General features: G+C 69.9%; 40 protein-coding genes and 1 tRNA gene (1 of these 41 running past the window's edge). 8 read left to right on the top strand and 33 right to left on the bottom strand.

The features are described 5' to 3' along the window. Positions 1–94: 94 nt before the first annotated feature. The 5 genes from ABD658_RS04375 to mptB (ABD658_RS04355) all read right to left on the bottom strand — a co-directional run bounded on the left by ABD658_RS04375 (position 95) and on the right by mptB (ABD658_RS04355) (position 6,796). Positions 95–1,075: an AEC family transporter gene (locus ABD658_RS04375; protein ID WP_344685666.1), complete on the bottom strand. Its 981-nt coding sequence runs from the start codon at positions 1,073–1,075 to the stop codon at positions 95–97. 74 nt (positions 1,076–1,149) lie between these two features. After that, on the bottom strand, positions 1,150–2,040 hold the full coding sequence (locus tag ABD658_RS04370) for an SOS response-associated peptidase (protein WP_344685638.1): 891 nt from the start codon (positions 2,038–2,040) through the stop codon (positions 1,150–1,152). An 85-nt stretch (positions 2,041–2,125) separates the two neighbouring features. Further along, positions 2,126–3,490, bottom strand: a complete 1,365-nt coding sequence (locus tag ABD658_RS04365; protein ID WP_344685635.1) for a glycosyltransferase family 87 protein — start codon at positions 3,488–3,490, stop codon at positions 2,126–2,128. Further along, complete coding sequence (mptB, locus tag ABD658_RS04360; RefSeq protein ID WP_344685633.1) at positions 3,487–5,175, bottom strand: polyprenol phosphomannose-dependent alpha 1,6 mannosyltransferase MptB; 1,689 nt, start codon at positions 5,173–5,175, stop codon at positions 3,487–3,489. Before mptB (ABD658_RS04360) ends, ABD658_RS04365 begins: the two co-directional genes overlap by 4 nt. Continuing rightward, positions 5,168–6,796, bottom strand: coding sequence for a polyprenol phosphomannose-dependent alpha 1,6 mannosyltransferase MptB (gene mptB, locus ABD658_RS04355; RefSeq protein WP_344685631.1), 1,629 nt, complete (start codon positions 6,794–6,796; stop codon positions 5,168–5,170). Before mptB (ABD658_RS04355) ends, mptB (ABD658_RS04360) begins: the two co-directional genes overlap by 8 nt. 182 nt (positions 6,797–6,978) lie before the next feature. Between mptB (ABD658_RS04355) and orn the strand changes: the two genes are divergently transcribed. The 4 genes from orn (at position 6,979) to ABD658_RS04335 (ending at position 10,610) form a co-directional block, all read left to right on the top strand. Continuing rightward, entirely contained in the window at positions 6,979–7,509 is a 531-nt protein-coding gene (orn, locus tag ABD658_RS04350) for an oligoribonuclease (protein ID WP_344685629.1), read from the top strand. A gap of 168 nt (positions 7,510–7,677) precedes the next feature. Then, positions 7,678–7,753, top strand: a tRNA-His gene (locus ABD658_RS04345). 335 nt (positions 7,754–8,088) lie between these two features. Continuing rightward, positions 8,089–9,408: an FAD-binding protein gene (locus ABD658_RS04340; protein ID WP_344685627.1), complete on the top strand. Its 1,320-nt coding sequence runs from the start codon at positions 8,089–8,091 to the stop codon at positions 9,406–9,408. Between the two features lie 392 nt (positions 9,409–9,800). Beyond that, positions 9,801–10,610, top strand: coding sequence for a transglycosylase family protein (locus ABD658_RS04335; protein WP_344685625.1), 810 nt, complete (start codon positions 9,801–9,803; stop codon positions 10,608–10,610). A gap of 188 nt (positions 10,611–10,798) precedes the next feature. Here ABD658_RS04335 and ABD658_RS04330 read toward each other — a convergent pair whose 3' ends face one another. The 4 genes from ABD658_RS04330 to leuS all read right to left on the bottom strand — a co-directional run bounded on the left by ABD658_RS04330 (position 10,799) and on the right by leuS (position 18,131). Beyond that, positions 10,799–13,513: a ComEC/Rec2 family competence protein gene (locus tag ABD658_RS04330; protein WP_344685623.1), complete on the bottom strand. Its 2,715-nt coding sequence runs from the start codon at positions 13,511–13,513 to the stop codon at positions 10,799–10,801. Beyond that, the gene (locus ABD658_RS04325) at positions 13,510–14,424 is read right to left on the bottom strand and encodes a helix-hairpin-helix domain-containing protein (RefSeq protein WP_344685621.1); all 915 of its coding nucleotides are present in this window, start codon (positions 14,422–14,424) and stop codon (positions 13,510–13,512) included. Before ABD658_RS04325 ends, ABD658_RS04330 begins: the two co-directional genes overlap by 4 nt. 178 nt (positions 14,425–14,602) lie before the next feature. Beyond that, complete coding sequence (locus ABD658_RS04320; protein WP_344685619.1) at positions 14,603–15,463, bottom strand: DegV family protein; 861 nt, start codon at positions 15,461–15,463, stop codon at positions 14,603–14,605. Positions 15,464–15,605: 142 nt separating this feature from the next. Then, positions 15,606–18,131, bottom strand: coding sequence for a leucine--tRNA ligase (gene leuS / locus ABD658_RS04315; protein WP_344685617.1), 2,526 nt, complete (start codon positions 18,129–18,131; stop codon positions 15,606–15,608). Positions 18,132–18,404: 273 nt separating this feature from the next. On the opposite strand from leuS, the gene ABD658_RS04310 reads away from it, so the two are divergent. Continuing rightward, a complete protein-coding gene (locus tag ABD658_RS04310; protein WP_344685615.1) occupies positions 18,405–19,376 on the top strand; it encodes an alpha/beta fold hydrolase in 972 nt (323 codons plus the stop codon). 67 nt (positions 19,377–19,443) lie between these two features. On the opposite strand, the gene ABD658_RS04305 is transcribed toward ABD658_RS04310, so the two are convergent. The 21 genes from ABD658_RS04305 to ABD658_RS04205 all read right to left on the bottom strand — a co-directional run bounded on the left by ABD658_RS04305 (position 19,444) and on the right by ABD658_RS04205 (position 42,918). Further along, positions 19,444–21,435: a primosomal protein N' family DNA-binding protein gene (locus tag ABD658_RS04305; RefSeq protein WP_344685613.1), complete on the bottom strand. Its 1,992-nt coding sequence runs from the start codon at positions 21,433–21,435 to the stop codon at positions 19,444–19,446. A gap of 218 nt (positions 21,436–21,653) precedes the next feature. Beyond that, on the bottom strand, positions 21,654–22,853 hold the full coding sequence (gene metK / locus ABD658_RS04300) for a methionine adenosyltransferase (protein WP_344685664.1): 1,200 nt from the start codon (positions 22,851–22,853) through the stop codon (positions 21,654–21,656). An 84-nt stretch (positions 22,854–22,937) separates the two neighbouring features. Next, positions 22,938–24,251 carry a bifunctional phosphopantothenoylcysteine decarboxylase/phosphopantothenate--cysteine ligase CoaBC gene (gene coaBC, locus ABD658_RS04295; RefSeq protein WP_344685611.1) on the bottom strand — a complete coding sequence of 438 codons (1,314 nt, stop codon included), beginning with the start codon at positions 24,249–24,251 and terminating at the stop codon, positions 22,938–22,940. 31 nt (positions 24,252–24,282) lie between these two features. After that, positions 24,283–24,546: a DNA-directed RNA polymerase subunit omega gene (gene rpoZ, locus ABD658_RS04290; protein WP_070160277.1), complete on the bottom strand. Its 264-nt coding sequence runs from the start codon at positions 24,544–24,546 to the stop codon at positions 24,283–24,285. 41 nt (positions 24,547–24,587) lie between these two features. After that, positions 24,588–25,157, bottom strand: coding sequence for a guanylate kinase (gene gmk, locus ABD658_RS04285; RefSeq protein WP_083277509.1), 570 nt, complete (start codon positions 25,155–25,157; stop codon positions 24,588–24,590). Positions 25,158–25,352: 195 nt separating this feature from the next. Further along, positions 25,353–25,673, bottom strand: a complete 321-nt coding sequence (gene mihF, locus ABD658_RS04280) for an integration host factor, actinobacterial type (protein ID WP_070160275.1) — start codon at positions 25,671–25,673, stop codon at positions 25,353–25,355. A gap of 142 nt (positions 25,674–25,815) precedes the next feature. Next, positions 25,816–26,664, bottom strand: a complete 849-nt coding sequence (gene pyrF, locus ABD658_RS04275) for an orotidine-5'-phosphate decarboxylase (RefSeq protein ID WP_344685607.1) — start codon at positions 26,662–26,664, stop codon at positions 25,816–25,818. Further along, the gene (gene carB, locus ABD658_RS04270; protein WP_070160271.1) at positions 26,661–29,966 is read right to left on the bottom strand and encodes a carbamoyl-phosphate synthase large subunit; all 3,306 of its coding nucleotides are present in this window, start codon (positions 29,964–29,966) and stop codon (positions 26,661–26,663) included. The genes pyrF and carB overlap by 4 nt, the downstream gene beginning before the upstream one ends. Next, a complete protein-coding gene (gene carA, locus ABD658_RS04265) occupies positions 29,959–31,113 on the bottom strand; it encodes a glutamine-hydrolyzing carbamoyl-phosphate synthase small subunit (protein WP_070160269.1) in 1,155 nt (384 codons plus the stop codon). Before carA ends, carB begins: the two co-directional genes overlap by 8 nt. 8 nt (positions 31,114–31,121) lie before the next feature. Next, positions 31,122–31,622, bottom strand: a complete 501-nt coding sequence (locus tag ABD658_RS04260) for a PH-like domain-containing protein (protein ID WP_344685601.1) — start codon at positions 31,620–31,622, stop codon at positions 31,122–31,124. 6 nt (positions 31,623–31,628) lie between these two features. Then, complete coding sequence (locus ABD658_RS04255; RefSeq protein ID WP_344685598.1) at positions 31,629–32,954, bottom strand: dihydroorotase; 1,326 nt, start codon at positions 32,952–32,954, stop codon at positions 31,629–31,631. Continuing rightward, positions 32,951–33,940: an aspartate carbamoyltransferase catalytic subunit gene (locus ABD658_RS04250; RefSeq protein ID WP_344685595.1), complete on the bottom strand. Its 990-nt coding sequence runs from the start codon at positions 33,938–33,940 to the stop codon at positions 32,951–32,953. Before ABD658_RS04250 ends, ABD658_RS04255 begins: the two co-directional genes overlap by 4 nt. Then, positions 33,937–34,512, bottom strand: a complete 576-nt coding sequence (gene pyrR, locus ABD658_RS04245; RefSeq protein ID WP_344743955.1) for a bifunctional pyr operon transcriptional regulator/uracil phosphoribosyltransferase PyrR — start codon at positions 34,510–34,512, stop codon at positions 33,937–33,939. The genes ABD658_RS04250 and pyrR overlap by 4 nt, the downstream gene beginning before the upstream one ends. Positions 34,513–34,638: 126 nt before the next feature. Beyond that, positions 34,639–35,049, bottom strand: coding sequence for a transcription antitermination factor NusB (nusB, locus tag ABD658_RS04240; protein ID WP_311024218.1), 411 nt, complete (start codon positions 35,047–35,049; stop codon positions 34,639–34,641). Between the two features lie 3 nt (positions 35,050–35,052). After that, a complete protein-coding gene (efp, locus tag ABD658_RS04235; protein ID WP_311024217.1) occupies positions 35,053–35,616 on the bottom strand; it encodes an elongation factor P in 564 nt (187 codons plus the stop codon). 78 nt (positions 35,617–35,694) lie between these two features. Beyond that, complete coding sequence (gene aroB / locus ABD658_RS04230; RefSeq protein ID WP_344685590.1) at positions 35,695–36,942, bottom strand: 3-dehydroquinate synthase; 1,248 nt, start codon at positions 36,940–36,942, stop codon at positions 35,695–35,697. Positions 36,943–36,969: 27 nt separating this feature from the next. Next, positions 36,970–37,506: a shikimate kinase gene (locus ABD658_RS04225; RefSeq protein ID WP_344685588.1), complete on the bottom strand. Its 537-nt coding sequence runs from the start codon at positions 37,504–37,506 to the stop codon at positions 36,970–36,972. Between the two features lie 16 nt (positions 37,507–37,522). Continuing rightward, positions 37,523–38,767, bottom strand: coding sequence for a chorismate synthase (gene aroC / locus ABD658_RS04220; protein ID WP_344743928.1), 1,245 nt, complete (start codon positions 38,765–38,767; stop codon positions 37,523–37,525). A 144-nt stretch (positions 38,768–38,911) separates the two neighbouring features. After that, the gene (locus tag ABD658_RS04215) at positions 38,912–39,820 is read right to left on the bottom strand and encodes a shikimate dehydrogenase (RefSeq protein ID WP_344685586.1); all 909 of its coding nucleotides are present in this window, start codon (positions 39,818–39,820) and stop codon (positions 38,912–38,914) included. Next, entirely contained in the window at positions 39,817–41,358 is a 1,542-nt protein-coding gene (mltG, locus tag ABD658_RS04210; RefSeq protein WP_344685584.1) for an endolytic transglycosylase MltG, read from the bottom strand. The genes ABD658_RS04215 and mltG overlap by 4 nt, the downstream gene beginning before the upstream one ends. A 90-nt stretch (positions 41,359–41,448) precedes the next feature. After that, positions 41,449–42,918, bottom strand: coding sequence for a DUF349 domain-containing protein (locus ABD658_RS04205; RefSeq protein ID WP_344685582.1), 1,470 nt, complete (start codon positions 42,916–42,918; stop codon positions 41,449–41,451). A gap of 100 nt (positions 42,919–43,018) precedes the next feature. Between ABD658_RS04205 and hisS the strand changes: the two genes are divergently transcribed. Together hisS and aspS are read left to right on the top strand one after the other, a co-directional pair. After that, positions 43,019–44,344, top strand: a complete 1,326-nt coding sequence (gene hisS, locus ABD658_RS04200) for a histidine--tRNA ligase (protein ID WP_311024210.1) — start codon at positions 43,019–43,021, stop codon at positions 44,342–44,344. Between the two features lie 162 nt (positions 44,345–44,506). Next, positions 44,507–46,318: an aspartate--tRNA ligase gene (gene aspS, locus ABD658_RS04195; RefSeq protein ID WP_344685578.1), complete on the top strand. Its 1,812-nt coding sequence runs from the start codon at positions 44,507–44,509 to the stop codon at positions 46,316–46,318. A 157-nt stretch (positions 46,319–46,475) separates the two neighbouring features. Here the strand turns inward: aspS and dtd are convergent, their stop codons facing one another. After that, entirely contained in the window at positions 46,476–46,940 is a 465-nt protein-coding gene (gene dtd / locus ABD658_RS04190; protein WP_344685576.1) for a D-aminoacyl-tRNA deacylase, read from the bottom strand. Positions 46,941–47,155: 215 nt separating this feature from the next. On the opposite strand from dtd, the gene ABD658_RS04185 reads away from it, so the two are divergent. After that, positions 47,156–48,586 (top strand): replication-associated recombination protein A, encoded by a 1,431-nt coding sequence (locus tag ABD658_RS04185; RefSeq protein WP_344685662.1) that lies wholly within the window; start codon positions 47,156–47,158, stop codon positions 48,584–48,586. A gap of 115 nt (positions 48,587–48,701) precedes the next feature. Here ABD658_RS04185 and qcrB read toward each other — a convergent pair whose 3' ends face one another. Next, positions 48,702–50,426, bottom strand: coding sequence for a cytochrome bc1 complex cytochrome b subunit (gene qcrB, locus ABD658_RS04180; RefSeq protein ID WP_344685574.1), 1,725 nt, complete (start codon positions 50,424–50,426; stop codon positions 48,702–48,704). Beyond that, positions 50,423–51,266: the 3' portion of a cytochrome bc1 complex Rieske iron-sulfur subunit gene (qcrA, locus tag ABD658_RS04175; RefSeq protein ID WP_344685572.1), read on the bottom strand. 239 nt of this gene lie beyond the right edge of the window; 844 of the gene's 1,083 nt are visible here — the last part of the coding sequence; its start codon lies off the right edge, out of view; it ends in the stop codon at positions 50,423–50,425. Before qcrA ends, qcrB begins: the two co-directional genes overlap by 4 nt.

Genomic DNA, 51,266 nt, shown 5'->3' with positions numbered 1-51,266 from the left:
GGCCGATCACTGCCCAAGTCTCGTCAGATATCTCTCTGCGTGCCACAAGGACAGACTCGCCGACGACCGACGCTCCACCCTTTAGCAACACGCCCTAGATCAGCGTGAACTCAGCGATCAGAGGCAGCGTCACGACGCTGAGACCGGTGGTCGCCACCAGGATCGCCGCGGCGAGCCGACCGTCCCCGTCGTATTGCTCGGAGAAGATGAACACCGTGGTGGACGACGGCATGGCCGCCATGAGGATCAGCGTCATGGCCCACACCGGTCCGAGGTGGTCCAGGAACGGCAGCACCGCCAGCCATGTCAGCAGGGGCAGGGCCAGGATCTTCACCACGGTGCCCAGCAGGATGGAGCGCTTCGGCACCCCGCCGCTGCGGATGCCCTCCACCGCCGGATGCATCGCCAGCCCCACGGCGAACAGGGCCAGCGGCACCGCCGTCTGCCCCACCATGTCCACGCTCTCGGTGACCACGCCGGGGAGCCCCAACGGAGTGAGCACCAGCAGCAGCGCCGCCGCCATGGACAGCGCCACCGGGTTGATCAGCACGGCCCGCTTCACGATCGGCCACAGCCGGCGCCGCCACACGGACGGGAAGTCCCGGGACGCACCGCCGGCCCCAGCGTCCGCCGCCGTGCCGACGACGGTGCGCACCACCGGATAGCCGGTCATGTAGACCATGTTGTGCACCAGGTGGATGATGCCGGCGGCCAGTGCGGCCTCCGGACCCACGGCGCTCAAGGTGATCGGAATTCCGAAGTAGCCCACATTGCCGAAGGTCGCCGCCAGGGACGTCGGGGCCGCCCCCTCGCGGGCCCGCGGCCCCAGCAACAGCGCAACCCCGTAGGTCGCGGCAGACAGCGCCAGCGTCACCACGGCGGCGCTGATCACCGCTCCGACCGGGAACCCGTGCCCCAGCGGGGCGTCCACCACGGCAGAGAAGACGAACGCCGGCAGACCGAAGTAGAACACGAAGGCGTTCAGGGCGCCCTGGGCCTGCCGGAAGCGGGCGGCGAATCCGGCCAGGAAGCCGACGACGAGCACGACGAACATCGGGGCGATCGTCATCAGCATGGAGAGCACCCTCAGATCCTAGGTCATCAGGACCTCGACGACGGCCATGCCCGCACCTCAGCTCGGCGGCTGGGTCAGAACATCGTGCCGACCGGCCTGATGAGCTCCGGGGAGTCATGGCGGACGTCGCCGACCGCCCGATCCACCTCGTGGATCCTCCAGCCGCGGGCCACCTGGACCGCATCAGTGCGCAGCGCCCCGACGGCAATCTCCATCTCCTGCTTCGACCGCTCGCCGGGGGTGATCCACTCGGCGGCGGACTGCGGGGACATCGCCAGCGGGAGGCGGTCATGGAGTCCCGCCAGCTCGGTGAGCACCGCCTCACCCTGGGCCGCCCCCTCGTCGTCAGCGGCGACCGCCGCGCCGTCGTCCTCTACGGAGCCCGTCGCGCCGTCATCGCCTCCCTCCGCCGGCTGCGGCGATGGGCCGGTGAGGATCGTCACCGAGAGCACCCAAGCGTCCTGTCCCTCGGCCTCCCGCTGCGGGTCCTTCCACCATTCGTAGAGGCCGGCGAAGAGAATCAGCGGCGCCTGCGCGTCCTGGATGAAGAAGGGCGTGCGCACCGGCTTCGAGGCGCCCTCATCCTGGGTCACCTGCCATTCGTAGTACCCCTGGACAGGCACCGCGCAGCGTCTCCTGCGCACCGCAGAGCGAAAGCTGGGTTTGGATACCACCGTCTCCGAGCGGGCGTTGAAGGTCTTCGAGCTGAACGCCGCGCTCTCGGCCCAGCGGGGCAGCAGCCCCCATCGGGCGGCGTGGACCTCACGGCGCCGACCTTCGCCCTCCTCGTAGCGCTCCACCAGGATCGGCACCGTCGAGGTCGGGGCGACGTTCCAGGACAGCCGCCACGGCTGCGCGTCGTCGCCGGGAAGCTCCCGACCCAGCGACACCTCGTCCATGCCGCAGCTCTCCAGCGCGTCGACGAGCTCTCCGGCCCGCAACGCCATCACATACCGTCCACACATAGGTCCCCCTCAGCGTCGGCCTGTCGGCAGGAGCCTACGCGTTCCACCGCAGCGACAGAACCCCACCGGAGCTGCGCGCCCGAGGTCACCAGCGCACGCGCAGCGCCGTCCGGAGACCCAGCCCGGGCAGGGCGACGACGTCGGGACGATCGGCGAGCACCCCGGCCAACGGGTCATAGGCCGTGCCGGGAGAGGCGGGTGTGCTGGTTGTGTCAGAGCGCACCACGTCGAGCTCGGGATGCAGGATCTCGCGGACCACCTGCACCATCAGGTAGATGACCGCGGCCATATGCAGCACGATCCCTAACCCATAGACGGCCTCGATGAGGTGATGTCCCGCGCCGATCTCCCCACCCGAAGTGATCTTCGCGCTCATCAGCCAGACGGCGGCCCAATGGAAGACCTCGGCGGCCTGCCAGACCACGAACCCCCGCACCCGCGGCCGGGCCAGCACCACCAGCGGGATCAGCCACATCACGAACTGCGGGGAGTAGACCTTGCCCAGCAGGATGAAGCTCGCCACGATGAGGAAGCACAGCTGCGCCATCCGAGGGCGCGTCGGCGCCGCCCAGGCCAGGTAGGCCACTCCGAGACAGCACAGCAGAAACAATCCGTTGGACAGCAGCGAGAACCCCTGGCCGTCGAGTCCGAGCCAGCCGAAGGCCAGCCACATCGAGGAGAAGCTGACCTCCCGCTCGGAGGAGAACCGGTAGAACGTGGCCCACTGGTCGAAGGAGGTCACCATGAACGGGAGGTTCACCGCCGCCCAGGTCACCACGGCCGCCACCAGGGTGGCCGCCGCCGAGCGCAGCCGGCCCGCCCGCAGGCACAGCACCAGGACGGCGCCGAAGAAGAACAGCGGATACAGCTTCATGGCCGCTCCCAGCCCGATCAGCACCCCCGCCCAGACGGGGCGGCCGCGGCCCCACAGCAGCAGCGCCAGCGCCCCCAAGAACACCGCCCACATGTCCCAGTTGACCGACAGCGTGAGGATGATCCCCGGCGCCAGGGCCACCAGCAGAGCATCGGACCGGCGGCGCCCCGCGGAGAACGCGGTGGCCAGCACAGTGCCCAGCCAGCAGAGCACCACCAGGGCATGGTTGAGGTCGTAGAAGGCCAGCACCCGTTCGTGGCCCTCACCGGCGCCCGGCACGAGCATCGAGACCAGCCCGGCCACCACACCGATGAGCACCGGATACTCCATCACCTGCTCGGCCGGCACCTCGTCCACGAACGGGAAACGTCCGTCGGCCAGACCTCGTTCGGTGAAGAGCAGGGAGAAGTCCGAATAGCACATGTGCACGTGCTGCCCCGGGTCGATCCACCCGTTGACCCGACACCACTGCACCGCCAGCACCGAGAGCACCGCACCCAGGACGGTCGCACCGAGCAGCAGCCACAGGATCCGGGAGGAGCGTGGCGTGGAACGGGTCTCGGCAGCAGGGGTCACCGTAGTCCTTCGTGTCGGTCGGGTGTCTGGGGGTCGGCGGACCCCTGCACAGCATCGGCCGCGGGGGCCATGGCCGCAGATCGGCTCAATTCTTGCAGGCCCACCCACCCGGCGACGGCATTCCAGGCCTGTGAGGGTCGCCGCATGTCGAACAGCTCGGCGGTGTTCGGGTCGAAGATCAGCAGGTACACCAGATACACCACCGCGACGCCGGCGGCGATCCCCTGGACCACCGCGGTGTCGATCCATTGGGCCACCGAGAGCTGCCCGACCAGAGAGAGCAGCACCATCACGGTCAGCAGCAGGCTCACCAGCACCAGGGACCGTCCGCGATGGACGTGCACCACGGCGAACAGCGGCAGGATCCACAGCACGTACCACGGCTGGATGACAGTGGAGCTGAGCACCACCACGGTCAGCCCGACGCCGGCCCACAGCACCGGATTGCCCACCCGCGGCCGCAGCAGCATCCACGCCAGCAGCGCCGCGGAGATCAGCCGCGCCCCGGCGAAGATCCACGTCGCCGTCTGGTCCGCGTCCTGGCCCCAGACGACGGCGGCCGCCAGACCGAGCCCGGTGCCGAGCAGCCCCACCGGCGCCACCGGAGCGATCGCTGACCCGGCGCCCAGGGCGGCGGTGATCCAGCCCAGCCCCACGCCGAGCATGAGCCCCGCTCCGACGAGCAGCCCGGCGGCGAGGGCGCCTGCGAACACCCATTCGCGGATCCTGGCACTGTACTGGCCGGTGATCCGAGTGGGGCCACGCAGACTCAGCAGGACCGCGAAGGGCAGCACCGTCATGGCGATAGGCTTCACGGCCACCGCCGCGGTGAGCAGCAGCACGGCATAGAGGCGCCGGCGGCGCAGCGCGCAGCACATGCCCAGCAGCATCAGCCCGATCATCAGCGCATCGTTGTGCGCTGCCGGCAGGAACACCAACAGGCTCAGCGGGTTCAGCACGCACAGCCACAGCGCCCAGGCAGGCTGCGAACCGAAGGCGCGGGCCAGCCGCGGGATCGCGACCAGCATCAGCCCGATGCCCAGCACGCTGAGCAGGCGGAACAGCGCCACCGAGATCTCCGGGACGCCGCCGGAGAGGAACCAGATGAGCTGGGCCAGCAGCAGGAAGAGCGGCCCATAGGGTGAGGGCGACTGGGCCCACAGGCCGTCGGCTCCCTCCATGAACCAGCCTGGCAGCTCGGAGACCCCCGACTCGTACGGGTTCAGACCGGCGTGCAGGACCCGACCCTGGGCCAGGTAGGAGTAGACGTCCCGGGAGAAGATGGGCACGGTGAACAGCAGCGGCGCCCCCCAGAGCAGCACCGCGCGGCGGATGGTCGGCGTCGCGCCGTCATGCCAGCCGCCCACGCGCTGGGACAGACGCAGCCAGGACCGTACCAGCAGCATGGCCCCCAGACTCAGCAGCACCGCACAGATGATGACACCGGCGGTGGTGGTGCGCAGCGGCAGCAGCACAGGATGGACCGCCAGGACCGATGACGGTGTCATGGCCAGCCAGCCCACGCCCCAGGAGCCCACCATGATCATCAGCGAGGCGAGCAGCCCCTGACGCAGCGTGTGCGAGGCGGCGGCCTCCTCGCCGCCGATCAGCCAGGCTGTGCCGGGGAACTCGCCGAGCACCTCACGGGCGCGCCAGGCGGCCCGCGAGATCAGGGTGTCACGCACGATCCGCCCTCCGGCCGGTCCCCCACCGTGGACGCTGGAGTCTCAGCGGCGGCAGGTTCCAGCCTTCGTAGACCACCCAGCGCGTCCCCCGGTCGAGGATCCCCATCCACAGCATGCACGCCCAGGACACGGCCAGGGACAGGGCCACCATCTGCTGGTCCATCTCCAGGAACTGCCAGATGGACAGCTGGTCCGAGGCACCGAACGCCAGGAAGAACGCGACCGTGAACACGACCCATTTGAACTGCCAGTCCTTGCGGATGCCGGTGACCGCGAACAGCGGAAGCAGCCAGAGAAGGTACCAGGGCTGGATGATGGGCGAGAGCACCACCAGCGCGGTGAAGGCCCAGGTCATCCGCTGGACGACGTGTCGCGGGTCGCCTCGGAACATGAGGAGAAGCACGATCACCACGGACAGCAGCCGCCCGATGAGCTTCAAGGTGTCCAGCGTCCAGTAGGTGGGGATGCCCAACGATCCCAGCACGGTGGAGAGCATCCCGTCAGCGATCCCCAGCGGCGACCAGAAGACGCTGCCTGTTCCGGTGCCGGCCATCACGGCGAGCCAGCCGAAGCCGTATCCCTGGACGACGCCCACGGCGAGCAGCACTATGGCCGCGATGCCGGCGGTCCAGGCCCAGTACAGGAATCGCCGTCCCCACCCGGCGGCGGGCCCGGCCCAGAGCAGCCCGATGAACGGCAGCAGCACCATGGAGATGGGCTTCATGCCGATGGAGACGACCACCAGCACCGTGGCCAGCACCCCCTGTCCACGCGCGGCGGCGTAGACCCCGGCCAGTGCGAATCCGACCATGAGCGCGTCGTTGTGGGCCGAGGAGACGAAGCTGATGATCAGCAGCGGGTTGGCCACGGTGATCCACTGGGCGCGGGCCCCGTCGACCCCGTGCAGCGCCGCCAGCTTCGGCACGTAGACCATGATCAGCACGACGCCGGCCACACAGGCCAGCCGGAACAGCAGGATCGCGAGGTCCGGACTCTCGCCGGCCACCCGCATGACCGCCGCCTCGATCCAGAGGAACAGGGGGCCGTACGGCGTCTCGGACTCGGCCCAGAGGATGTCTGTGCCCAGGTGGAACCAGTTGTCCAGGGAGGAGACCCCGGTCGTATAGGGATCCTCGCCTGCCAGGACCAGGCGCCCTTGGCCCAGATACGCGAAGACGTCCCGGGAGAAGATCGGCAAGGTGATGATCTGCGGCAGCGTCCACAGCAGGACCGCCAGGTTGACGGTGCGCAGGCTGGAGGGTCCGAAGTCTCCCAGTGCCCGTCCCAGGCGCAGCCAGGCGCGGAACATCACCCAGCATCCCAGGGTCAGGGCAAGGGTGCAGACGATGACCCCGGCGGGCTCGGTGCGCAGCGGAATGATCCAGGGATGACGGGCGATCGGCGAGATGCTGACCAGCCAGCCGACGCCGAGGGAGCCGGCGAGGACCAGCAGCGAGCCGAGGAACCCTTCGATGAGCGGTCCGCGAGGGCCTGCCGGGCGGTGGCCGGTGCGTCCCATCGCCGCGAGACGGCGTCCGACGCGGACTGCGGTGTCGCCGAGGGCTCCACCAGGTCTGCGCTGGGCAGAGGCAGAGTCGTCGGCGCCGGCCACGTCGGTCATCCTCACGAAGATATCACCGCCGCTGCGGCCGCTGAGGCGCCGTCCGACGGGGGCGGCGGGGATAGGGTTGAGCTGTGACTGACAACAGGACTGACACCAGGACCGGCACCAGGACCGAGACGGCTGCTGAGAAAAAGGCCTCGCCCGCGGGCGGGAGCGCTGCCGGAGACTGGTCCGGACGCATGGTGTGGATCGACTGCGAGATGACGGGCCTTGACCCCGACACGCACGTGTTGGTGGAGGTGGCCGCGCTGGTCACCGACAGCGAGCTGAACATCCTCGGCGACGGCGTCGACGTCGTCATCCGTCCCCCGGAGGGCTCGCTGGATCGCATGGCCCCGGTGGTACGTCGCATGCACGCCGATTCCGGCCTCCTGGAGGAGCTGGAGGGCGGGGTCAGCCTCGCTGAGGCGGAACGACGCGTGCTCGACTACGTCACGGCCTGGGTCCCCGAGGCCGGAGCCGCCCCCCTGGCCGGCAACTCCGTCCACGCGGACAAGGCGTTCCTGCGCCTGGGGATGCCGAAGCTCACCGAGCACCTGCACTACCGGATCATCGACGTCTCCACGATCAAGGAGCTGGCCGCCCGCTGGTATCCGGAGGCTCGCGCCGGGGCCCCGGCGAAGACCGGCAACCACCGGGCCCTGGGTGACATCCGGGACTCCATCGAGGAGCTGAAGCACTACCGACGCACCGTCTTCCGGGCGCTCTGAGAGTCCTCGCAGCCGATGAGGCGAACATCACACCGGCCCGCGACCGGGGTCGATGTCTCATTCACTCCGAAATGTGTGTAGACTGGTTCGCGCTGCTCGAGCGCTCCGGAGGCCCGGATCGGTCGAGCAGAGATCCGAGAAGGGCCGCCAGGCCGGGCCCGGAACATGGTGGGCGTAGCTCAGCTGGTAGAGCATCGCGTTGTGGTCGCGAGGGTCGCGGGTTCAAGCCCCGTCGCTCACCCCATGTCACACGAGGTGTGAACTGCGAAGGAAGAAGTCATTCCTCCGCAGTTCACACCTCGTCGTCGTTTCGGGACCTTCTTTCCTGTAGGACCGCCCCGCGTTCACCGGACTCCAGTCGCCGGTCGCCGGTCGCCGGTCGCTCCAGGGCATCCTCACCGGACATCCTGTAGATTTCATCGTTGTACATGTCGCGCCTGCGCCGTGCCGACTCCCACGCCACACGTGGACCATGGACCCGGGACCCGTGGGGTCTGCCTCGCCTGTCGAGGCAGTGCGGGACCACGCCGCCGACGGCAGGACGACCACGCCAGAGAGCACAGCGGGAGGGCACAGCACATGAGCGCAGGGCGAGAGGCTGCAGCGGGCTACGACCTGGACGGTCCCAGCCCCGCACAGAACGCGTCGGCGGAGCACAATTGGGCCGGAAACCTGACGTACCAAGCGTCTGGGGTGGCGCATCCGCGATCTGTCGACGAGCTCCATGAGGCGATGGCCCGGCCTGGACGCAAGCGCCTGCTGGGCTCGCGCCACAGCTTCAACACCATCGCCGACACCACCGGGACCCTCATCTGCCTCGACCAGATGCCCGCCGTGCTCGAGGTCCACGAGGACTCCGTCACCGTCGCCGGTGGGATGCGCTACGGGGACCTCGCCCCCGCCCTGCATCAGCAGGGCTTCGGGCTGAACAACCTGGCATCCCTGCCCCACATCTCCGTGGCCGGCGCCGTGGCCACCGGCACCCACGGGTCCGGCGACCGGGTGGGCACTCTGTCCTCCGCCGTGCGATCTCTGGAGATCATGGCCCCGGACGGGTCCGTCCATACACTGCGCCGCGGTGAGCCGGACTTCGACGGCGCCGTGGTGAATCTGGGCGCACTCGGTGCGGTCATCACCGTGGAGCTGGATGTCGAGCCGACCTACGAGGTGGCCCAGACCGTATTCGAAGCACCCCGGTGGGACGCAGTGATGGAGAACCTGGACGCCGTCACCGGCCTCGGGCGCAGCGTGAGCATCTTCACCACGTGGAGCCGCACCGACGTCGCGGACCAGATGTGGGTCAAGGCTCCCGTCCCTGCCCAGGTGGACCAGGCAGAGACCGATGCACTCGTCGAGCAGCTCGACGCCCGCGTCGCCGACGGGAAGCGCCATCCGCTGCCGGGAGTCTCGGCGGCGTCCTGCTCGAAACAGGGCGGACTGCCCGGGCCGTGGTACGACCGCCTCCCCCACTTTCAGCTCGAGTTCACACCGTCAGCAGGTGCCGAGCTGCAGAGCGAGTACCTGGTGCCCCGCCAGGACGCCGTCGAGGCCTTCGAGGCGGTCCGCGGACTCGCCGACCGCATCCGACCGCTTCTGCAGGCCAATGAGATACGCACGATGTGCGGCGACGACCTGTGGCTGAGCCCCGCTTTCGCCGGGGACACCGTGGGGTTCCATTTCACCTGGCACCCCGACCAGGAAGCTGTGACAGCTCTGCTGCCAGCCCTGGAGGAAGCGTTGCCGGCCTCTGCCCGGCCGCACTGGGGCAAGCTGTTCACTCTGGACGCCACCGCCCTGCGAGCCCGTTTCCCCCGGTGGGACGACTTCGCGCGGCTACGCCGACACTTCGACCCGGACGGGCGGCTCAGAAACGACTTTCTCGCTTCGGTAGGCCTCTGACCTGGGCCGATGAATGCCTGGCTGCACCGGAGGACAGCCGCCGACACCACTCACATGTTTTTCACAGCAAGTCAGATCACGAGACGATAACGAGCCCGGATCCGCGTCATGGCGCGGATCGTCCTCGTTTCACTGCGTGTCGGCCGGGTTGACGCAATCGTTCTGAGACCTTTTACTGGGTGGCGGACATCTTCCGTGATGTTGACGTGATCTGGACGTACCGGATCGGCGACGTCGGCGTCACGGAAGCGCAGGGGCCGACAGACTCCCCGTCACCGTCCGTTCAGTCGGCCCTGTGTACGTGATCGCGATTCGACGTGAAAGAAGCTGGACGGTGACATGACGACGGCCCGGGAGGGTCCGAGTGTCGGGGACTTCGGAGCTACTGCCTTATGCAGACCACCAAGACTTTCAAGAAGATCGTGGGCGGCGGCCTGGCTGCTGCCACCCTCGCCGGCGTCGGCGTCGCTGCGGCGGCCCCCGCCGCCAACGCCTCGGGCGTCTGGGACCAGCTGGCCCAGTGCGAGTCCGGCGGCAACTGGTCCATCAACACCGGTAACGGCTACTACGGCGGCCTGCAGTTCTCCCTGCAGTCCTGGCAGGCAGTGGGCGGCTCCGGCTACCCGCACCAGGCCTCCAAGCAGGAGCAGATCCACCGGGCCGAGAAGCTCCAGGCCATCCAGGGCTGGGGCGCGTGGCCCGCCTGCACCGCCAGCCTCGGCATCTCCGGCAACCCGGGCACCTCCACCTCCTCCGACGCGGGCAGCGACGAGGCCCCGGCCGAGGAGACCCAGCAGGAGGCCCCGCAGCAGGAGGAGGCCCCGGCTGAGGAGACTCAGCAGGAGGCCCCGCAGCAGGAGGAGGCCCCGGCTCAGGAGACTCAGCAGGAGGCCCCGCAGCAGGAGGAGGCCCCGGCTCAGGAGACTCAGCAGGAGGCCCCGCAGCAGGAAGAGGCTCCGGCTCAGGAGGAGGCTCCGGTGCAGGAGGAGGCTCCGGCCCCGTCCTCCCCGTCTGCCCAGCCGAACACCGCGGTTGAGGTCTCCGACGAGACCTACACGATCGAGGCGGGCGACTCGCTGTCCTCCATCGCCGACGCCCTGGGCATCGACGACTGGCAGGACCTGTGGGGCGCCAACGTCGACGGCATCGACGACCCGAACCTGATCTTCGTCGGCCAGGAGCTCAAGCTCCCGGTCTTCTGATCAGCTCTCTGATCCCCCAGGACAGCGGTTCATCCCGCTGATCCGCCGCTGCCGCAGCTGAAGGCGGCTCCCCGTAGGCTCCGGGCCTGTGGTGAGCCGCCTTCAGTGTGTGTCGGGGACGAATGGCTCAGTCGAGAGCGGTCAGGGCAGCACAGCTCAGGGCAGGGCTCCATGGCTCGGCATGAGCATCACCAGCGCGCCGCCAACGCGTCAGCATGCAGGGCTCCCCCACGCAGGGTCAGCACCACACCGCCGTGCAGATCCGTCCGATACACGGCGGCACCCTCAGTCCGGAGAGCCTGCAGGATCGACGGAGCCGGATGCCCGTAGGTGTTGTCCTGTCCCACGCCGATCAGGGCGACACGGGGACTGGTGTGCTCGATGGTCTCGGTGCCGCCGTTGGCGGCTCCATGATGCGCAACCTTGATGACGTCCACATGCTCCGGCATCGCTCCGGTGAGCACCGCCAGCCGTGCGGCTTCCTCCTCGAGGTCCCCGGTCGCCAGCAGGCGCAGCGGATCCTGCGAACCGCCCGGCGCCTGAGGCTCCGCGTGGGGGTCCTGCAGCTCGAACAGCACGACGAGCGAGTTGTCGTTCGGCTCCGGATGGTGCTGATGGGCCAACCACACCTGCCACTGCACCTCTGCGACATCGTCCGCTCCCCCGCTGTGTCCGACGACGCCCTGCTCGGCCCGCCGCACGGGCACCTCACCGAGCGCCTCGGCAAGCTCAGACTCGTGATGAGGGGCCCAGTCGGCCGTGCCGCCGTGGAGGACCTCCCCGACGTCCCGTCCTCTCACCACTCCGGGGACCCCTCCGTAGTGATCTCGATGCTCATGGGTGACGAACAGCATGTCCACGGTGCCCACACCGAGACTGCTCAGGCATCTGTCGGCGGCCTCCGGGTCCTCCCCCGCATCCACGACGGCGGCGGCAGTCGGCCCGGTGCGCACCACGAGCATGTCGCCCTGCCCGACATCGCACATCGCCGCCGTCCAGTCCTCAGGAGGGGCGGTGAGGCCTTCCAGGGGCGCCGGGAGCACCATGGCGGCCAAGGATCCCAGCAGGGCGGCAGACAGCCACACAAGGGCTCCTGTGCGTCGCAATGCTGCCACCCCTCCCCGGGAGGCATCTCCGACGCGCCCTCCGTCCTGCGCACTGCCGGCACCGCCGGCACCGCCCGCCTCGCGCCCTCCTGCCATGAGCCGCCGGGCCAGCAGGAGCACCGTCACCACGTACAGACATACCAGGACCGTCCCGGTGAGTCCCTCCGGCCACGCAGCCAGGGCGCGCGGCAGGCCCGCCGCCGTCCGGCCGATCCACCCGATGGCAGCCGCCGCAAGGGCGCACAGGCCCAGCAGGCCACCGGCGACCGACGGCAGCGCCGGGGCCAGCAGCGCGCCCAGCAGCCCGGGCACGGTCGCCAGCGGCAGCAGCGGGGCCGCGAGCACGTTGGCGAGGACTGTATAGGTGGTCACCCCGCCGGCCAGCGGCAGCAGCAGCGGCGTGACGAACAGCTGAGCGGACACAGCCAGCGCCAGCGGCCCGGCGACCACCCCGGGCAGCACCCGGGCGAAGGCCTCCTGGATGCGAGCCCCGGTCAGCACGATCCCGGCGGTCGCCGCCGCTGACAGCTGCATGGCAGCATCCACTGCGTACCAGGGGTCCCAGATGAGCATGCCCAGCACGCAGACGCAGAGCAGCGAGAACGAGACCCTCCGACGTCCCGCGAACAGGGACAGTGCCCCGAGCGCGCCCATCACGGCGGCCCGCACCACGCTCGGAGCCTGATCGACCAAGCCGACGTAGAGCATCAGACCCGCCAGGGCGAGCACGAGCCCTGGACCCCGCGGCACCCGCAACAGACGCAGCAGCGCCAGCAGTGCCCCCATGACCAGTGCGCAGTGGGTCCCGCTCACGACTGTCAGATGCGTCATCCCTGCCACCTGCATGGCTTCCGACAGTTCGCGAGACTGAACACTCCTGTCACCGAGGATGAGTCCGGGCAGCAGCTCAGGACCGTCGCCCACCGTCTGCGAGGACAGCTCGATGGTCCCGCGGCGAACGTCGCTCCGCCATCCCTCCCAGGTCTCGGCCGCCCGGGCCGCGATCCCTCCGACCTGTGCTGGCGCATCCGCAACCGGCACCAGAGCCCCCTCCCCGAATGGGGTCAGCAATGCTGTGCTCCTGTCTCCCGAGTCCGGAGGGGTCGACCGCACCATTCCTTCGAACCGGACGGCACGATCGGCATGATCCCGGTTGAGCCCAGCGGCCTCCGCTTCAGTGAGCAGCACGACGGCCGCGGCGTCCACCTGGCGCCACGTCGGCTCCTCGTCGCCCGAGCGAGCCGCGCCAGAGCCTGATGGAGAGGCTGAGTCGGGTGGGGAGGCTGAGCTCGGACCACGGGGCCGCTGCGCGTAGGCCCGCACGGTCACCGGCACGATGACTCGAACCGTGCCGTCAGGACCGGGGCGGACGGTCTCCCGCGCGGGCCCTGTCGGCTCGAGCTGCACCTGGACAGGAATGTCCTCGCTGACGGTCATGGGCCATCCGCTCAGGTCGATCTGCCGCTGAGCGCCGGAACAGCTCAGTGCGACGGCGGCACCTGCGACGCAGCACACCGCCACCTGCACCGCCGGGGCTGATGACCGTCGTCCCCGTGGCATGAGGTGGCGCAGCAGCACCAGGACCCCGAGCAGCGCCAGACCGGAGATCCCCAGCAGAGCTCCCAGGGCTGCCGAGATCGCAGAGCTGCTGTGTACTGCGGCCCAGGCCACCGCCCAAGCCGTCGCGGCAGCGGGCAGCAGCCGAAGGTCCACCGGGCGCACAGGGCCGGCGGCGTTCCCCGGAGGGTCGGTCGCCCGGCCCGCGGGGTCGTCGTCCCGTCGGTGAGCCGCGATCACCAGGTCACCTGATCGGCCACATCCTCCAGGATCGCCGGTCCGATCCCGCGGACCGCGGCCAGCTCCTCGAGCGAGCCGAAGGGACCGTGCCGGGCCCGGTGCTCCAAGATCCTTTCGGCAAGCGCCGGTCCGATCCCCGGAAGCTGTTCGAGCTCTGCGGCCTCGGCCGTGTTGAGGTCCACCACCGGTGTCCCGGGCGCACCACCATCGTGGTGACCGGCGTCGTGCGGCCCAAGGGACTCAGATTCGTTCCCCGCGTCGCCGCCGTGGCCGTCCTGGACCCACGACGCCCCCCGCTCGGCGGCGTCGACGTCAGCGTGGGTCGGGACATGGATCAGCGAGCCGTCCACGAGGGGCGCGGCCAGGTTCACGACCTCCAGCGCCGCGTCCTCCTCGGCCCCGCCGGCCTGCTCCACCGCGTCATGGACCCGCGCCCCCGGGTCAAGCTCGACGACGCCCGGCTCCTGGACTGCGCCGACGACGTGGACCACCAGCTGCCCCCCGCCGTGGTCAGCCCCGTCGGGGTCAGCCCCGTCGTCACCCGTCTCATCCGAGCGCTGCTCGGGCGCCTCATCCGGCCGCGTGCCCTGACCAGGGGCGGGGCCGCCCTCCGCACCGGGCGGCGTCTCCCGCGGACGCGCCTCCCGCCGCGCCGTCTCCTGGGCACCTTCCTGGGCACCCTCCTGTGCGCTGTCGAGCGCCGGCGCCTCCGGCAGCGGCTCGGACGAGGACGGGCTGCTGATCAGCCACGAGACGAGCAGCCAGGCGAGCAGCGCCACCACCAGTGCGACCGCCGCCGTGATGCGCAACCGGGTGCGTGCAGGACGTCGCAGAGCGGCCTCTCGTTCCTGCCTGAGGCGCTCCCGGCGAGAGAGCACCGGCGCCTCGTCCCAGAGCCCATGATCCTCCATGCCGTCAGGCTAGGACCACGGCGATGCACCGTTCAGCCGCGCCCCGAAGGATGTGGAGACGTCGGCGTGTCAGTCCCGCAGAGAACCCCGCTGTGGAGGACACCACAGGGGAGGACACTGTGACTCAGGCGCCCTCGGTCGACGCCGGCCTCCTCAGGACAGGGTCGTGCTCGGCCCCTCACCGCGGCGACGGCGTCAGGCACACCGCCAGCGCCCCCAGTCCGAGATGCGCTGCGAGCGAGGGAGGCAGGTCGACCACCGGCACCGGCCGGGCCGAGAGTCCCGAGACCCGGTCCGCCAGCTCGAGCGCCTCCGGAAGATTGCCGAAACCGTGGACCACCAGGCGTGGGTCGTCCATCGCGGAGGCCGCCTCCTCCACGCGGGCCATGAGCCGCTCCATCGCTCGCGGCATCGTGCGGGGCCGCTCCACCAGCTGCACCTCGCCGTCTTCAAGCCCCAGAAGAGGCTTCACCCAAAGCAGGCCGCCCACCAGGGAAGCCAGGGCATTGATCCGGCCGCCTCGCCGCAGCTGCTCCAGATTCGGCACCACAAAGAAAGCGCTCGCCCCACGCGCGCACCGCTCGGCCGCGTCGGCGACGGCGTCGATCGACCCACCGCGACCAGCCACAGCGGCGGCGTCCAGCACGGCGTCCCCCAGTGCGGCTCCGGTGAGCTGCGAGTCGACGACACGCACCGGGACGCCCGCGGCCTCGGCCGCCAGACGCGCGGCGTCCACGGTGCCGGAGAGCTTGGAGGACAGGTGCACTGCCACGATGCCCTCACAGCCGGCCGCCTCGGCAGCGCGGAACGCGTGCAGGAGGCGGCCCGGAGAGGGACGGGAGGTGCGCACCGGTGCACCCTGGGCGACCGCAAGGGCCAGATCGCGCTCCAGTTCGGCACCTTCGCCGCCGCCTGCCGACGCCCCGGTCTCCCCCGCGTAGATCTGATCACCGATCATCACGGGAATCGGCACCGAGGTCACCGGGGGCCGGGCGGCGTTCAGCAGGGCCGGGGGCAACGAGCAGGAGGAATCCGTCACCACTGCGACGCCGCCCTGCCGTCGCCGCGGTCCCCAGAGTCCGGATCGACGGGGTCCGCCGACCGTGAGGGCGTCTTCACAAGACCGGATCCAGGCTGCCAGGCCCTGGTCCCTGCGCTCCCGCGAGACCTGGTCCATCGGGTCAGCCCGTGACGACGTTGACGAGCTTCGGAGCCCGGACGATCACCTTGCGAACCCCGCCGTCGGCCTCGATGTACTTCTGGATCTTCGGCAGCGCCAGTGCGCGGGCCTCGAGATCGTCCGCCGTGATGTCCGTGGACACCTCCAGCTTGTCCCGCAGCTTGCCCTTGACCTGCACCACGGCGGTGACCGTGTCCTCGACCAGCAGAGCCTCATCGACGGTAGGCCAGGTCGAGTTCGCCACGGAGGCCTCATTCCCGAGCATCGCCCACATGTCCTCAGCGGTGTAGGGCGCCACGAGGCTCAGGATCTGTGCGGTGACCTCCGCCCCTTCCCGCACCGCGGCGTCGGCCGCGCCGGCCCCGGAGTCGATCTCCTTGCGGATGGCGTTGACCAGCTCCATGAGCCGCGCCACGACCACGTTGAACTTCTGGTCCTCGACCAGCTGCTCCACCTCGTGGACGGTGCGGTGGGTGACCGCACGCAGTGCTGCGGTCCCGCTGGTCGGATCCGTGCCGGGTGCGCTGGCCACATCCTGGGCCACACGCCACGCCCGGGCCAGGAACTTCGCCGACCCGGCCGGCGAGACGTCGGCCCAGTCGACATCGTCCTCGGGCGGTGAGGCGAAGACCATGGTCAGCCGGACCGCGTCGACGCCGTAGGCGTCCAGCTGCTCACCGAGGTCGACACCGTTGCCCAGCGACTTCGACATCGCCTTGCCGCCGTTGAGCACCTGGCCCTGGTTCATCAGCGCCTTGAAGGGCTCGTCGAAGCGGATCAGGCCCATGTCATGGATGACCTTGGTGAAGAAGCGAGCATAGAGCAGATGGAGGATGGCGTGCTCCACGCCGCCCACATACTGGTCCACCGGCATCCATCGGTCGGCCTCGGACGAATCGAAGATGCGCTCGTCGTTCTGCGGGTCCAGGAATCGCAGGAAGTACCACGAGGAGTCCACGAAGGTGTCCATGGTGTCAGTGTCCCGGGTGGCAGGCTCACCGCACGACGGACAGTCCGCCGTGACCCAGTCGCTCGCCGCGGCCAGCGGGGACTGGCCCTTCGGAGCCAGCTGCTCGCCTCGCAGGTCAGCCGGCAGCCGCACCGGCAGCTCGTCCTCGGGCACCGGCACCTCGCCGCAGCTGGGGCAGTGCACGATCGGGATCGGGGCGCCCCAGAAACGCTGACGGGACAGCAGCCAGTCGCGCAGCCGGTAGTTCACCGTGGCCTGTCCGAGCTGGCGCTCCGCCAGGACGTCCACCGCGCGAGCGATGGCCTCCTGCTTGCCCAGCCCCTCCCAGGCGGGGGAGTTCACCAACGTCCCTTCGCCGGCCGTGGCCGTGCCGGAGACCGCGGGATCCTCTTCTCCGGTGTCCACCACGACACGGACATCCAGCCCCATCGTCCGGGCGAACTCGAGGTCCCGCTGATCATGGGCCGGCACAGCCATGACCGCGCCGGTGCCGTAGTCTGCGAGCACATAGTCCGAGGCCCAGATGGGCAGACGCTCTCCCGTCAGCGGGTGGGCCGCGTACCGGCCCAGAAACACGCCGGTGCGCTCCCGGTCGGCCGACTGACGCTCGATGTCGGAGACCGAGCCCAGCGCCGCGCGGTAGCGCGCCAGCTCCTCCCGGTGCTCCTCGGTGACCAGCTGCTCGGCCAGCGCCGCATCGGCGGCGACCACCATGAACGTCACCCCGTACAGGGTGTCCGGGCGGGTGGTGAAGACCTCGATCGGCTCGACGTCGGCGCCGCCCTCGGCAGGCTCGACCTCGTACCGGACCGTCGCACCGGTGGAGCGGCCGATCCAGTTGCGCTGCATGCTCAGCACGCGCTCCGGCCATCGTCCGGCCAGCTGATCCATGTCGTCGAGGAGCCGGTCCGCGTACTCGGTGATCTTGAAGTACCACTGGTTCAGGGCCTTCTTCGTGACCTGAGTGCCGCAGCGCTCACAGGCGCCGTCGACGACCTGCTCATTGGCCAGCACCGTCTGGTCCTTCGGGCACCAGTTCACCGGGGAGTCCTTGCGGTAGGCCAGGCCCCGGCGGTGGAACTGCAGGAACAGCCACTGGGTCCACCGGTAGTAGGACTCGTCCGAGGTGTGCAGGCGCCGCGACCAGTCCGCACTGATGGCATAGCGTTTGAAGGACGCCGCCTGGGTGTCGATGTTGGTGTAGGTCCAGTCCGCCGGATGCGCGTCGTTCTTGATCGCCGCGTTCTCCGCCGGAAGTCCGAAGGAGTCCCAGCCGATGGGGTGCAGCACGTTGTATCCACGCAGCCGCGCATAGCGGGCCGGGATGTCGCCGATGGCGAAGGCCTCGGCATGCCCCATGTGCAGATCGCCCGACGGGTACGGGAACATGTCCAGCACATAGCGCCGCTCGCGAGTGTCGTCGGGGTCCACCTCGAACGTGCCGTCCTCCTCCCAGAAGGGCAGCCAGCGCGCCTCGATCTCGGCGACGTCATACTGCTGGGGCTTCTCGGAGGCCTGCGCGGCCTGGGCCGCGGCGGAACCGCTCGCGTTGCTCACCTGGGGGCACCTCGTGGTCGTTCGATGGGATCGGGCAAAGGGCATCTCGGGACGTCATGGACGGGGCTCGCCGCGGTCGGCTCACCCAGCACGGTCGCAGGCAGGACCTCGTCCCGCCCCACGATCCCGTCGGGTTCGACCGCCGGCCTCAGAGACGACGTCCGGCCCACCCAGTCTAAGTGACGATGCCGACCTGAGTGACGATGCCGCCGATGCCGCCGACGCCGCCGACGCCGCCGACGCCGCCGACGCCCGCACCGCTACCCTGGTGAGGTGCCGCCGTCGACGCCTTCCTCCTCTGACCTGCCCGCCGCTCCCTGGGTGCCGCATCCACGTCGCGAAGGGGAACGCCGCACCGTCCCCGTGCGGGTCCGCCTGTCCGACGGGCGCGCGGCGACCGCTGACATCACCCTGTGGCACTACCGTGCCCGGCATCAGGTCCCCGGGCCGGCGCGCCGGCTGCTGGTCATCCATGGCTTCCGAGGCGACCACCACGGGATGCAGCTGATCGTCGACGCCCTGCCCGACCAGGAGCTGCTGGTCCCCGACCTGCCGGGCTTCGGCGCCACCGCCCCGCTGTCCCACGGCGTCCACGACGCCGAGACCTACGCGCGCGTCGTGGAGGCCCTGGCCCAGGCCCTGGCACTCCACGACCAGGACGTCCTGGTCGGCCACTCCTTCGGATCCATCGTCGCTGCGGCGCACACCGCCTGGCAGCAGGGCATCCCGGAGGGCCGACGCTGGGCGGGGCTGGGACTGCTCAACCCGATCAGCGACGACGTCTTCACCGGGTCGCTGCTGCCCGGCGCCGTCGCCGTGGAAGCCTACTATCGGGTCTGCGGCCGACTGCCTGAGCACTGGGCGCTCTCCCTGCTGCGCTCACCCCTGATCCTTGCCGTGACGAATCTCACCATGATCGTGTCGCGGGACCGGGACGTGGTCGAGCATGTGCGCCGTGAACACCGGGAGCACTTCGGCGGCTTCGCCGACCGGGACACCGTCCTGCAGGCCTACCGGTCCTCCAGCCGCACCACCGTGACCCAGTTCGCCCGCGAGCTGGACCTGCCGACCCTGCTGGTGGTCGGGGCGCAGGATCAGCTCTCCACTCTGCGCGGACGACAGCGCCTCGCCCGACTGCTCCCCCAGGCCCGACTGGAGGTCCTCCGCGGGGTGGGCCATCTGCTGCACTATGAGAAGCCTGCCCCGACCGCCCGGGCCATCCGCCGCTTCCTCAGCGAGCTCTGAAGGTCTCAAGCGTCCGAGTGTCAGCGTCCCGCCAGACACCCCCAGTCCTCGAGCCCTGAGGAGTGCCTCAGACCTGCAGGGCCGCCACGTCGTCCACGGCGATCCGCACGGCCCGATCCCCACGCTGGGCGCTCTGGGTGCGACGCAGCCGCCGCACCTCCTCAACAACCTCGGCGGCCTGCGCATAGCCGAAGAACAGCAGGTACCGGTGACGACCGTCCTCGAGAGGGCTCGGCCCGATCCAGCTGACGCCCTCGGGCAGGTTCGCCGCCCGGATGAAGGCCTCGGCCTCCTCCGGTTCCGCCGTCAGGCTCAGCATGCGCTTCGCCGGGGGAAGACCGAGCTCCAGCCGACGGTAGAGCTCCCGACGGGCATAGGTGACCGGGTCCCAGCGCACCAGCGCCGCGGTGAGCTCCTCGGCCTCCGCGGTGACCACCACCGCCCCCGAGCGTGCCGGGTCAGCTCCGTGCGGCCGGACCAGAGACGCCGCACGGAACCAGCGAGCCAGGACCCTGCGCGGCACGTCCAGTCCCTCACGGCTGAGCTGGGCGTCCCCGTCGAGGAGCAGTGCGGCGGCATATCCTTCAGCGGCCACGGGCTCCACCCCGGGAGTGCTCACCACCACGGCCGGAGCCGCCGAGACCTCACGCACCGGGTGGTCCCCGGTGGAGGAGATCACCGTAGTGTTCGGGAAGGCCCGGCCAAGCTCATGCGCGGTGCGGTCCGCTCCCCTGACACCTGCCCGGAAGCGATCGTGCCCGCACTCCGCGCAGCGGTGGCCCCGCTGATGCAGCCCGCACCAGCGACACCTCAGGGTCCGGGACTGCTCATGGTGGGGCGGCAGGCTCAGCGGCCCATGACAGCTGGGACACTGCTGCCGGACGCGGCAGCGCTCGCACAGCACCGCCGGGACGAAGCCGGCCCGTGCCACCTGCACCAGCACCGGCCCGTGCTGCAGAGCCTGCTGGGCCGTGCGGTACGCCGCGGCCGGAAGCCGCGCCCCGCGTGCCATCGGGTCCCGTTCCGTGTGGTGAGAATCGGCGGTGGCCATCATCAGCGGGGAGGCCTCCCTGCGAGACTCGCGGGACGGGGCGACGTCCTGGAGCCATCCGCGCTCCACGAGGCGCTGCACCTCCAGGCTGCGGGAGGTGGACAGGAACAGCAGGCCGCATCCGGTCAGCACCGTGCGCAGCAGCGCCACCTCACGCACGTGATGGTAGGGCGCGCGCGGCTCGGCATGCGAAGGGTCGTCGTCGTCGACCACGATCAGCTGCCGCAGGCGCGGCACCGGGGCGAAGACGGCCGACCGGGTCCCCACCGCGATGCGAGCCTGCCCGTGGCGCAGGCGCAGGAACGCCCGGTATCGGGGTGTGGGGCCGACGTCGGCGGTCAGCCGGGCCACCTGCTCCGCGCCCCACACGTGCTCGAGCGCCTCCGCCACCTGCTCGACGTCGCGCGCATCGGGCAGGACCACCACGGCATCGCCGTCCTGCTCCAGGCAGCGACGCACCGTGTCCAGGATCTGGGCGACCCAGCTCTGCTCCCCATAGCCGGTCAGCGCCAGGGCCGCCTGGCGGGGTCTCGGGGTCTCGGGGTCGAACACCGGATCCGGGGCGGTCAGCCCGGCGAACTCCTTCTCCACCCGGGCCACGCGCGGGGGGATCGCCGCCCGCAGCACATCCGAGGTGACCCCGGCACCGCGCTCGGCCACCTGCCGGGCCAGCTGGAGCACCTCCGGGGACAGCACCGGGACCGCGGAGACCACCTTGTGGATCAGAGAGAGCCGGGACGCCGTCTCCGCCGCCTCACAGCGCTCGACGACGAAGCCCAGCATCTCGCGACCGGAGAAACGGACCTTCACCCTCCCCCCGGGCACGACGGCGGCGTCGTGGTCCCGCGGCACCACATAGTCGAAGGTTCGGTCCAGATGCGGGACTCCGGAGTCCAACAGCACCCGCGCCACCGGCAGCTCCGGGGCCGCCCCCGCCGGCAGACGCGCAGGCGGCGGCGGAGCCAGGGCGTCGAGGAGCGCCGGCTGGCTGTCCTCCCGCTCCGTCATCGCCTGTCTCCCTCCACGGCACTGGGACCTGTTCACCGGATGATGCTACGCGCCCGGGCTGACAGGCACGAAGTCCCCGGTGGCCGTCTGGTGCCGGTGCAGGCACGGCAGAGGCCGCACCGGACACAGAGGCCGCACCGGACACAGAGGCGGGGAGGACAGCACGCGGCCCCCGCCCTGGGGTGGGCGGGGGCCGCGTGCTGCAGGGTCGTCGGGCCTCAGGCGCCGAAGTACGACTTCAGCGCCTCGACACGGTCGAGACGCTCCCAGGGGAAGTTCTCGCCCTCACGGCCGAAGTGGCCGTTGCGGGCGGTCTCGCGATAGATGGGCCTCTTGAGGTCCAGATCCTCGATGATCCCCAGCGGGCGGAGGTCGAAGATCTCATCGATGGCCGCGGAGATGCGCGCCGGATCCACCGTCTCCGTGCCGAAGGTCTCCACATAGATGCCCACCGGACGCGCCCGGCCGATGGCGTAGGCGATCTGGATCTCGGCGCGCTCGGCCAGCCCGGCGGCGACCACGTTCTTCGCCACCCAGCGCATCGCGTAGGCGGCCGAGCGGTCCACCTTGGAGGGGTCCTTGCCGGAGAACGCGCCGCCTCCGTGCCGAGCGAAGCCGCCGTAGGTGTCGACGATGATCTTGCGGCCGGTGAGTCCGGCGTCGCCCACCGGACCACCGACCACGAAGGGCCCAGAGGGGTTGATGATCTCGGAGACCGCGGAGATGTCCAGCCCGGAGGCCTCGATCACCGGCGCCACCACGTGCTCCGACATGTCAGCGTGCAGCTGCTCCTGGGCGGTCTCCTGCGTGTGCTGGGTGGAGACCACCACAGTGTCCAGGCTCACGGGTCGCGCGCCGTCGTAGCCGACCGTCACCTGGGTCTTGCCGTCGGGGCGCAGATAGTCCAGCTCACCCGTCTGCCGGACCTCTGTGAGCCGGGCCGAGAGACGGTGGGCCAGCGCGATGGGCGTCGGCATATAGGTGTCCGTCTCGTTGGTGGCGTAGCCGAACATGATGCCCTGGTCGCCGGCTCCCTGGGCGTCCCGGCGATCTTCGGCTCCGCTGCGGGCCTCCATCGAGTTGAACACGCCGGCGAAGATCTCCGGGGACTGCTGGCCGATGCTGACCGAGACGCCGCAGCGGGCGCCGTCGAAGCCGTTGGCCGAGGAGTCGTAGCCGATGTCCAGCAGCGTGGAGCGCACGATCTGCGGGATCTCCACATACCCCGAGGTGGTGACCTCCCCGGCGACATGCACCAGGCCGGTGGTGGTGAGGGTCTCCACCGCGACCCGAGAGTCGGGGTCTACGGCGAGCATCGCATCGAGCACCGCATCGGAGATCTGGTCGCAGATCTTGTCCGGGTGACCGATGGTCACGGACTCGGAGCTGAACAGCCGCAGTCCCTGCGGCAGGGGCATGTCAGAAGAGGCAGCGCTGGTGTTGGTCACCGGCTCATCCTACGCGAGCGGCCAGCGTCGAGGCTGGCCGGTCAGCCAGCGGCTTCACAGAGCGTAAGGCGATCGCGCCCGGCGGGAGATCAGCTGCGCGGCACGGTCGACCACGGCCTGCGCGGCCTCCTGCTTGGTGCCCACCACATGGACCGGATCGGCATCACCGAGGAGCCCCTGGACGCCGAAGGACGCCAGGATATGGATCTCTGTGTCGTCCTGACCGAACACCAGGTTCCGGCCCACACGATTCAGCACGAGCAGCTCGCATCCCTTGCGCAGCAGTTTGGCCTGTGCGAGGTCCAGCGGATCGTTCTCCGCGTCGCCGGTCTCGGCGGCGAAGCCGACGATGACGGTGGGACCGGTCCCTCGCTCGGCGCGCCTCCGCACCGTCGTGGCCAGGATGTCCGGATTGCGCTGCAGGTGGATGACCGGGTCCGTGCCGTCGTCGGTCTTCTTGATCTTGGCCTCGGCATAGTCGGCCGGACGGAAGTCGGCGACTGCCGCCGCCATGAGCAGCAGGTCTGCTGCGGCGGCCGCGGACTCGACGGCGGCATGCAGCTCCTCGGCCGTCTCGACGGTCTCCACCGTCAGCCTGTCCTGAGCCGCCGGTGCCGGGACGTCCATCACCCCGGCGATGAGGTGCACCTGCGCACCCGCGGCCAGCGCGGCCTCGGCCAGTGCCAGTCCCTGTTTCCCGGAGGAGCGGTTGCCCAGGTATCGCACAGGGTCCAGCGGCTCGCGGGTGCCCCCCGCGGTGACGACGACGCGCCGCCCGGACAGCGGGCCCTCCGACGGGGTCACGGCGCCCGACGGCGGCCCCGGGTCTGCGTCACCAGGGCCCTCGGCGAGGACCCTGCGGAGGTGCGCGTGGATGTCGTGGGGCTCGGGCATCCGGCCCGGACCCGAGTCGGCGCCTGTCAGCCGCCCGACAGCGGGCTCCATGACGTCGACCCCGCGCCGACGCAGGGTCTCGACGTTGTCGGCAGTGGCGGCGTTGCGCCACATCTCGGTGTGCATGGCCGGCACGAGCACCACCGGCGCCTCGGTGGCCAACAGCGTGGACGTGAGAAGATCATCGGCCATGCCGGCCCGCACCCGGGCCATCAGGTCGGCGGTGGCCGGTGCCACCACGACCAGGTCCGCCTCCTGGCCGAGGCGGACATGCCGCACCTCGTCCACATGAGAGAAGACGGAGGTGCTCACCTTCCGCCCGCTGATGGCCTCCCACGTGGGACGGCCCACGAACTCTTCCGCGGCGGCGGTCGGAACGACGTCGACCTGATGGCCGTCCTCACGGAGCAGTCGCACCAGGTGCACGGCCTTGTAGGCCGCGATGCCTCCGCTGACTCCCAGGACGATGCGCATCAGGTCGATCGGTGCTCTCCGGACCGTAGGGTCAGGATGCCGGGTTCTCGGCGGGGTGGTTGACCAGCAGGTCCTGGTCGATCTCCCGCAGAGCGATGGACAGAGGCTTCTCGTTGAGCTTCGTGTCCACCAGCGGGCCGACGTACTCGAAGAGCCCCTCGTGGAGCTGCGCGTAGTAGGCGTTGATCTGGCGGGCGCGCTTGGCGGCGAAGAGCACCAGGGCGTACTTCGAGTCGCTCTTGCCCATCAGGGAGTCGATCGGCGGGTCGATGATGCCTTCGAGCTGCTCAGTCACGGAAGAAAGGTCCTTGTCGGTCGCGTGTGGTGGGCCGTCGATCAGACGGCGTCCTTCTGGAAGCCCATGAGGGCGACGAGTTCGGCGGCGGCGCGGTCGAGGTCGTCGTTGATCACGGTGACGTCGAACTCCGATTCTGCCGCAAGCTCCATCTTAGCGGTTTCCAGGCGCCTCTGCTGTTCCTCGGGCCCCTCCGTACCCCGCCCTGTGAGGCGAGACACCATCTCGTCCCACGACGGCGGCGAGAGGAACACGAACTGCGCCTCGGGCATGGTCCGCCGCACCTGCCGGGCCCCCTGGAGGTCGATCTCCAGCAGGACGCTGCGTCCCTGGCCCAGGGCCTCCTCCACGGTGGATCGCAGGGTCCCGTAGCGGTGCCGCCCATGGACGGTGGCCCATTCGAGGAAGGCGCCCTCCTCCACCAGGCGGTCGAACTGCTCGGGCGCGACGAAATGATAGTCGACGCCGTCAGCCTCCCCCGGTCGCGGATCGCGGGTCGTCGCAGAGACCGAGAAGCAGACCTGCGGATAGTTCTCTCGGATGTAGCGGCTCATCGTCGACTTCCCCACAGACGTGGGGCCTGCGAGCACGGTGACCTTGGGCTCGTTCACTGCGGTGGACTCCTCGGCGCGGTCCGAGCCGCTCGACGGCGGCCGCGGAACCTCGGTGTGGTCGGTGGGCCGAGGCGGAACAGTCCCGGCCGGAGCAGGACCGACGCACCTCAAGCCTGGGCATCAGGATGTCGTCCATCCTAACGTCCGGACGAGGCCCCGCCGACCGAGACGCGGGGCAGCACGCGGGCCGCTTCAGGCCAGCTGAGCCAGATGTCGGGCCAGAGCGGTCCGCTGCTTGACGCCGAGTCCACCGATGCGCCGGTTCTCGGAGATCCCGAGATCCTCCAGCGTCCGGGCGGCCGTGACCTTCCCCACGCCGGGCAGCGCCTCCAGCAGCTCCACAGTCTTCAGCCGGGCCACCGCCTCGGAGGTCTCGGCCTTGGCCAGCACGTCGTCGAAGCTGATCTTCCCCGCTCCGAAGGCCTCCTTCAGCTCGGCCCGCTCGATCCGGGCCGCGAGGGCCTTCTGCCGGGCGATGTCGCGCTCTTCCTTGCTCAGTTCTCGCAGGGCCACGGTGTTCTCCTCTGCTGCGCCGCCTATGACATGTGGCAGAATCTAGCCTCATTTGTGCCCAGGGGCAATAGCCAGTTCCCCCAGATCAGGCGGCGACAGCCCCGGACGCGGCGCGGTCGAGCGTCCAGACGGACCTGGACGGTCAGTCGCCCAGATCGGCCACGGTGCGGTCGATCGCAGCGGTCAGCGAGGCGACGTCGGGTCCGTGCGCGAGGATCCCCCGGGAGGAGTTGACGACCACCTGCCGGTGAGCCGGGCCGAAGCCTCGCCGCAGGTCCTGCGCCGTCGCCCCCTGCGCCCCGTATCCCGGAGCGAGCAGCGGCATCGCCCCTGCGGTCAGGTCGACACCTGCTTCTTCCGCCAGGCCCGCCGTCGTCGCGCCGACCACCAGGCCGATGTCTCCCAGGGCGCCGTCGTCGACCACGTCGTTCTCCGCGGCGGCCTGAGCGGCGATGCCTGCGGCCACCGTCCCGTGGGCGTCCCGTGCCAGCTGGACCTCCCGCCCTTCGGGGTTCGAGGTCAGCGCCAGCACGAACAGCCCGGCGCCATGGCGGCGGGCCGCCTCGACGGCGGGGCTCAGCGAACCGAAGCCCAGGTAGGGGGAGACGGTGAGCGCATCGGCGGCGAGGGCGGCGTCGGGGTCCAGCCACGCCTCGGCGTAGCCGGCCATCGTCGAACCGATGTCGCCCCGTTTCGCATCGGCGATCACCAGCAGCCCCTCCCGGCGGGCGGCCTGCTGCAGCTCGGCCAGCACGCTCAGGCCCGCAGGCCCGAACCGCTCGAAGAAGGCGACCTGCGGCTTGATGATGCCGACCCGACCCACCGCGGCATCCAGCACGCGGCGGCCGAACTCCCGGAGCCCGGCGACGTCGTCGGCCAGGCCCCACTGAGTCAGCAGAGCGGCGTGCGGATCGACGCCGACGCACAGCCGACCGTGGCGACGGATCGCCTCGGCCAGCCGTGCGCCGAACTGCGGAGGGCGCTCGCTCATGAGGAGAGCTCCGCGAGCCGTGCCGCGTGGTCCTGCAGGGAGGTGACCGACCAGCTGAACTGGCGCAGCGCCTCGATCGCCAGCACCGCGGCGCCGAACTCCGCCACCGTGGTGATCACCGGAGTGCCCACCGACGTCGCCGCCGCACGGATCTCGTAGCCGTCGCTGCGGGCGTCCCCGCCCGAGGGGGTGTTCACGATCAGGTCGATCTGCCCGGACTCCACGAGGTCGAGGATGGTCTCCCCCTCCCCCGGGGCGTCGGCGATCTTGCGCACCACCGAGGGGTTCAGGCCGTTGCGCCGCAGCACGTCCGCGGTGCCCCCGGTGGAGACGACCTCGAAGCCGAGGTCCACCAGGCGCTTGACGGTCATGATGACGGCGCGCTTGTCCCGGTTGGCCACCGAGACGAAGACCTTGCCCGAGGTCGGCAGCGGGTTGCTCGCCGCCTGCTGAGACTTCGCGAAGGCCGTGTCGAAGTGCTTGTCGATGCCCATGACCTCACCGGTGGAGCGCATCTCCGGACCCAGCAGCGAGTCCACCACACGCCCCTCAGGGGTGCGGAACCGGTTGAACGGCAGTACGGCCTCCTTGACGGACACCGGGGCGCCCGGGGGCAGCAGGGATCCGTCACCGAAGGTCGGCAGCAGCCCGCCTGCCGGGTGGCCGGAGCCCGCCCGCAGCTCGCTGATCGAGACGCCCGTGCCGATCAGCGCGGCGGCCTTGGCCAGCTGCACGCCGGTGGCCTTGGAGACGAACGGCACCGTGCGTGAGGCCCGCGGATTGGCTTCGATGACGTAGAGGACGTCGGAGGCGACGGCGAACTGGATGTTGATCAGGCCACGGACCCCGACGCCGGCGGCGATCGCGGCGGTCGCCTCCCGGACCCGCTCCAGCACGTCCGGTCCCAGGGTGATCGGAGGCAGGGCGCAGGCCGAGTCGCCCGAGTGGATCCCGGCCTCTTCGATGTGCTCCATGACACCGCCCAGGTAGAGGTCCCGGCCGTCGAAGAGGGCGTCGACGTCGACCTCGATCGCATCCTCCAGGAACCGGTCCACCAGCACGGGATGCTCCGGGGTGACCTCGGTCGCGTTGGCGATGTACCGGGCGAGTCCGGGCTCGTCGTAGACGATCTCCATGCCGCGTCCGCCCAACACATAGGAGGGCCGCACCAGCACGGGATAGCCGATGCCGTCGGCCACCCGCTTGGCGTCCTCGAAGCTCACGGCCGTGCCGTTCTTCGGCGCGATGAGCCCGGCCTGCCGCAGCACCTGGTCGAACTCGCCACGGTCCTCCGCCAGATCGATGGCCTCCGGCGACGTGCCCAGGATCGGCACCCCGGCGTCGGCCAGCTGCTGGGCGAGCTTCAGCGGCGTCTGACCGCCGAGCTGGACGAACACCCCGTGGACGCCGCCGGTCCGCTCCTCGGCGGCGATGACCTCCAGGACGTCCTCCAGGGTCAGCGGCTCGAAGTAGAGCCGTGTGGAGACGTCGTAGTCGGTGGAGACGGTCTCCGGGTTGCAGTTGACCATGACGGTCTCGTAGCCCGCATCCCGCAGCGCCATGGTGGCATGCACGCAGGAGTAGTCGAACTCGATGCCCTGGCCGATCCGGTTCGGCCCCGAGCCCAGAATGATGACCGAGGGCTTCTCGTGGTCGCTGATCTCATCCTCACGGTCGTAGGACGAATAGTGGTACGGCGTGTAGGCCTCGAACTCGGCCGCACAGGTGTCCACCGTCTTGAAGACCGGCCGGATGCCCAGGGCGTGGCGCACACCCCGCACCACGGCGGGGTCCATGTGGCGCAGGGCGCCGATCTGCTCGTCCGAGAAGCCGTGCCGCTTGGCGGTGCGCAGCACCTCCGGGCTGAGCTCACGTGCCTCAGCGATCGTCTGGGCGGTCTCGTTGATCAGCTCCAGCTGGTCCAGGAACCACGGGTCGATGGCGGTGATCTCGTGCACCTGCTCCAGGCTGGCCCCGGAGAGCAGCGCACGCTGCACCTGGTGGATACGCTCGGTGGTCGGCGTGGCCATCTTCTCCAGCAGCTCGGCGAGCTCCTCCTGGCCGGCGGGGGTGAAGTCGAACTCGGAGCCCCGCTGCTCCAGGGACCGCTGGGCCTTCTGCAGCGCCTCGCTGAAGTTCCGCCCGATGGCCATCGCCTCACCGACAGACTTCATGGTGGTCGTCAGCGTGGTGTCGGCGGCCGGGAACTTCTCGAAGGCGAAACGTGGGACCTTCACCACCACGTAGTCCAGCGTGGGCTCGAAGCTCGCCGGGGTCTTGCGGGTGATGTCGTTGGGGATCTCGTCGAGGGTGTAGCCCACCGCGAGCTTCGTGGCGATCTTGGCGATGGCGAACCCGGTCGCCTTCGAGGCCAGCGCTGAGGAGCGCGAGACCCGGGGGTTCATCTCGATGACGACCACCCGCCCGGTCGCCGGGTCCACTGCGAACTGGATGTTGCAGCCGCCCGTGTCGACGCCGACCTCGCGGATCACGTTGATCGCGATGTCGCGCAGCTTCTGGTATTCCCGGTCGGTCAGCGTCAGCGCCGGGGCCACGGTGATGGAGTCGCCGGTGTGCACACCCACCGGGTCGAGGTTCTCGATCGAGCAGACGACCACGACGTTGTCGTTGGCGTCGCGCATCATCTCGAGCTCGTACTCCTTCCACCCGAGGATCGACTCCTCCAGGAGCACCTCCGTGGTCGGGCTGTACTGCAGTCCCGTCCCGGCGATGCGCCGCAGGTCCTCGGCGTCGTAGGCGAGCCCGGACCCCAGCCCTCCCATGGTGAACGACGGCCGCACCACCATCGGGTAGCCGAGGTCCTCGGCCGCCTCGAACGCCTCCTCCATGGAATGGACGATCCGCGAACGGGCGGACTCGCCGCCCGAGCGCTCCACGACGCCCTTGAACTTCTCGCGGTCCTCACCGAGCTCGATGGCGGCGATGTTCGCCCCGATCAGCTCCACGCCGTACTTCTCCAGGACGCCGTCCTTGTCCAGCGCGATGGCGGTGTTCAGCGCCGTCTGCCCGCCCAAAGTGGGCAGGATCGCGTCGGGACGCTCCTTCTCGATGATCTTGGCGACGACGTCGGGGCTGATCGGCTCCACATACGTGGCGTCGGCGAACTCCGGATCGGTCATGATGGTTGCCGGGTTGGAGTTGACCAGGATGACGCGGATGCCCTCTTCCTTGAGCACGCGCAGGGCCTGGGTCCCCGAGTAGTCGAACTCTGCCGCCTGGCCGATGACGATCGGGCCGGAGCCGATGACCAGCACGGAGTTGAGGTCTTGACGCTTAGGCATTGTCCTTCACTTTCATCAGCTCGACGAAGCGGTCGAAGAGGTAGGCGGAGTCGTGAGGTCCGGCGGCGGCCTCCGGGTGGTACTGCACCGAGAAGGCCGGGATGTCCAGGCAGCGCAGCCCCTCCACGACGCCGTCGTTGAGGCTGGAGTGGCTGACCTGCACGCGGCCGTATCGCGACTCCGGGGCGGTGGTGGTCTCCCCGACGGGTGCGTCCACCGCGAAGCCATGGTTCTGCGAGGTGATCTCCACCTTGCCGGTCAGATGGTCCATGACCGGCTGGTTGATCCCGCGATGCCCGAAGGGCAGCTTGTAGGTGCCGAAGCCCAGCGCGCGGCCGAGGATCTGGTTGCCGAAGCAGATCCCGAAGAACGGCACTCCGGCGTCGAGGACCTCCCGCAGCAGGCCCACCTGGGTGGCTGCCGTGGCAGGGTCCCCGGGGCCGTTGGAGAGGAACACGCCGTCGGGCGAGACGGCCTCGATGTCTGCGAAGGACGCCGTCGCCGGCAGGACGTGGACGCGCAGCCCGCGCTCGGCCATGCGGACCGGCGTCATCGTCTTGATGCCGAGGTCGAGCGCGGCCACGACGGCGAGGGGCTCCCCCTGCCAGCCGTGGTCGGACGGCTCCACGACGTAGGCCTGCTCCGTGGTGACCTCCTCGGCCAGGCGTGCGCCCTTCATCGACGGCTGGGACCGGACCTCGTCGACGAGCTCCGCCACGGGACGCGAAGCGGCCTCCCCGGAGAAGATGCCGGCCTTCATGGCGCCGGCGGTGCGCAGATGACGGGTCACCGCACGGGTGTCCACTCCCTGGATCCCGACGACGTCCTGCGCGACGAGCTCTTCGTCCAGGCTGCGTCGGCTGCGCCAGTTCGAGGGACGTCGAGCGGCGTCACGGACCACATAGCCGGCCACCCAGATCCGGCGGGACTCCGGGTCCTCGTCGTTGACTCCGGTGTTTCCGATGTGCGGGGCCGTCTGCACGACGATCTGACGTGCGTACGACGGGTCGGTGAGGGTCTCCTGGTAGCCGGTCATGCCGGTGGCGAAGACCGCCTCCCCCAGACGGGAGCCTCGGGCCCCGTAGGCGGTCCCCTCGTGGACGGTGCCGTCCTCGAGGACGAGGAGGGCAGGATCGATGGTGCTCATAGGTGGGTTCACTCCTCGGTCAGTCTCTTCAAGTGGCTCAGCAGCTGCTCATGGGCCTCGGCGTGCCGCGCACGGAAGGCCGTCTCCACGGACTCCTCCCCCAGCTTCCAGCCGATGATGAGGGCGCCGTCGCGCTCGACGAACTTACCCACCACCCCGCGGTCGGTGCGCGTATGGGTCAGCTGGTCTCGGGTGATGAGATAGTTCCGCGCTCCGGCACGGAACACGGCCACACCCTGGTCATGGACCTCGATCCGACCGTCGGTGCGGATCCCCAGGCCGTGCACGGCCACGCGGTCCAGGTAGTCCGAGGCCTTCACCGTGCCGATGACCATGCCCTCGCCGGCGGCCAGCGGCTCGGCGTCGATGATCTCCGGCACGATCGTGGCCGGCTCCGGCAGCCCGGCCTGTCGTCTCTTGCGTCCTCGCCAGCCCCACCAGAGCATCAGGGCAGCTGCCACGATGATCGCGAAGGACACATAGAAGTAGTTCAGATAGACCTGCGTCATGCGGGGTCAGTCCGCCTCTCTGCCGGTGAGCGAGGTCTGCAGCGCACCGTCGGCGACGACGCGGTGTCCCGCCAGGAAGGTGGAGTGGACCCGGCCCGGCAGCTCCATGCCGGAGAACGGGGAGTTCCGGCCCTTGGTGGCATGCTCCTCAGGACGCACGGTGCGGCGCGCCTGCGGGTCCACCAGGATCAGATTCGCAGGCTCGCCGACGGCCAGCGGGCGGCCCTGGTGCCCGTGGCGTGCGATCTCCGCCGGACGCACCGAGGTGACCTCCGCGAAGCGCCGCCAGTCCATCATGCCGGTCTCGACCATCGTGTGCTGCACCACCGAGAGCGCCGTCTCCAGCCCGGTCATCCCCATCGCGGCCTGGTGCCACTCGCACTCCTTGAGCTGCGTGGGGTGCGGGGCGTGGTCGGTGCCGACGACGTCGATCGTGCCGTCGGCCAGCGCCTCGCGCAGCGCCTGGACGTCCTCAGCCGTGCGCAGCGGCGGATTGACCTTGTACACCGGGTTGAAGCTGCGGACCATCTCATCGGTGAGGATCAGGTGGTGCGGAGTGACCTCGGCGGTCACGTCGATGCCCCGCTCCTTGGCCCAGCGGATGATCTCCACCGACCCCTTCGTGGACACGTGGCAGACATGGAGACGCGACTCCACGTGCTGAGCCAGCAGCACGTCACGGGCGATGATCGCCTCTTCGGCCACTGCCGGCCAGCCGGGAAGCCCCAGCACCGAGGACACACAGCCCTCATTCATCTGAGCACCCTCGGTGAGCAGCGGCTCCTGGGCGTGCTGGGCCACGAATCCGTCGAAGGACTTCACGTACTCCAGTGCCCGACGCATCAGCACCGGGTTGTGCACGCAGATGCCGTCGTCGGAGAACATCCGGACCTGGGCGGAGGACTCGGCCATCGCGCCCAGCTCAGCCAGGTTCTCACCGGCCAGCCCGACCGTGACGGCCCCCACGGGATGCACCTCGGTCCAACCGGACTCCAGCCCCAGACGGTGGACCTGTTCGACGACGCCGGCGGTGTCCGCCACCGGTGAGGAGTTCGCCATGGCGTGCACGGCGGTGAAGCCGCCCAGGGCGGCCGCGCGGCTGCCGGTCTCCACGGTCTCGGCGTCCTCGCGCCCGGGCTCGCGGAGGTGCGTGTGCAGGTCCACCATGCCGGGGAGCGCGATGAGGCCGGTGGCGTCGATGGTCTCCAGCGGCACGCCCTCCCGCGGCGCGGCCGTGTCGGCCCCGAGAGTGGCGATCTTCCCGTCCCGCAGCACCAGGTCGGCAGTCGTCTCCCCGAGGATCTTGGCACCGAGGATCAGGTGGTCGGTCATGCGGAACTCCCGTCGTCGTGACTCTGTGAAAGCAGCAGGTGCAGCACCGCCATGCGCACCGAGACTCCGTGCGAGACCTGGTCGAGCACCCGGTTCAGCGGAGAGTCGGCGGCGGCTGCGGAGATCTCCACGCCTCGGTTCATCGGCCCAGGGTGCAGGATCATGGCTCCGTCCCCTCCGGGGCCGTCGAGACGTTCCACCCGTGCGAGGCGCTCGTCGGTCAGGCCCCACCGGCGCGTGTACTCCGCCGGTGTGGGGAAGAAGGCTCCGCCCATGCGTTCGGCCTGCACGCGCAGCATCATCACGGCGTGCGGTCCCGAGGCCAGCGCCTCGTCGAAGCTGTAGTGCACGCTGACGGGCCACTGCTCCACACCCACAGGCAGCAGGGTCGGCGGGGCGACGAGGCCGACCTCGGCGCCGAGAGTGTTCAGCAGCCACACGCCGGAGCGGGCGACCCGAGAGTGCAGGATGTCCCCGACGATCAGCACCCGCATACCGGTCAGGTCCGTGCCACGAGGCCCGTGGCCCCGCCCAGCGGCCCAGCCTCGGCGCAGCGTGAGCGCATCCAGCAGCGCCTGTGTGGGATGCTCATGGGTGCCGTCTCCGGCGTTGACCACCGCGCAGTCCGTCCAACCCGAGGCCGCCAGCTGTGCCGCGGCGCCGGAGGCCCAATGGCGCATCACGATCGCGTCCGCTCCGATGGCCTCCAGGGTCTGGACGGTGTCCTTCAGCGACTCGCCCTTGGAGACGGAGGAGCCCTTCGCCGAGAAGTTCATGACGTCCGCGGAGAGTCGCTTCGCGGCGGCTTCGAAGGAGATCCGCGTCCGCGTGGAGTCCTCGAAGAAGAGGTTCACCACGGTGCGACCCCGCAGCGTGGGGAGCTTCTTCACCTCGCGGGTGGCCACCGCGCTCATCTCCTCGGCGGTGTCGAGGATGCTCAGCGCGTCGCTGGGGGACAGGTCCGCGGTGGAGAGCAGGTGCCTCATGGGCGTGGCCCCCTCTCGATGAGCACGGCCTCGTCCTCGGCGGCGACGCCGTCGACGTCGGCCAGGCGCACCGAGACCCGTTCGTCCCGGGAGGTCGGCAGGTTCTTGCCCACGTGATCGGCACGGATCGGGAGCTCGCGGTGGCCGCGGTCCACCAGGACGGCCAGGCGCACCGCACGGGGGCGCCCGAGGGCGGAGAGGGCGTCCAGCGCGGCGCGGACGGTGCGGCCGGAGTAGAGCACGTCGTCGACCAGGACGACGGTGGCGTCGTCGACGCCGGCCTCGGGCACCCGGGTGGGCTCCGGGGTGCGTGCGCTGCCGGTGCGCAGATCATCCCGATACATGGTGATGTCGAGGGAGCCGACCCCACGCACGGGGTCGAAGGCCCCGTCGATGCGGGCGAGCCGTTCACCCAGGCGACGGGCCAACGGGACACCCCTGCGGGGGATGCCGAGCAGCAGGAGACCATCGACGCCGCGATGGGCCTCGACGATCTCGTGCGCGATGCGCGTCAGTGCCCGCTCCATATCAGGGGCGGACATGACCTGTGAGGTCTCTGGTGTGGTCACCAGGCGACTCCTTCCTCGCCTCACGGGACGATCCTTAAAGGAGACAGCAGGATATTCAGCTGTTCGGACCCACTCTAGCGGATCCCGGGAACCTCTCCCCGGTGACGCTCCGCGGAACCGGGAGCAGAGTCAGTCCAGAAGGGTCGGCTTGAGCTTCTGCAGGCGCCCCAAGACTCCGTTGACGAAGGGCGGGGACTCATCCGTGGAGAGTTCCCGCACCATGGCCACGGCCTCGGCGACGGCGACGCCGTCGGGGATGTCGTCGTTGTAGAGCAGCTCCCAGGCGCCGATGCGCAGCGCCATCAGGTCCACGCGCGGCATGCGCTCCAGGCTCCAGCCCCGGGAGTAGGTGGTCAGCAGCTCGTCGATCCGCTCGCGGTGGGAGACGACGCCGTCGAGGACAGTGACGACGTAGTCATCGACCACGAGATCGGCCTTCTCCCGGCGGACCCGGAGGACTTCGAGCGGCTCGGCTCCACGCTGCTCCGCCTCGAAGAGGACCTCCAACGCACGGCGGCGCGCCTTGCTTCGACGGGCCACGGGTCAGTCCGTCACACGGCCGAGGTACTCGGAGGACCGTGTGTCCACCTTGACCTTCGTGCCCTGGTCGACGAAGAGCGGCACCTGGATCTCGTGGCCGGTCTCCAGGGTGGCGGACTTGGTCCCGGCCGAGGAGCGGTCGCCCTGCAGGCCCGGCTCCGTGTAGGTGATCTCCAGGACCACCGACGGCGGCATCTCCAGGTACAGCGGCGTGCCTTCGTGCAGCGCGATGCTGACCTCCTGGGATTCCAGCAGGAAGTTCGCGGCATCCCCGACGACGGAGCCCGGAACGGTGATCTGGTCATAGTCCCGCAGGTCCATGAACACGTAGTCGTCGCCGTCGGCGTAGAGGTACTGGTAGTTGGTGCGGTCCACCGTGGCGAACTCCACCTTGGCACCGGCGTTGAAGGTCTTGTCCACGACCTTGCCGGAGGTGATGTTCTTCAGCTTGGTCCGGATGAACGCTCCGCCCTTGCCGGGCTTGACGTGCTGGAACTCCAGGGTGTTCCAGAGCTGGCCCTCGAGCTTGAGGACGGAACCGTTCTTGATGTCGTTGGAGGTGGCCACTGATTGCCCTTCTTCACATCGGATGCGGGTGTCCGCGCGCCGGTCGGCACACGGCACGGCTGTGCGCGGTTGTCGATTCTACAGGGAGACCGTGGTGCCCTCGTCCGACTCCGCGATCTCCTGGTACGTCGCGAAGAGGATCGAGGCGTCGGGGATCTCCACGGTGGCGGGCTGACCCTGCCCTGCCAGGAGCACGAACCGCAGCTGATCGCCGCGGTTCTTCTTGTCCCGGCGGATGCCTTCGAGCAGCTGGTTCCAGCGGTCGTCCCGGTAGGTCACCGGCAGGCCCAGAGACGTCAGCACCGACCGGTGGCGGTCGGCTGTGGCGTCGTCCAGACGCCCCAGGCTGCGAGCCAGCTCCGCGGCGAAGACCATGCCCACCGAGACCGCCGCCCCGTGGCGCCACTGGTAGCGCTCGGCCAGCTCGATGGCGTGGGCCAGGGTGTGCCCGTAGTTCAGCGACTCGCGCAGCCCGGACTCCTTCGGGTCCTGGCCGACCACCGAAGCTTTGACCCGGATGGCCCGCTCGATGAGCTCACGCAGCTGATGCGAATGCGGATTCTGTGCCTGTTCGGGCGACGATTCGATGATCTCCAGGATCTTCTCGTCAGCTATGAAGCCGCATTTGACCACCTCGGCGAGACCGGCGACGAGCTCGTTGCGCGGCAGCGTGAGCAGGGTGTCCAGGTCAGCCAGCACTGCGGCGGGCTGGTGGAACGCGCCCACCAGGTTCTTGCCTTCGGAGGTGTTGATGCCGGTCTTGCCCCCGACGGCGGCATCGACCATGGCCAGCAGCGTAGTGGGCATGTGGACCACTCGCACCCCGCGCAGCCAGGTGGCGGCCACGAAGCCCGCGACATCGGTCACCGCTCCCCCACCGACGGCGACCACGGCGTCGGAGCGCGTGAAGTCGTTCTGGCCCAGGACCTGCCAGCAGAAGGCGGCCACCTGGATGTGCTTGCCCTCCTCCGCGTCCGGGATCTCTGCGACCACCGCCTTGTAGCCGGCGTTCTCCAGGTCCTCGCGGACGACGTCGCCGGTGGCGCGCAGCGCGCGGGGGTGGATGACGAGCACACGCTCGGCCTGGGCTCCGATCATCTGCGGCAGGCGCCCGAGCAGGCCGTTGCCGATGACGACGTCGTAGCCGAGCTCCTGGCCACCTGTGCCGCGGCCCTCGCCGACGGTGATGACCGTGGGCTCAGCGCCCGTCGCGGGGCCGCCGTCGGGCGTGGTGCTCTCGAGGGAGGCACGCTCAGATGAGGCGCTCTCGGGGGCGGGGTTCTCGGGTGCAGTGTTCTCGGGCGCTGGGTCTGCCTGCGGACTCATGGAGTGAGGTCTTCTCCTCGGGGTGTGTCAGTGGACGGCACGGAGTGCCGAGACGATGGTATCGACTCGCTCGTCGATCGTCCCCTCGGCAGGCGGAACGACGACGTCCGCGCATTCACGATACAGGGCCTCACGCTCCGCGTAGATCCGAAGCCAGGAGGACACCGGGTCGTCCCCGAGGACCGGGCGTGTGGAGCCGTCGCCGAGACGCTGCCGCGCCTGCTGCTCGGTGAGGTCAAGCATCACGACCAGCTGACTGCTCAGCGTCTCACGGGTCCGCGGGCTGAGGATCGAGCCGCCGCCGAGGCTGATGACGGACGGGCGCGGCGAGTCCAGCAGTTCGGCGACCACCTTCTCCTCCTCCGCGCGGAAGGCCTCCTCGCCGTGCGTGGTGAAGTACTCGGCGATGCTGCCATGACGTGCGACGAAGAAATGGTCAGTGTCGACGTGCGGCCGGCCCAGCCGACGGGCCAGCGCCGATCCCACCGTGGACTTGCCGGAGCCCATCGGCCCGATGAGCACGATGTTGCGCGCCAGATCCTGGGTGCGTCCAGTTCCCACCATCAGTCTCGCCCCGCTGTCAGTCCTGCATCGCGGCAGGCGCCTGCAGCGGATCGCCGTCGGTGCCGGCACGCTGCGGGTCGGAGCCGAGCTCCGGGAGCCCGGAGAGGTAGGACTCCAGGTTCCGCCGCACCTCTGCGAGGCTGTCGCCGCCGAACTTCTCCAGCACGGCCTGGGCGATCACCAGGGAGACCATCGCCTCGGCCACCACGCCGGCGGCCGGGACGGCGCAGACGTCCGAGCGCTGGTGGTGGGCGGTGGTCGGCTCGCCGGTCGCCGTGTCCACGGTGCGCAGGGCCCGCGGCACCGTGGCGATGGGCTTCATCGCGGCCCGCACCCGCAGCGGGGTGCCGATGCTCATACCCCCTTCGATGCCTCCCGCCCGGTTGGTGGCGCGGCGCACCGCGGAGCCGGCGGGCTCGATCTCGTCATGCGCCTGGGAGCCGCGCCGCCGCGCCGTGCGGAAGCCATCACCGACCTCCACCCCCTTGATCGCTTGGATGCCCATCAGCGCACCGGCGAGCCGGGCGTCGAGGCGCCGGTCCCAGTGGACGTAGGACCCGAGCCCGGGAGGCAGGCCGTCGACGACGACCTCGACCACGCCGCCGAGGGTCTCGCCCGCCTTGTGAGCGTCGTCCACCTCCGCGACCATCCGCTCGCTGGTGGCCGGATCGGTGCAGCGCAGCGGATCGGCGTCCAGACGCTCGACGTCGTGCGCCGACGGCGTCTCGACCTCTTCCGGGATCTCCACGGTTCCGATGGCCGTGGTGTGGGAGACCGTGGTGATGCCCAGGTCGTCCAGGAAGGACTGGGCGACGGCCCCCAGGGCCACACGGGTGGCGGTCTCGCGCGCCGAGGCGCGCTCCAGGACCGGACGGGCCTCGTCGAAGCCGTACTTCTGCATGCCGGTGTAGTCGGCGTGCCCGGGACGCGGACGCGTCAATGGGGCGTTGCGGGCGAGCCCTTCGAGCTCATGGGGATCGATCGGGTCGGCCGACATGACCTTCTCCCACTTCGGCCACTCGGTGTTGCCCACCTCGATCGTCACCGGCGCGCCGATGGTCAGACCGTGCCGGACTCCGGCCAGCAGCCTGACCTCGTCCTTCTCGAACTTCATCCGGGCTCCGCGCCCGTAGCCGAGACGACGGCGCGCCAGGGCATCCTGGACCGCCTCGGTGGTCAGCCGCACCCCGGCGGGAAGGCCCTCGATGATGCCGACGAGGGAACGGCCGTGTGATTCTCCGGAGGTCAGCCAGCGCAACATGGCCTCCATGATGCCATGTCGCAGGGCGCACGGCGGCGTCGTCAGGCACGATTCCGCCTGGTGGACGCCTGGCGGGCCTCTGGAGGGCCTCTGGTGGGCCCCGGAGGGACGTGCAGGAAGCCCCGCGGGCACCTTCCCTATCGATCAGCCGGGCAGCACCGACCGCATGCGGGCGACCATCTGCTCGTGCTCCGCCGACGACAGCTCCGCCGCCGGGCGCGCGGTGCCTGCGGTGAATCGGTGGACCTGTTCCACCGCCTGGTGGAGCAGCATGGCCAGCCCGGAGACCACGTGGCCACCGGCCCGCTCCCAGGCGTCCGCCAGCGCGGAGGGCCAGGGGTCGTAGGCGACGTCGAGCAGCGGCAGGCGACGTCTCAGACGGGGCACCTGCGCGGCGAGGCCGTCCGCCGCCCGCGGAGGCAGGGTGGAGACCACTGCACCGAGCTCGTCGCCGGCGACGTCACGGGTGAGCGCCTCGAGGGTCGCCGTCCGGAGACGGATCCCCAGGGTCTCAGCCACGGGCTCGAGCGAGACGGCCCGCTCCGGGGAGCGGGCGTAGGCGCACACCTCGGTGAAGCCCAGCTCGGCGGCAGCGGCCAGCGCGGCCGCCGCCGTCGAGCCCGCCCCGATGACGCCGAACCGGCCCTGCGTCCCCTCGGTGGGCGGACGCTCCGTCTCCGCCGTCGGGAGCCCGGCCTTCTGGAGCCCGGCCTCCTCGAGCGCGGCCACGATTCCGTCCACGTCGGTGTTGTCGCCGGCCAGGCCATCTGGACCGTGGACCACCGTGTTCAGCACCCCCAGGGTCTCCACTCGGGGAGAGAGGCTGTCCATATGCGGCACCATGGCAGATTTTAGGGGCATTGTCACCGACCACCCGACCCAGCCGCGCTGCGCCCCTTCCCCCGCCAGGAAGTCGGGGAGCTCGGCGACGTCGACATCGCGGCGCGAGTAGATGATGTCCGCTCCCAGCATCGCGTAGGCGGCACCATGCAGCGCCGGAGAGAGGGAATGGCCGATGGGGTGCCCCAGCACCGCGGCGCGGGGCCGACTCATTCGCCCTCCTCCACCTCGGCCTCTGCGGCCTCCTCCTCGGCCGGGCTGCAGACCCCGGGGTTGTCTTCGCAGTAGTCGTTGAACACCGCGACATCCTCCAGATGCTCCGCGTAGGTCTCGTTGAAGCGGGTCTCGCCGGTCTCGACGTTTACGGTGACCCAGTAGTAGTAGTCGGTCTCGGCCGGGTCGACGGCGGCCTCCAGCGTGCCGGGCGTCGGCGCGGCGATGGGGCCGGGCGGCAGTCCCTCGTGCACGTAGGTGTTGTACTCGTTCTCCGGGTTCAGCCGCTCAGACTCCGGGAAGTGCAGGTCGCCGGACAGGCCGAGGCCGTAGTTCACGGCTGCATCGATCTGCAGCAGGCCTCCGGTCTCCGTGTTGTCCGGGTCCAGCCGGTTCTCGATCGCACTGGCGATCACCCGGTAGTCCTCCGGCTCGGAATGGTTGGCCTCCCCGGTGATGAGTGAGGCGATGATGACCGCTCGCCACTGCTCGTCCTCGTCGGTGATGCCGGCATCCTCGAACTCCTCGAACGTCCGGTCCACCATCGACTGCAGGACCTCGGCAGGTTCCGGGTCCTCCTCCACACTGAAGCGGTACTCGCCGACCGCCAGATAGCCCTCCAGGGTCTCCGCCTCCTCGGGCAGACCGAAGTCGGCGGGATCCTCGGCGGCCTCACGGAAGTCGGCCTCGGGGATCCCGGTGGCCTCGGCGACCGCAGAGAAGACCTCATCAATCCGCCAACCGGCGTTGATCCAGACGACCCCTTGGGCCTCACGATCCGGCGTCAACGCGCTGACCGCATCGGCGGCCGGCATCTCCTCCCGGACCTCGAACTCCCCGGCCTGGAGGACTCCGAGATCGTCCGCATTGCGCAGCGCGTCGCGCAGCGCCTCCTGGCTGGCGATGATCCCCTCCTCGGCGAGCCGTCGGCCGACGACCTCCCAGCCCTCGCCCGGGTTCACCTCGAACGTGACCGTGTCACCGGCTTGGGTCTCGTAGTCCTCGGGGCCGGAGAGCAGCCCCCCGAACACCGCGTTGAAGACCACGGCGAAGATGACCACCAGTGCGGCGAAGCCTCCGAACACGAGTCCGAGCGTGAGGTTGCGGCGACGCCGACGTTCGCGACGCCGCGTGAGGATCTCTCGGCTGGTGCCCGTGTCGAGCGGCGTCACCGTCTGATATCCCCGCCCGTAGCTGGAGGACGTGATCAGCAGCGGTGCGCCGTCCGCATCGTGCTCCACGTGCTCCTCCAGCACGTGCCCCTCCGGGCCGAGGATGTCCTCGGCCGGAGACACTGGGGCGACGCGCGCGTCCTGGACAGACTCGGCCTCTCCGGAGGTCGCCGCGCGAGGTGCCTCCGATACGCCCTCCCCCGCGGTGGCGCCCGCCGCTCCGATGGCCTGCTCGAAGGGAACCCGCCCCGAAGGCGTCGCCTCCGCGGCCTGCCTCTCCTCCTCAGCCCTGGCACGCTCCCGGGCCTCGCGGATCTCACGGCGGCGCCGGCGGGAGCCCGCCTGATGCGGCATGTCATCGCTCACGCGGGGGTCCTCACTGGTGTCGGCGGCACATGTCGATGCGATTGTAATCTATTCGTGATCCGAGTTCCGGGAGGCCGGCGGACCGGAGGATCAGGCCGATTCCTCGATCATCCGACGCCAGCTGCGGCGGGCCTCCAGAGCCTCCTCAGCCTCGGCGATGGTCCGGGCGTCGCCGTGGGCACGCGCCCGCTCGAGCTCCTGCTCCAGGCCGGCGATGGTCTCGTCGAGCTGGTTCAGCATCGAATTCTGGCGCGCCACCGTCTCGGGATCCGTGCGCCGCCAATGGGCCTCCTCGGCCTCCCGGAAGGCGTCCTGGACCCGCTTCAGAGCCCCTTCCATCCGCTTGACGTCGCCCCGGGGCACTCGCCCAGCCGCATCCCAGCGCTCGAGCAGCGCGTGGTACCGGTCGCGGATCGTCTCGGGGGCGGTGAACGGCATCAGCGCCTCCAGCTCCTTCAGGAGCTGCTCCTTGACCTCCAGGTTCGCCTGGTACTCAGCGTCGATCTCGGCGTTGGCCGCGTCCCGCGCAGCGAAGAAGACGTCCTGCGCCTTCCGGAAACGCGCCCACTGGGCGTCGTCGCTGCGGCGTGCACCTCGGCCTGCCGCCTTCCATTCGTCCATGAGGCGGTGGTAGGCCTTCGTGGTGGGTCCGAAGTCCGTGCTGTGCTGGAGCTCCTCGGCGCGGGCGATCAGCTCCTCCTTGATGCGCTTGACCTCAGAGTGCTCCTTGTCCCGGCGACTGAAGAACGTCCGACGCTCCTTGTCGAATGCGCTCCGTGCGGCCCGGAACCGCTTCCAATAGGGGTCCTCCTGACCCTTGGTCAGGCGCGGCGGCTTCTTCTGCTCCGCCTTCCACGCCTCGAAGAGCTCGCTCATGCGCTGCTGGGCCGACTTCCAATGCTGGGCGGCAGGATCGGTGGCGGCGATCGCCTCCGCCTCCGCCACGATCCCCTCCCGAACCTGAAGGTGCTCGGCCACAGCCTGCTCGGCCTGCTCCTTCTCCCGTGTCGCCAGGGCCTCGATGCCGTGGGCCAGCTCGTCCAGCATGCCGCGCAGAGCGGCCACGTCGCCCACCCAGGCTCCGCCGTCGAGCTCCGCGAGGAGCGCCTCCCGGCTCTCCCGGAGGGCCTTGGCCCCGTCGGCGGACGCCTCGACCCGGGCCTTGAGCAGCAGCGCGCGGTCAAAGAGGTCGTCGAACTTCCGGGTGAAGTACTGCAGAGCCTCCTCCGGCGTCGCGCCGGGGTACTGGCCGACGTAGACCTCATCGGCGGCCGGCTGCGCGGTGCTCCGGATCTCCTCCGGCTGCTCCGACTGCTCCCGGGGGGCGACTGCCCCTGCCTGATCTGCGGGCCCTGCCTGCTCAGTGGCAGGAACCTGCTCGGCCTCAGGCGTCGGCGCGGGTGTCTGGGCCGAGGACGCATCCTGCGCGGCGGAAGGTGCGGGCGCGCCCGACGCCGTCGGCGCCTTCGCGTAGACGTGGCCGTCGTCGTCGACGCGGGCCATCTGCCGCGCCTCGTCGAGAGTGGTCTCGTGGTGTCCGGGTCTGACTGCGGGACTCATGGCCACCACCCTACCGGCACCGCACACGACCTGCGACGCGGCCGCTATGATGGACCGGTCTGTCGACCCCGTCACCTCCAGTGAGGAGCGCCCACCCCGCATGGCACGCACAACGTCCCTCTCCGGCTTCACCGAGTGGCTCCCCGACGAGCGTCTGGTGGAGCTCCATGTGCTCGACACCCTGCGGGAGGTCTTCGAGCGGCACGGGTTCGTCTCCATCGAGTCCCGAGCCGTGGAGACGGTGGACACCTTGCTGCAGAAGGGAGAGATCGACAAGGAGATCTACGGCGTCTCGCGGCTGCAGGCCGACGAGGACGCCGAGGCTCGCCTCGCACTGCACTTCGACCTCACGGTGCCCTTCGCCCGGTATGTGGTGGAGAATGCCGGCCATCTCTCCTTTCCCTTCCGTCGCTACCAGATCCAGAAGGTCTGGCGCGGAGAACGCCCTCAGGAGGGCCGGTCCCGCGAGTTCACCCAGGCAGACATCGACATCGTCGGTGACGGCTCGCTGCCCTTCCGCTGCGACGTCGAGCTGGCTGTGGTGATGGCGCGCGCGCTGGAGTCGCTGCCGATCGGCGACTTCCGGATGCGGATCAACAACCGCAAGCTCTCCGAGGGGTTCTACCTCGCGATCGGCCTGGAGGACACGGCCGCGGTGCTGCGTGCCATCGACAAGCTCGAGAAGATCGGCCCGGAGAAGGTCGCCGCCGAGCTGGCTGAGACGGCCGGCGCGACGGAGGAGCAGGCGCAGAAGGCGCTGGCGCTGGCACAGATCCGGACCGAGGACCTCAGCTTCGTGGACCAGGTCCGGGCTCTCGGCGGGGAGCACGAGCTGCTGGAGGCCGGCCTGACCGAGCTCGCCGAGGTCATGGGCGAGCTTCAGCGCCGCGTCCCCGGGCGGGCCGTGGCCGACCTGTCCATCGCCCGCGGGCTGGACTACTACACAGGGACTGTCTACGAGACCGTCCTGGTCGGTCATGAGTCTCTCGGGTCTGTCTGCTCCGGCGGCCGCTACGAGTCCCTGGCCTCCAAGGGGAAGCGCACCTTCCCGGGGGTCGGGCTGTCCATCGGCGTGACCCGCCTGCTCTCGCGCCTGCTGGCTCAGGGACACCTGACCGCCAGTCGCTCGGTCCCCAGCGTGGTCTACATCGCCTTGCGCACAGACGAGGACTGGGGATCCGCCCAAGACGTCGCCGACACGCTCCGGGGACGCGGGATCAACGTGGAGGTGGCGCTGCGGGCCGAGAAGTTCGGCAAGCAGATCCGTCACGCGGATCGACGCGGCATCCCCTTCGTCTGGTTCACCGACGAGGACGGTCGCCACGAGGTCAAGGACATCCGGTCCGGGGACCAGGTCTCGGCCGATCCGCAGACCTGGACGCCGCCGCAGGAGGATCTGTCCCCGCGGGTGGTTCCCGCGGGCTGACCCCGGTCGCCGACGCTCCGTGTCGGCGCAGCAGAGCACACGACGACATCAGCACACATCCAGACAGCTACAGACATCGGCCCATCAGGCCCCAGGACAGAGGCAGCACCGAGGTCGGCCGGCAGAACCCGGACCGACAGCGGGCCCTCCAGGGAGGACATCGTGCTTCGCACACACCACAACGGCGCACTCCGCGCCGAGCACATCGGACAGACTGTCACGCTGACGGGCTGGGTCGCCCGCCGTCGCGACCACGGGGGCGTGGCGTTCCTCGACCTGCGGGACGCCTCCGGCGTCGCCCAGGTCGTCGTGCGGGACGAGGAGGACTTCGCCCCGCTGCGCAATGAATTCGTCCTGCAGATCCGGGGGACGGTCGGGCGCCGCCCGGAGGGCAACGAGAACCCGAACCTGGCTTCCGGCGAGGTGGAGGTCATCGCGGACGAGGTCACGGTGCTGAACACCGCCGACCCGCTGCCGTTCCAGGTGGACGAGCACGTGGAGGTCGGTGAGGAGGCGCGCCTGCGGCATCGCTATCTCGATCTGCGCCGCGAGGCACCGCAGCGTGCCCTGCGGCTGCGCTCGGAGGCCAACCGTGTGGCCCGGGAGTTCCTGCACACGCAGGACTTCACCGAGATCGAGACGCCGACGCTGACCCGGTCGACGCCGGAGGGTGCGCGCGACTTCCTGGTCCCCGCCCGCCTGGCCCCCGGCTCCTGGTACGCACTGCCGCAATCGCCGCAGCTGTTCAAGCAGCTGCTGCAGGTCGGCGGTTTCGAGAAGTACTACCAGATCGCCCGCTGCTACCGGGACGAGGACTTCCGCGCCGACCGTCAGCCGGAGTTCACCCAGCTGGACATCGAGGCCAGCTTCGTGGACCAGGAGGACATCATCGCGCTGACGGAGGACCTGATGCGGCGGCTGTGGCGCCTCATCGACGTCGAGCTTCAGGCTCCCCTGCCGCGGATCACCTATCGGGAGGCGATGGCGCGCTACGGCACCGACAAGCCGGACCTGCGCTTCGGCCTGGAGCTCGTGGAGCTGACCGACTACTTCGCGGAGACGCCGTTCCGGGTGTTCCGGGCCCCCTATGTGGGCGCGGTCGTGATGCCCGGCGGTGCCGACCAGCCGCGCCGCACCCTCGATGCCTGGCAGGAATGGGCCAAGCAGCGCGGGGCCAAGGGTCTGGCCTACGTGCTCGTCTCGGAGGACGGAGAACTGGGAGGCCCGGTGGCGAAGAACCTCTCCGACCAGGAGCGCGCCGGCCTCGTCGAGGCGGTGGGCGCGAAGCCCGGCGACTGCATCTTCTTCGCCGCCGGAGAGGTCAAGACCTCCCGCGCCCTGTTGGGAGCGGCTCGCGTAGAGATCGCCGAGCGCACCGGCCTGATCGACCACGACGCCTGGTCCTTCGTGTGGGTCGTCGACGCCCCCATGTTCGAACCCGCCGCCGAGGCCACCGCGGCAGGCGACGTGGCCGTCGGCTCCGGCGCCTGGACCGCAGTCCACCACGCCTTCACCGCCCCGAAGCCGGAGTTCGCCGAGACCTTCGACCAGGACCCCGGTCAGGCGCTGGCCTACGCCTACGACCTGGTCTGCAACGGCAACGAGATCGGCGGCGGCTCCATCCGTGTGCACCGTCGCGAGATGCAGGAGCGGATCTTCGCCGTGATGGGCATCGCCGAGGAGGAGGCCCGGGAGAAGTTCGGTTTCCTGCTGGACGCCTTCAAGTTCGGTGCGCCTCCGCACGGGGGGATCGCCTTCGGCTGGGACCGCGTCGTGGCCCTGCTGACCGGTGAGGACTCGATCCGCGAGGTCATAGCCTTCCCGAAGTCCGGCGGCGGCTTCGACCCGCTGACCGCCGCACCGGCGCCGATCACTGCCCAGCAGCGCAAGGAGGCCGGAGTCGACGCTCGTCCCGAGCCGAAGGACGGGGCATCGGACGGCACCCCGAAGCAGACGGTGGAGGCGGCGTCCTGACCCAAGACATGACCCTTCCTGCGTCCGCCTGTCCTCTGGCGACAGCATGACATCAGGCCCGGCCGCAGTCTGCTCCGGCCGGGCCTGATGCTGTGCAGGTCCCCGTGTCCAGGTCCCCGTGTGAAGGATCCGCGCGAGTGCGCGGGCTGAACTGCGGTCAGCTGCGTCGGGGTCGCTCCAGCTCCTCAGTGTCGAGCAGCAGTGTGACGGGGCCGTCGTTGACGAGTTCCAGCTCCATGTGGGCTCCGAAGATCCCGGTGTGCACGACGGCGCCCAGAGCCCGCAGATGGTGGACATAGCGCTCATAGAGGGGCTCGCCCACCGCCGCCGGGGCGGCGCTGCTCCATGAGGGCCGTCGCCCCTTCCTGGCGTCCCCGTAGAGGGTGAACTGACTGACCGCCAGCACGGGGGCCTGTGCCTGTTCGGCGGAGAGCTCCTGGTCCAGGAGGCGCAGCCGCCAGGTCTTCTCCGCGAGCAGGCGAGCCTGGTGATCGGTGTCGTCATGGGTGACGCCGAGGAGGACCACCAGACCCTGTCCGTCGAACCCGTCGACATGCTCACCGCCCTCGGCATCTCGGGCGCGGACCTGGGCACGGGAGACTCGCTGGATCACGGCACGCATGGACACCATTCTGGCACCTGCGCCGAGGTTGTACGGGGTATATCAGGGCGCATCGGGGCGGGCGCGCCGCGGCAGTGCCTGCCCGGGCCGTCACGACGGTAGAGTGGATCCGACCGATTCGAACATGTCTACGAGGAGCTCCGGTGACCGACCCTCTGACCGGCGATCTGTTCTCGGCCGCATCCCACCAGGAGGAGGGCGGTCGACGACGGCACATGCCGTTGGCCGTCCGCATGCGTCCACGCCACCTCGACGAGATCGTCGGGCAGCAGCACCTGCTGGAGCAGGGCTCCCCGCTCCGCGTGCTCGCGGAGGGCTCGCGGGGTCCCGCCGGTGCCTCGTCGGTAATCCTCTACGGCCCGCCGGGCACCGGCAAGACGACGCTGGCCCATGTGATCGCCCGTGGCGAGTCCCGCACCTTCGTGGAGCTCTCGGCCATCCGGGCGGGAGTCAAGGACGTCCGCCGCGTCATGGACCAGGCCCTCGAGGACCGAGACCTGCGGGGCAGGACGACCGTGCTGTTCCTGGACGAGATCCACCGCTTCAACAAGGCCCAGCAGGACGCCCTCCTTCCCGGAGTCGAGAACGGCTGGGTGATCCTGGTCGCCGCCACCACCGAAAACCCGTCCTTCTCCGTGGTCTCCCCTCTGCTCTCGCGTTCCCTGCTGCTGACTCTGCGTCCGCTGACCGACGAGGACCTCTCGGGACTGATCGACCGGGCATTGGCCGAGGAGCGCGGCCTCGACGGCGCCTTCACGCTGGATCCTGAGGCGCGCGGGCACATCCTGCGCATGGCCGGCGGCGACGCGCGCCGCGTGCTGACCACTCTGGAGGCTGCCGCCGCGGTGGCTGCCGGTCGGGCGGAGCAGCATGCACCCGCCGGGACCGACGACGCATGTTCGGACGAGGACTCCCCCGAGGCGGACCCAGGCGACTCCGACTCCTCCGAGACGGACTCGCCCGAGAGAGACTCCCCCGAAGCGGGCGGGGCCACGCCAGGACATCTCGGGACGATCACGATCACCTCCGAGGACGCCGAGCAGGCGATGGACCATGCCGTGCAGCGGTACGACCGCGACGGGGACCAGCACTATGACATCGTCTCCGCGTTCATCAAGTCCCTGCGCGGCTCGGACCCCGACGCCGCACTGCACTACCTGGCCCGTATGGTCGTCGCCGGAGAGGATCCCCGGTTCATCGCCCGTCGTCTGGTGATCGCGGCCGGTGAGGAGGTCGGCATGGCCGACCCCAGCGCGCTGCAGACGGCCGTGGCGGCGGCCCAGGCCGTCCAGCTGATCGGGATGCCCGAGGCGCGCATCCTCCTCGCGGAGGCGACGGTGCACATCGCCACCGCCCCGAAGTCCAACGCCTCCTACCGTGCCCTCGACGCCGCCATCGCCGACGTCCGCGCCGGCAAGGGCGGGCCGGTCCCGCTCCATCTGCGGGACGCGCACTACGCCGGGGCCCACCGTCTGGGGCACGGACGCAGCTACGTCTACGCCCACGACGAGCCCCATCATGTGGCGGCCCAGCAGTATCCCCCCGATGACCTCGTCGGAGTGGACTACTACCGTCCCACCGGGAACGGGCAGGAACGCGCCGTCGCCGAACGACTCGACCGCCTGCGCGCCATCACCCGCCGCTGAGGGACCCCAGCAGACGACGGCGGGGCCGCACCTCCCCAAGGAGGTGCGGCCCCGCCGTCGTCAGCTCTGGCAGAAGGCGCTGAGCCCCATAGGTCCTCTCGGACCCACGTGCGACTCAGTGGCTGGCCTCGATAGACCGACGATCCGTCGCCTCAAGACCGCCCTCGTGGCCGTCGCCGTGGTGGTCGTGCTCCAGCGCCTCGAGGTACTCCTCGCGGCTGACCGGCTCGACGCGGTCCTGGAAGAACCAGTGGTTGAGCTTGGCCCGGAACTTCTCGGTCCGGGTGATCTTGCCCTTCGCGTTCGGCTGCGGACCGGACGGCGCCGGCGACTCGAAGGCCACCAGCGTGTACAGCTCGTAGTCCGAGGGACGGGTGTGCTTCTCGCGGAACTCACCGTGCGGGAGCATCTCGATGACGCCGGCCTCGTGGCCGTGCAGCGCGGTCTCCCGGTCCTTGCGCTGCAGCGAGAGGCAGATGCGCTTGGTGAGGACGAAGGCGATGACCGGTCCGACGAAGATCAGCACCCGCGACCAATAGGTGATGTCGTTCAGCGAGAGCATGAAGTGCGTCGCGATGAGGTCGTTGGACCCCATGCCCCACATGATGCAGTAGAAGGTCACACTCGCCGCGCCGATCGCCGTCCGGGTGGGGGCATTGCGCGGGCGGTCCAGGATGTGGTGCTCCTTCTTGTCCCCGGTGATCCAGGCCTCGATCCACGGCCAGATGAACATGACCAGGAACATGACCGCGATGGGGATCATCGGGATGAGCACCGGCGTGGCCACCGAGTTACCGCCCCAGGGCGTCGGGATGACGAACTCGAGCGGAATCTCTCCGAGGAAGCCCGGCATCAGACGCAGCACGCCTTCGAAGGGACCGATGTACCAGTCGGGCTGCGCACCGGCCTGCACAGGGGACGGGTCGTAGGGCCCGTAGTTCCAGAGCGCATTGATCTGGAACGTGCCGGAGATGACCGCCAGGATGCCGAAGACGATGAAGAAGAAGCCGCCGGCCTTGGCCGCGTACACCGGGCCCACCGGGTAGCCGACGACATTGCGCTCGGTGCGTCCCGGGCCGGGGTACTGGGTGTGCTTGTGGGTGACCACCATGAACAGGTGCACAGCGATCAGGACCAGGATCAGCGCCGGGATGACCATGATGTGCAGCACGTAGAGGCGGGGGATGACCTCTCCGCCGGGGAACTCCCCGCCGAAGAGGAAGAAGGACATGTAGGTGCCGACCACCGGGATGGCCTTCATCATGCCGTCGATGATCCGCAGACCGTTGCCGGAGAGGACCTCGTCCGGCAGCGAGTAGCCGGTGAAGCCGGCGGCCAGGCCCAGGATCAGCAGCGCGCAGCCGACGACCCAGTTGAGCTCACGCGGCTTGCGGAACGCGCCGGTGAAGAAGACGCGCAGCATGTGGATGGACATGGCCATCACGAAGAGCAGCGCCGCCCAGTGGTGCAGCTGACGCATGAACAGCCCGCCGCGCACGTCGAAGGAGAGCTCCAGCGCGGTGGCGTAGGCGGTGGACATCTCCAGGCCCTGCAGCGGCGCATAGGAGCCGTCGTATCGCGTGCTGGCCATGGAGGGGTCGAACCAGAACGTCAGGAACGTCCCGGAGAGGATCAGGATGACGAAGCTGTAGAGCGCCACCTCGCCGAACATGAACGTCCAGTGATCCGGGAAGATCTTCCGACCGAACTCGCGGACCATGCCGGTGCCGCCGACCCGCTGATCGACGTAGTTGGCGATGCGTCCGGTGCGCGTCTCAGGCTGGTACTGGTCTGCCTCGAGGTACTGGGCCTCGGTGTACTTCTCTGTGCTGGCGCTCATGCGTTGTAATCACCCTCGGGGTCGGTGGAGCCACGCTCCCAGTAGGTCGGGCCGACAGGCTCGGTGAAGTCGCTGCGGGCGACGAGGAAGCCCTCCTCGTCCACGGTGATCGGGAGCTGGGGCAGCGGGCGGCCGGCCGGGCCGAAGACCACTTTGAACTCCTGAGCCGCGTCGAAGGTCGACTGATGGCACGGGCACAGCAGGTGGTGCGTGTGCCGCTCGTAGAGGGCCACCGGGCAGCCGACGTGGGTACAGACCTTGGAGCAGGCGATGATGCCCTCGTGGGTCCAGTCCTCGCGGCCGGGAGTCACCTGCTGGATGTCATCGGGGTTCATCCGGACGACGAGCACCACGGACTTGGCCTTCTCCGACAGGCGGTCCGCGTGGCCGGACACCTCGCGCAGGGTCTCGGGGATCACGTGCATCGCCGAGCCGATCGTGATGTCAGCCGCGCGGATCGGGGTGCCGGTGGGGTCACGGACCAGGCGGACGCCCTCCTCCCAGAGCGAGTGACGCATGCGCTCCACGCCGAAGTCCTCGGAGCGGTCCAGGTCCCGGAACGGGAGGATGAAGGGCAGCGGCGCCAGGACAGCCGCACCGATGAGGGTGTTGCGGATCAGGGGTCGGCGCTTGATGCCGGACTCCTCGAGCACATCCGTGATGATCTGCTCCGCCTCCTGGCGCTCCGCCTCCTTGCGCAGCGGCTTGCGGTCCTCGACCAACTCGTGGTCGGGCATGAGCGTCTTGGCCCAGTGCACCACCCCCAGGCCGATGCCGAGCATGGCGAAGCCCACGCCGACGCCGAGGAGGGTGTTCTGCAGGCGCAGCGCCTGGAGGTTC

This window comes from Nesterenkonia aethiopica (genome assembly GCF_039534665.1).
GTDB lineage: Bacteria > Actinomycetota > Actinomycetes > Actinomycetales > Micrococcaceae > Nesterenkonia > Nesterenkonia aethiopica.
This window is presented reverse-complemented; position numbering and strand designations above follow the sequence as displayed.

Excerpts from the sequence above, each read along its gene's own strand:
- ABD658_RS04375 (WP_344685666.1), bottom strand. The coding sequence starts at position 1,075 with ATGCTGATGACGATCGCCCCGATGTTCGTCGTGCTCGTCGTCGGCTTC.
- ABD658_RS04370 (WP_344685638.1), bottom strand. The coding sequence starts at position 2,040 with ATGTGTGGACGGTATGTGATGGCGTTGCGGGCCGGAGAGCTCGTCGAC.
- mptB (WP_344685631.1), bottom strand. The coding sequence starts at position 6,796 with ATGACCGACGTGGCCGGCGCCGACGACTCTGCCTCTGCCCAGCGCAGA.
- orn (WP_344685629.1), top strand. The coding sequence starts at position 6,979 with ATGGTGTGGATCGACTGCGAGATGACGGGCCTTGACCCCGACACGCAC.
- ABD658_RS04340 (WP_344685627.1), top strand. The coding sequence starts at position 8,089 with ATGAGCGCAGGGCGAGAGGCTGCAGCGGGCTACGACCTGGACGGTCCC.
- ABD658_RS04335 (WP_344685625.1), top strand. The coding sequence starts at position 9,801 with ATGCAGACCACCAAGACTTTCAAGAAGATCGTGGGCGGCGGCCTGGCT.
- ABD658_RS04325 (WP_344685621.1), bottom strand. The coding sequence starts at position 14,424 with ATGGAGGATCATGGGCTCTGGGACGAGGCGCCGGTGCTCTCTCGCCGG.
- ABD658_RS04305 (WP_344685613.1), bottom strand. The coding sequence starts at position 21,435 with ATGACGGAGCGGGAGGACAGCCAGCCGGCGCTCCTCGACGCCCTGGCT.
- metK (WP_344685664.1), bottom strand. The coding sequence starts at position 22,853 with ATGCCCCTGCCGCAGGGACTGCGGCTGTTCAGCTCCGAGTCCGTGACC.
- coaBC (WP_344685611.1), bottom strand. The coding sequence starts at position 24,251 with ATGCGCATCGTCCTGGGAGTCAGCGGAGGCATCGCGGCCTACAAGGCC.
- pyrF (WP_344685607.1), bottom strand. The coding sequence starts at position 26,664 with ATGAGCGAGCGCCCTCCGCAGTTCGGCGCACGGCTGGCCGAGGCGATC.
- carB (WP_070160271.1), bottom strand. The coding sequence starts at position 29,966 with ATGCCTAAGCGTCAAGACCTCAACTCCGTGCTGGTCATCGGCTCCGGC.
- carA (WP_070160269.1), bottom strand. The coding sequence starts at position 31,113 with ATGAGCACCATCGATCCTGCCCTCCTCGTCCTCGAGGACGGCACCGTC.
- ABD658_RS04260 (WP_344685601.1), bottom strand. The coding sequence starts at position 31,622 with ATGACGCAGGTCTATCTGAACTACTTCTATGTGTCCTTCGCGATCATC.
- ABD658_RS04255 (WP_344685598.1), bottom strand. The coding sequence starts at position 32,954 with ATGACCGACCACCTGATCCTCGGTGCCAAGATCCTCGGGGAGACGACT.
- ABD658_RS04250 (WP_344685595.1), bottom strand. The coding sequence starts at position 33,940 with ATGAGGCACCTGCTCTCCACCGCGGACCTGTCCCCCAGCGACGCGCTG.
- aroB (WP_344685590.1), bottom strand. The coding sequence starts at position 36,942 with ATGAGTCCGCAGGCAGACCCAGCGCCCGAGAACACTGCACCCGAGAAC.
- ABD658_RS04225 (WP_344685588.1), bottom strand. The coding sequence starts at position 37,506 with ATGGTGGGAACTGGACGCACCCAGGATCTGGCGCGCAACATCGTGCTC.
- aroC (WP_344743928.1), bottom strand. The coding sequence starts at position 38,767 with ATGTTGCGCTGGCTGACCTCCGGAGAATCACACGGCCGTTCCCTCGTC.
- ABD658_RS04215 (WP_344685586.1), bottom strand. The coding sequence starts at position 39,820 with ATGAGTCGGCCCCGCGCCGCGGTGCTGGGGCACCCCATCGGCCATTCC.
- ABD658_RS04205 (WP_344685582.1), bottom strand. The coding sequence starts at position 42,918 with ATGAGTCCCGCAGTCAGACCCGGACACCACGAGACCACTCTCGACGAG.
- hisS (WP_311024210.1), top strand. The coding sequence starts at position 43,019 with ATGGCACGCACAACGTCCCTCTCCGGCTTCACCGAGTGGCTCCCCGAC.
- dtd (WP_344685576.1), bottom strand. The coding sequence starts at position 46,940 with ATGCGTGCCGTGATCCAGCGAGTCTCCCGTGCCCAGGTCCGCGCCCGA.
- ABD658_RS04185 (WP_344685662.1), top strand. The coding sequence starts at position 47,156 with ATGCCGTTGGCCGTCCGCATGCGTCCACGCCACCTCGACGAGATCGTC.
- qcrB (WP_344685574.1), bottom strand. The coding sequence starts at position 50,426 with ATGAGCGCCAGCACAGAGAAGTACACCGAGGCCCAGTACCTCGAGGCA.